Here is a 55,193-nt window from a genome sequence, read left to right on the forward strand (position 1 = left end):
AACCTTTTGGTCGATATCCTCAGATGATTTAAGTATTTTATCAATCTTATTCCTGGCATCCTTTTTGATTTCAAGGAAAGAATACAACTGGTCAATTCGATCATCGAGTTTATTTAATCGTTCAATGACAACATCTAATGTCATGGGAACTTGTCCCCCAGTTACTCGTTCTTTACTGTAATCAATTGTTAGATTAGCACCTGGAGCGTTATCGTACATTCGTTTCTTAAGTAGCTTTCGTTCTCTCTCCAGTTCCTCAATCCGTACTTCCAATGTTTTAATTTCTTCACACAGTTCACTATATGACTCAGCTAATATCATGTATTCACCTACTCTAAGTGCACTTTCAATGCTTCTTTAGTTGCACCATACTTAAATTTATACTTCAGTAATTCGTCTACACGTTGTTTATACATATCACGTTCTCTTTCTAGATTAGAAACTGTATCCAACATTTTTAATTTTTCTTGCCTTAAAGCATCGACAACTATTTTTAATTTTTCATTTTCAAATTTTAGTGAGTCATCTTGTTTAACTTGATTTACAACTAATTGTTTTTCTGTTTTTTCTGGAGGTGAGTTTGTTATTGTCTTAGTCTTAGAGTTTGGATAAAACTTCCCGATCAAATTCCACTTTTTCTTCAATGCATGTAGTTTATTGTGGTCCATTCCTAATTTATCCCTAATTTGTTTATCAGTCAGATCATCATCTTTATATTTCAGGTAGAGCTCTTTCGTAAGTTCGGTATGTTTCTCAATTGTTGGTTCGACCTTATTTTCTTCACTCATTTCATTTGGCCCCTTCCCTATTAACATATCTCCATATTTCCTTAACGCCTTTCCATAAGAGCAGCTTTGAGTGCAATACCGATCGTTTTTTCTATTAGGGTCCTTACAACTTTCACAGTGATTTACAATGATGTCGCCAATTTTATTTGTAATTGCTTTACGGATTGACTTCTCCAATCAAACCCCTCACCTTCACTTCCACTCTAGGAATTTCACCATACCATTTTCGGACCGTAAGACTTACTACTTGTTTGTCATCATGCCAAATGATACCTGATAAACCGTCTTTAATTCCCTTTACATAATTATCAACGTCTGGTTTAGTTGTAGGCCTTAACATACCCTTGACGGCTAGTTCCTGTTTGTATTTGGGCATCGATTGGGGAATTGCTTTATAGACGTCTACTATTAGCTCTAGTTCACCTTCTAGAAGTTTACTAGGTTTATTGTTAGCAGCTACTAAACGGACATATTGTTTGTAATGTCTGCTTTTAGATGGATCGTACATTCTCACTTTACCTACAAGATCTTTTCCAGCTCTTGGCCGACCTTGAGCTACTGGTTCACCGTAGATCGTGAAACTAATCATTAATAACCATTCTCCTGTCTTTCGTGATTTACTTTGTTTTTATTTAGGTAAGCTTGCTCAATTTGTTCCCAAGTAAATCCTAGCATTTCACCAAGCCCCAAAAATTCATCCAATAACATTTCATAATCTTCAAGTTCTCCATCCATCCAATAAACCGAATGAAATAAACTATTAAACTGTTGAACAATATCTTTTGATTTTCTAGGATTGAGGTCTAATGTATAACCTTTTATGTTCGAAATAATGTCATTCCCTATAGATAAAACAAAATGGAAGCAATCCACATATTCTTCTAACACTGGATTATGCCATTTAATATCGTCATAATTCATGGTCGGAAATTTAGCAACTCTTGTTCGAGGTTTTCTGTCATTACTCCAAAACTTCCACGTTCTTTGTTCGTTTGCTAACTCTCCAATTTCCACTTGCAAAGCTAGTTTTTTTATAGGAATAAGATTTACACCTTCTAGACCTTTTTCTTTTACAATCCGATCATCTAATACTCGTTGCAATTCAAAAAGTTTAGATATATTCATCTATTTTCTCCTCCAGTGCTTGTTCGTACTGTTCCACTTTTTCAATTAGCCACTTATAATCCTCATCCATTAACTCATAAAAATGACCTTTTCTTTTATGATCTTCAAAGAGGTAAGTGCAAGGTATTTTTTTACTTCTATTTTTGATTTCCAGCAATCGATTTGTAGTCAACTATTTTCCTCCTAGCCATTAAACTTACTGCCTCTTCGCCCATTTTTATAATGTTGTTTCTGCTTTTCTTGCTGTTTGAAATTATAAATTACTTTTTTAAGAGCACGGACTTCATTCTTTAACTTACTATTGGCCCGTTTTAACTGTTTTACTTCCAAGTGCATCTCCTCGGATCGTTGTTGGTAGTATTCGTGAGTTTCTTTCATAAGCTGATCTAGGTCTAACTGTTCCATTTACTCACCTACTTAAAAAAATATCTCAATGTAAGCGCTTACTTTATATATTTCTTTTTTATTTCGTTAAATTGTCAACACCTTGTTGTTCTTCACGCTCTTTATCCGCTTCAACCATTCCCTCTACACAACGATCGAATTCCTCTGGAGTTACTTTCATTCGTTTCATGTGGTTTTCTCCTTTCGTTATATCCTTTTTTATACTCGGTCTATTTCACCATTTGTAAAATAATTACATTTAACTAGAATTTTTATTTCGACGTTCGGATAATATATTTATTGTCCCCTAACTCACTTACTGCACTGGCCCGGGCTGATCGCTCTAGAGTTAGGAGACACCATGTTTTACGATATAACATATTGTAATTTACAGCGCTCTTTATATATCATTGACCTCTCCTTATGGAGAGTCTTTTTAATACACTTAAGGGTCGAACTGTGCAATACCGTTCAGTTAATAAATCTCGATACACCATCTGTATAATTATTAAAAGGAGTCCAAATAATATAAAAAAATTGGAAAGGAAATTATTATATGGCTCCTACGTTTATTAGAATAGGTCAGTTTGTTATTTCTTGGGCTACAGTTTTTTTTCTCCTAGAAAAACTTTTATAAGATATTCAGCACCTGCAATTCTCGCATCCTTACTTGTTTCGATTGTAAGTATTTTAGCTATTCCCTTTAAATTGTGGAGAGTTAGAGGCGGAATAAAAACAAAAATTTTCAATGATTTAAGTTTTATACTTGGACCATTTTTTATTGGCACCATATGGATTTTCCGCCTAACTTATGGGAAATTTGGTTTGTATTTATTTGGGAATATGCTATTGAATACATTCCTTGCGTTACCCTTGAGTTCAATTTACCAAAAATTAAAAGTATACAAATTGGTCAACTTTAAACCTAAGTACATCATCTTTTCCTACATGATTTTTTCCATAATTATTTATGGTTATCAGGTAGTTGTTGATAAAGCAGAATCTTAATTTTCTGCTTTTCTTTTTCGTTCCATTATGTCGCAATATCGCTCTACTACTCACAACCACTTGATTGATAACAACCATCCTTTAAATCCCTTAAGTCCCCACCTTGCATGAACCATAACCCTAAAGCAGTAGTAAAAATGAAAAACAATATATACAAAATCCCAATGATTGTATCCAATGTTTTTTTCATACGTTCATCCTTTCCAAAAAACGAACCAGCTCTAAATTAAATTCCTCTTTTCGCTCAATGTTAGAGGCATGTCCTGTTTGATTAAATGTCACCAGCTTAGAATGTCTGATCAGTTGATGCTGCATCACTTGATTAATGTAAGGAGTAACACGATCTTGAACACTTCCAAATATCAGTGTAGGAACTTTTACAAGAGGAAGCATTGTAAGGTAGTTCATACCTATTACAGCTCTCACACTTCGTTTATACTCTTCTGGACGTAAAATAAATGTATGTCTTGTGATATCTTGAAGCTCTTTATTATTTTGGAATATACACCGTTGAACAGCACCATTTTTATATTCCTCTTCACTTACACTGTCTACCATATGTTCACGTCTTCTCAATTCGTACATCCCGATCCAATAAGGAAAATAAGAAATACTGTTACAGATAACTAATGATTTGACTCTCTCAGGATAAAGTCTGTAAATTTCTTGTGATACAATCCCTCCTAAACTCAATCCGCAAATATGCGCTTTTTCAATGTTGAGTATGTCTAACAGATCTATAATGTCAGAAGCAAATGTTCGTAATGAAATATTAGACTTCATCTTTGTATATCCGTGTCCTCGCAAATCTGGAATTACTAATCGGAAATCGTTTGCTAATTCATGTTGTCCGTCCCAACCTTTACCAAACTGACCTAAACCGTGAATGAAAACAATCGGCTCACCTTTTCCAAAATCTGCGAAAGCAATCATTTATTTATTTCATCTCCTTTAATCGTTTCGATCGACGACTACACAACATGAAGTTTTAATTCTTTTTCAAGGTTTTTAATATCCTCCAGTAACAATGAGGCGTACTCGAATTCATAGTTCTCTTTTGCAATTTTGTATTGTTCCTTGCAATTGATAAGTTTAGTTTGGATATCTGCTTCACTTAAACTCATTACCTATTCCTCCTTAATTTTGATGTATTCAGCCCAACTAATATTGGGTGGAATATTGTATTTACAAAACTCTAACATTGGACAATTTCCACAATTCTTTGGGTAGTGTTCATTACATAATTCTTCAATTCTAGTCATTTTCGTTTCTTCCTCTTTGACCAGTTCTTTTGTTGGGATCGTTTCTTTTTGTTCGTGATTTTTTGTTCTTCTTTAATTCTAAAGTGACGTGTTTCGCGCCATTTCTTACGGAAATCTATAATACTTTGTACTACTCTATCAATTTCACGCTCAGTAAAAATCATTTCTTCACCTCTTTCGACATTTCCATTAATGCACTAAAGGTGTTCTTTTTAATTTCTTCTAGAACTTTAAATGCTTCATGCATTGTAAGTCCCTCGTCTTCAACTAGTCCCGCTAATCCAGCAATTATTAACTGCTGATTAAAATTATTCATATCGAACTTAACTTTGCTCATTTCTTCACCTCTTCTACTGGAAGATCAAGAGCTTTAATGATTTTCTGTATGGTTTTTTCTCCAATTCCAGGTACTTTATAAAGGTTTTCTAGGCGTTCAATAAAATGATCGACCATTGCATCTTTCATTTCTCTTTTACCTACTTCCGCTCCATCATTGAAGCCTTTTAAGTACAAAGGATTGAGTGGATTCATTTTCATAAGTCACCATCCTATAGAGTTACTTCATAAATAATTGTCCAAAATTAAGCATGACTTTTTCTTTACCTTTGGTATGCCTTGCTCTATCGAAGATCAAAAGAAATACCTCGTCTGGATCACAATCAAACAGCTTTGCAATTTTAGTGATATGCTTACCTTCTTTCCAAAGGTTTTCAATTTCCTCAACTTCACGTAATGACCAATCATGTCGTAAGTCTTCATTTGCAAAATACGTTTGATCTCTTTCGCGTTGCATGTAGTTCTTTTCAATAAGAGCTATGGATTGCTTCATTCTCTTAGCTTCCTTGTCTGTCATCCCTTTCAATGAATTTCACCTTCTCTCTTTCCAGTTCGTCTAATGTCAGTTGAGAAAGTAACCGACCATCAAAAGCTATATAATGGCCACTTAATTGCAGTTCCTGAATAAGTACCGCTTTTCTTAACTGCATTTCTCCACTCCCTTGCTTAATTTGGATTTCATTTCATCGAGAAGTAATTTCATGCGTTCTTCTGCTCGCTCGATCTCTTCCTTTGTTTTTCGTTTTGAAGATTTAACAACATATACTCCAGGTATGATTTGATTAACTTGGTTCAAATCGTTCACTCCTAAAATGGAATACTTGAAATTCGTTTATCCTTGGACTCTTTGAAAATGATATACTTTGGATTTTTTAAAAGACGTGATACTAGTTTCCTGTCGTACATGGTGAACAATGCTTTACTGGAGAGGTTTGTCGTGATGATGGTTGATTTATCTTGCCGTGTGGTCCCAATTGCATAAAGTACACGTTGTACAAAATCAGTGGCCATTTTATCAGTGTCGATGGATCCTGTTTCTGCACCTAAGTCATCTAATACGAGAAAATCGACTCCAGACATAAGATCTACAAAGTAGTTCTCAGTGTACTTACTTTCTTTATCCTGGAATGAACCTCTAATTTTTCTGAGCATTTCCTCTACACTGATAAACAATGATGATGTTTTATAGTTTGTAGTTTCATTGATTTCTTTTAAAATGGAGTAGGCTAAATGGCTTTTACCAGTACCTTGCAACCCTTGTAATATGACGTTGAATGTCTCTCCAGCTTTGTAGCGTTTAATACACTCTAGAACGATATTCTTATTTTTCTGTTCTTCCTCGCATGAAGGAACAAAACTTTCAATGGTCGCTTTTACTAAAGTTGAGTCACTTACTAAACTGGAGTGGTATAGAGTGTTGTACTTCTTCATCTTTTGAACGTGTTTGTATTGATCCTCAATTTGTTCCTGCAGCTGACGATCCTGTTGTTCTATAAAACAACGAGGACATATACTTTGATCATTCCAAACGATATGTTCTATCTTGTGCTGCTTACAGTAATCAGAATGGTAAGTCATAGTCTTTTGGATCGACTGTTGAATGTGTTGCACGACCATTCACGTCCTTTTCATTGAGGTATGACTCAAACTTTGTACCAAATAGTGTTTCTGGCCTGAGGTAGTTGTTCATTTTCTTGTCGTTTTTCCATTGAGAGTATTTACTATCTATAACTCTCTTGAAATCATCTAACCTAAATCCTTCATTCCATCGAGCGTTAATTAAAGTTTTGGTCTTTGGAGTAGTCGCTCTATAGTTTTTCTTTGTAATTTCATTTAAGTAATTTACGATTTCATTAACTGGAGGTATATCTTTTTCTTTATCTCTTTCTTCTTCTAGTTCTATATCTTCTTCTAATTCTTCTTCTGTTGCGTGACCTTGCGTGACTGTCACGTGACTACTTTGTGATAATGATTTCCTTTGCCGTTCCTTTTGTTTTCTTAATCGGTTTTGCTCTCTAATTTTCTCTAACCCGTGTATGTTTTGATGCTTCTCCCAGTTCGTAATAGAGATAAATTTATCTTCGTTTATTTCGATCATTCCAAACTGTACAAAAGTACTGAGGGCTAATCTAACTGTATTTAATGGTCTGTTAAAAATTGTTGATAACATTTCATCTGTATATGGGATATTTTCATTTAGGTATATGTAGCCACTAGCATTTGTTTTCCCTGCTTGAGCTAACAGCTTGATCCATATAACTAAAATTGCATCCGCTTCGGGCATCGATTCGATCAAACGTATTTTTTCGTCATCAAACATTTGGGTAGATAGTTTAATCCATTTGACTTCCGACATTTAAAGCACCTTCTTTAGCATATGAGGGGAATAACTCCCCCCGTTTGTGATATACTAGAATTAGTTGAATTTGTTTTGGCCTTGATGTTTGCGGCATCAGGCTTTTTTTATATCATTGGTCTCCATACTTTCACCCACTGCATAGCATCCTCAAAGTCTTTACTCTTCACAAAGATGTACTTAGGAGCCTGGAATGCTCTTCTTAAATGGCTATGGAGCTGTGAATATAGTTTATTTTTTGTATATTGCTCCTCGTAATCTGAGAAAATACTTTCGACTCGAACTTTAATTTGGTGATGTAAAGCGGTTTGTTGACCATGATCTAACGTAATTCGTTCATTTACCTTTGTTTCTATTTCCTCAACTTTTGATGTGAGTTGCTCGACTTGCTCAGATGTTTCTATAGTTAATTTCATTGACGCTACCAGTTGTTCGCGTTCCGATAATACTTTTGGTTGTTGCTTTTCCATTTCTTCAAACTTCGTTACATAAGCAGCTGTGAAAAGGACTCCTTTTTCTCCAGTCATTTTATTAGCTACCATGTCACAACCTTTTCGAGTTAGTAAGTAACAAGGTCTTAACTCCCCTTTTGCATCTTCATAAGTACTTTCTAAAAAGAAGTCCGACGGGCGGAATTTTCCGCTTGTTAAATGGTTAATATAACCTCGAATGTTTTCCAATAAATCTTTATGGCGTTTCCCAATCATCTCAGCTACTTCACGACTATCCACTAATAATTGCCCTTCTCTTTTGATAATGTTCACTTAATCACCCCTTGGTAATAAACTTGATCGTCTTTGAAAGAAGTTCTTTCACCTGGTCATTCTGTGTATATAGCATGGTTTCGTTGAGTGCTTTTAATAGTTCCTTTTGCTCGTTTCCAATCTTATATTCACGAACAAGAAAACCTTCTTCTGTTGCAAACATCTCCATTGGAGTACCAGACACCCAACCATTTTCTTTCCTGATTTCCATTGGGATTGTCACTCGACCTAATTCATCAATACGTCTTACAATTCCTAAAGCTTTCACATAATCACCCCTTTCAGTAAATAACAATAGTTGGTTTGTACTTGAAATGTGCTCCTTTATATACACATGTGAAAAGAATGTGTATATTAAATTCAAACTTATCCCCAATAAATACATCGCAAACTTCCTCTAAAAAGCTTCCGTCAAACTGGAATGACCTTCAATCTACCAGTCTCACGATGCACAATATACAACTCATCTTGGAGGTTCTTCGAGACTAACCAGTTATTTGGATTTAGACCGACGTCTTTTATTGCGATTTTTTGCTTCTTGGTGGGCGCTTTTCCATTCTTCAAATGCTTCACACCTTTCACAAATTGCTATCATGCCTTTAATTTTTACTAACTTTAAATCTGGATAAGACTTAGCAAGGTATCCTTTAACGTAGCTCCTAAACATTTGGCCACGTTTTGAATAACCTTGAGTCAACCAGATGTAAAATTGAGGAATTGGTATTTTATAAATCATTCTGGAAATGGTAATTCATCATCATTAAGATTGATTTCTTCACCTTCGAATGCAATTTGATTGGAATTTTCTTGTTTCGGTGAAGTTTTTGGTTGATCTTGATTTTTTACAGCTTCAAACATCGTGTTAATTGCCTTTTTAATAACTGCGTCGGTCCGATCCTGCTTCACTAACCATTCCAAATACTGCTTGTCCTCTTTATAAATTTCTTTAAGAGTTTTACCTTTAAATTTCCCGAATGTCAGCTTCTTCTTAGCTGCATCTTCTGCGGTCATTGTCTCTATCTGCTCAGTCTTTAAGTAATCCTGCATATCCTCTACATCTTGAGTAAAAATTTCAGATAAACTCGCAAGCGTTAAAGTTGCATCAATTTGAGCTCTCTTTTTGGCCATTTTCAAGCAAGTGTTAGCTAGAGTATACGGATCCTGAGTAATATACTTTTTTTCTTTAGTATTACAGTGGCCTACACCCTCAGTTATCTTTTGGCCCCCTTTCGCAATCACACAATGAACAGTGAAAGCAAAAAAACCTTTTTCATAATCCTGAATTTTTTCGACCACATCATATTCACTTGTTACACCGAACAACATATGGATTTTTTCGGCTCCAGGCTTTAATAAAGTTGGCTTCGTTGTGCCTGGGATAATCCCGAAATCATGATTTACTTTTAGAGTGTTCTGGACTACTAATTGAAATTGATTAATCTTAGTTAATGTTTCTTGTATTGAATTGATATCTACACTATCGATAAGCGATAATGAACTTTGTTGTGTAGCAACTATGTCTGACAAAATAATTACCTCCCTTTACATTTCTCCAGCTCCAATATCTCGAAGTTGGTCATCACTCCAGCAAACAGGACAACAAACATCCTCTTGACTGTCAAACGCTTGCTCAACTGCAAATACCAACGTACAATCTTCACATTCGTAAATGTGGTATGGTCGTTTTCGCATTTTTTGTCTTCTAGGCCATTTTTCAGGTTCTCTTTTTCGATATCTAGCAATCTTATTCTTTGCTGCACTGTGAGTTATTCCTATCTCACTAGCAATCTCATCAATCGTCTTGCCTTGCATCCATAATTCGTTGATTTGTTCTTCCATAATTTCACCTCTTTCTTTATGTACTAGTGCTAACTCGCACCGATCAGACCACGACGATTAAGGAAGGATGCAACAAGTCGTGTAGGGGGCACAATTTGTCAAAGGACCGTCGTGGTCTCATCGGCAAGAGTTGAAGACTCCTGCTCGACGTGCTAATATAATAAATGGGAAACATACCATTCTGGGTTATGCCGTTTGTATCGGAGTGCAAACGGCATTTTTATTTATTTTCGGACCGTTTACTTCTTGAAAAACTTTTAAACTCGAAACTATCTTTCCACTCAAACAACGATAGTAAATAAAACGTTCATACTCTCCTAAGTACATTAATTTCATAGCCCTCCAGTTTAATGCATCGATGATTGACTTCATTTGCATTCCATCCATTTTAGCTAAGCAATGATTGTTTAAAATGTTCTTAAATGAAATATCAAATACGCAACTTTCAGAAAGCTTTAAGTTATCTCTATAACAGTGCATAGCCTGAATGATTTGACCAATTTCAATGTGTTTTAAATGAGCTAATGGTTTACAATTAATCATTTAAACTCCTCCTAACAATCTCAATTTGAATATCAATTCCTAGTGTTTTCATATCTTCATAGACTTTTTTAAGTTGTCGTTCTAATTTATCGCGATGTAGTTTTTTCTCGGTTAGTTCCTGCAGCTCGCGTTCACACTTTTGGTACTCACTGATCCAATAATTAACCTCTTGATAATCACATTTCATTTCAAGCGCAATTTTGGCTCGATTTAAGCTGTAAATTGAACATCCGTGTAACCTTTTAGCAAACTCAACATCTTCTGTTAATACATGTTCAGCCACGTTCATATGTAGTAACCTCATTTTTTATTCAATTTTTCGTTCTTCAAATTTCGCAAATAGTTTAAAAAGAAGTTCCTCCTGAGAGGAATTAAATTAATTCTTTTACAGCTTTTTTATATACTTTTTTGTTCACTCTTTGTTCTTCATATGCCAGGCTTTCAGCGAGTTTCATTAACATCTCGAATGTTTCATAAAACAACTCGTATGAAGTCTTCAACATCACTGGTTCTTCGTCAAATAAATAATTAATGTACTTTCCGATTCGCATTTCCATAAAGTTTTTTAGGGAAACAATAGTGAAATAATCCTCGTATTGACCGTGCAAATGTATAAAGTCGATTTCCGTTAAAACATCTTCAATTAACCATTTGCTTCTACGAGTTGCGATTGTTTGTTCCATTCATCACGCCTCCTTACGATGATCAAACTGATCCATAATTTCATCAAATAATGGTGTAATCGGCATTCTCTTTTCTCCCCAGACCCTTAAAAGCTCAATAGCTTTATCTGGATTGTTGTAGGAGAGTTCCGCTAATTTCATAGGGATCATCGACCGCTTTTCCAATATCTCTACTGGAATGGGTAATAGTTCTTTCTCCAAGTTTCCAACCTCCCTTATCAAATCGATTTAATTGTAAAAACTAAGAATTACTTGCCGCAGGTTGGTAATGAGCCGTTTCGAAGCATTTATCTTCAAAAAAAATGGTCCAATCGAACCCTAACACTTTCCCAATATTCTTGGCGACAGTTACACTAGGATCTCTTTTTCCGTTTTCAATGTTCGAATATGCTCCTCTACTGATGCCAGACTCAGCAGCAACAAATTCTTGGCTAAGATTACCTCTCTTGTCAATGAGCCATTGTCTCATGTTGTGTTCTCCTTTCCGCTTCATATCGAAGCAATTTGTTAATTTTATTTTATGCTTCAATTTGAAGAATGTCAATGTTGTTTTGCTTCTTTTTGAAAAAAATATTTATGCTTCTTTTTGAAACGTTATAATATACATATAGGAAAGAAAGAGGAGGGATCGCTTTGTTTGGAGATAGATTAGCTAAATTAAGAACGGACAAAAAACTTACTCAGTCGGATTTCGCAAGTAAGTTAGGGATCCCTAGAAGTACTTATTCCAATTATGAAAATGGAAAAAGACAACCAGATTTTGAAACCCTCCAAAAGATAGCCGATTTCTTTGAAGTCACCACTGACTACCTCCTGGGTAGGTCCGATAAACCGAAGTTTGAAGATAAGCCAAAAGAAGGACTAGCTTTTATGGGTGGAGCTGAGGATCTCACTGAGGAAGAAAAGGAATATTTGAAAGAAACATTAGAGGTATTCCGAAGAATGAAGGCCAGAAGAGAAAATAAAGACTAACATGAGGCACGCAACTTGTACGGGGCGTGTCTTTATTTTTATGGGTGGTGGGGAAAATTTGAAATATAAGAATAAATTTACTTCTATTTATGAATTACTTATGTTTTTTGCTGCTCTAATTTCAGTTACTTTTATATGGACTGATACTATGTCCTGGCTCAATCATTTAGTTTGGTTGATATTTTTTATTGATGTTTCTGTACGCATAATAAGAAGTAAAAATAAACTTACATACATAAAGAAAAATCCATTTGATATTATAGCAATTATTCCTTTAGATGCTATTTTCCAATTAGCAAGGATCGTACGTTTATATAGGGTGGTCCGTTTCGGAATAATTGTTAAAAAATATGCAAGGCCAGCTTTCGAGATCCTTAAAACAAATGGTTTGGATAAAGTATTAATCTTCACTTCTATGTTAATCATAGTTTGTGCTATTCCTATCACAATTGTAGAGCCTTCTATGGAAACCTACACTGACGGTTTGTGGTGGTCAATCGTAACTGCTACAACAGTCGGTTATGGGGACATTTCACCAACAACGGGTATAGGGCGTGTTATTGCTGTTTTATTAATGATGTTCGGTATAGGACTTATAGGAATGGTGACGGGAGCTATTGCTACATACTTCATTAATGGTGAGGAGAAAAAAGAAGATCCTACAATTGAATATATAAAAAATGAATTAAATAGGTTAGACCAAATGGATGATAAGGAATTTGAGCGCCTATTACTTTTAATGAAAAGCCTTAAAAATGAAAAAAGTATTAGTTAAATGTGCTATTAAATTTAAATGACATCGAGGTACGCAGTTTGGTATGGGCGTGTCTTTTGTTAATAGAATGTTTCTATTTTTCATATTTCCCGTAATGAGTCGGATTTTCAAAATAATCGATTGCGATTGCTTTTAGAATTGGGATTACTTCTCCATCGATTACAAATAGCCTAGACCTAAATATATTCCCTTTTCCCATTTCCAAAAAATGGATTAAATCTGCAAGGGTATAAGCATACTCAGGTAAAACTACTTTAATATCAAGATAAATTTCATTACGTTTTCCTAATACACTTAACAATTTATAGACATCAATCATAACATCACCACATTACTAAAAGGATGTGTATCATTTGGAAGAACAACAACAAATTAAACTATTATCAAAATTACAATTATTTCAATACGCTATTAGAACTTATAGAGATATAAAGTTTTTATTCAACGAAACAAGAAGTATTAAAGATACATTTCAAAAAATGACATCGATCCCTATCGAAAATAGAGAGGATCTAATTAATGGTGTACAAAAGAAGACAATTCACTATGGGGATTTTGTGAAAATTGACGGGATATTATTAGAATATGCTCACCTATATAGACCCATAACCTATGTAACCTCGTTACCTAAATCACCAAAACCAACTATAAAAAACGGGAAATTAGTCTACGCTATGAACTTTGAGCCATTCCAACTCCCTGTTAGTAAAGTTCCAAAAATGAAATTAACTAATGGTAATGAAAAATTTCGTTTAGCATTTTTATATCCTACTGATTTCAAATCGTTCATATACACTGGAGAAAACACACTGACTTATTCTTCGGATCTAGGCGGAAAAAGTAAACCCAATTTCACTATTCCTAACAGTGCAAAAGCTATCCCTTTAATTATAAGTGATGAAGATGCAATTAACTACAGCCAACAAAGAGTAGAAGTAGTGGGAAGAGTCTCAAAACTGGATGAGAATGTAACTGCGCACCTTGCGGCAAATGATTTTTCCTCAATGGCTTTTTCGGGTATTGTACAACCTCTTAATCAAAACACACCTTCAATTTGCTTAGATATAACTAAAAATAAAAGTAGTGTTAGTTATTCTCGAGGTTCAAGAGGTTCATTAAACTCTTACTTAGGAAGTATCTTTTTTGAATGTCATATAGAAGGTTTTGAATCAGTAAAAAACTCCACTGATTTTTATAATTTATGTTTAGAATGCTATCCTGGTGAACATTTCGGTAGTACAGTTCGATTAGATGATACTTTTCCAATAGCAACATCTGGAGATATCAAATTCACAGGTAGGTATCCTAATTATATAAGTTTCTATAAAGAATGTAATTTAGCTGACCCACTGTTCTCTAATGAAGTTAGAAAAATGGGGAAAACTGTCTACGGCTTCGAAAAAAATCTAAAGAAAATTTCACCTGAGTTATCTTTACATATTGACTTTATGTACGATTACAGCGTTAAGAACATGTTAAGAACTGAAGTACTAAATAGTAATCTAGCAAATCAAATTGATGATGAAACGATAAAAGAGACCATAAATTGGCTAAAAGGTAATGAAATATAAGCCCACCAACATCTGGGCTTTTTCTTTTTATTTACAAACAGAACATACGTACGTATAATTGTTCATGAGGTGATTATACTATGAACATAGAACTATATAAAACTACTCCATTAGAAGAGTCGATTTATAGTAGATACCAAGCAAATGGCATCCACACTGTTGAAGACCTACATATGGGGAATGTAGCAACTATTCTAGGTGGAGATATAGCATATACACAAACACGCTCTCATGCCAGGTGGATCGATGATGAAACGAATTACTTTGTTGTGTTCTTAAACCCTTCACAGGACATAAGGAAGCAAAGATACGATTTTTTTCATGAGATTGCACATCCGTTAAATCATGTCGGCGATCAAAGGATGGTCTCTCCCCTTTTTAATCATTACCAAGAAATTCAAGCAGAACAATTTCAACTTTATGCAGCTCTCCCCTTCTACATGGTTGTAGACTATAAAGACGTTCCTGAGTCTGTTCTTAGTAAGATACTAGCTCAAGAATTTATTTTACCTGAAAGTTTAGTCATTAAAAGAATTGAACAAATTAAACGAAGAATTATGCAAGAATACTATCACGAAGAGCTAGTTAAAAAGATGGTCTCAAACAGAAGAAAAGCAGATACCTCGAACTGGTCTAGTGAAACCAAGAGTTTAGTTAAATTAGCTTTAACGAGAAAACAACAAAAGGAACTGATATGCAAATGAAATCCACAGTTTACTACGATTATCACGATGGTGAAAAAGTACCCTTATGGTACGTGCTAAATTTTGGTTCTGGAAATCTCGACTGGGATACCGAATACTTATATGTACCTATAGTTGCTCCTTTTGAAATACATGGAGTTGAGGATTTTGATAACGACACGTTAAGTGCCTCTATCACCTTTGGTGATTTAACTAAGAGAATAGATAAGCCTAACACCATAGGCATTTACCTTCCTCATGTTAAAAGAACAATCAGTGATTTTGGAGGCGATTATCATGATATCGATCAATTCATATTTCTCGTCTCAGATATTGAGGAAATACTTCAACTGTCCGTTATTAGAGATCATATGAATTACTGATCAATCCTCAAAACTATAGGAAAACAACACAGAATTGAGGTGAAAATTAATGAAATGTGCGATATACATTCGTGTTTCAACTAAACTCCAGGAGGAGCGCTATTCCCTTTCCGCTCAACAATCTGAACTTACTAATTATGCTAATAAACAAGATTGGCACATTGTTGGAGAATTTAAAGATGTTGAGTCTGGTGGGAAGTTAAATAAAAAAGGACTTAACCAGCTGCTTGATTACGTTGAAGAAGGACGGATTGATGTTGTTCTTTGTATTGACCAGGATAGACTCTCTCGACTGGATACTGTCGGATGGGAATATTTAAAAAGTACTTTACGTGAAAATGACGTTAAGATCGCTGAACCTGGATCCATTACTGATCTTGCTAATGAGGACCAAGAGTTTATTTCAGATATAAAGAACCTAATAGCCAGACGTGAGAAAAAATCGGTTGTTAGACGTATGATGCGCGGAAAACGCCAAATGATGAGAGAAGGTAAACCTTGGGGAAAAACACCTATTGGTTATACGTACAGTAAAGAAACTAAGGAATATTCGATTGATGACAAGTGGGCGTGGGTAATCCCATATATCGATAAACTCTATTTAGAAGATCAACTAGGAATGAAAGCTATTGCAGATCGATTAAATGAAATATCAAAGAGTCCCTCAGGCACCATGTGGAATCAGACATTAGTCCATCGACGACTAATTTCAAAAGCTTTCCATGGTGTGATGGAGAAGAAATTTGAGAATGGTGAAGTGATCACGATTGAAGATATGTACCCTCCTCTTCGAACCAGGGAAACATATGATTTAATTCAAGAAGAGCGGACTAAACGTGGGAAACTATTTAAAGTCACCAGCCGTCGTAGACCTGATGTTCACATATTACGAAGAACTTTAATAACATGTGGCCATTGTGGTAGGAAGCTCGGGATCCAGCAAAACGGATTAAAGGAAAGCCCAGTATATTATGTTAAACATGGACGTAAAATGCGATTAAGTGATCGGTCAACATGTGATATTTCTGTTAACACTATTCGTTTTGAATATAATTTAACAGCAGCCATAAAGGAAATCCTATCTGGTGAAGATCTGGCCAAAAAATATATAAAATTAGAAACAAAAAAGAGCGACGTTGATGAGATTGCCGCTCAGCTAAAAGATATTAATAAGTCCATTGAAACACTTCATGAAAAAATAGACAAGCTACTTGATTTATATTTAGATGCAGACGTTAAATTATCTAAAGAAAAATTAGTAGAACGTCAAAAAAGTTTAGAAAATGAATTGGAATTCCAGCAAAAGAGACAAAGGCAGCTCGAAGCAAAATTAGCAACACTGAAGAAAAACGAGTGGAATTACAACATGATTTATCAGTATTTAGAAGTTGCAAAGGACTTCGATACCGAACTAACTGCATTAGAACAAACTCAATTAGTTGGTCGCTTATTCCCTACTGCTAAAATGTATAGCGATAAAATAATTATGATTGCTGAAATTGGTGACGTTCCAGTAGAGGTTGAGGTACCAATTAATGAGGACCTTAACACCTGGCATCACACGAAACAAGCATCATATAAGGAAAAATACAGGGGTAAACTTTAGTGTAATAATCATATGTTATTACCCCTGTTCATCTCGATTAATGTAAAACCATATTGTAAGTTTTTCCAATATTTCATGGTAACACCTCTAACGAAAGAAATAGTATTATTAATAATGGATGTCATAAATACCAGTCCTGAGCTAAGAGAAGCAGAAAAGAAAGATATAGGGAAATAAGGGGATGCTGTTAAAATGTAAGGGGTAGTCAAAAAAAGAACAAATGAAAAATGAATAGAAAGAAGAATAGAAATGTAACATCGAAAAGAGGGGGACATACTCATAGGTTAATAATAAATGGCATCACTCCTTTAATTCATCTACATTGATAATACGATAAAATAGACTAAATGCCTTTTAAACTTTAAAAAATTTACGTAAAATTTACAGAATTACTAAAAACGATTATTCACCAAAGATAGTGGCATACGATGTATATACTTATACACTACTCTCTTAAAATCAAAAAAACCTCAGAATACCTGAGGTCAACGATTTATGTATATGGTGCGGGTGAAGGGAGTCGAACCCCCACGTCATAAGACACTAGATCCTAAGTCTAGCGCGTCTGCCAATTCCGCCACACCCGCTTGTATTTAGTGATGAGCCATGAAGGACTCGAACCTTCGACCCTCTGATTAAAAGTCAGATGCTCTACCAACTGAGCTAATGGCTCCAAAATTAAAGTAGCTTATTCATTATAATGTTTCTTACGTTTTTAACTATACACCGAATTTATAAGTTTTCAGAAAAGTAAATGTTCGTTGTTCTACCAAAGAGGTAATAATTTTCCAATTAAAGTATTTTTAAACTACTTACACAAACTGAAAAAATTCAAATAATGAAGTTGGTGACCCGTACGGGATTCGAACCCGTGTTACCGCCGTGAAAGGGCGGTGTCTTAACCGCTTGACCAACGGGCCATAATGGCTATGGCGGAGAAGGAGGGATTTGAACCCTCGCGCCGGTTACCCGACCTATACCCTTAGCAGGGGCACCTCTTCAGCCACTTGAGTACTTCTCCAAAATTATTTATGGTGGGCCTAAGTGGACTCGAACCACCGACCTCACGCTTATCAGGCGTGCGCTCTAACCAGCTGAGCTATAGGCCCATTAAAAATGGAGCGGGTGATGAGAATCGAACTCACGACATCAGCTTGGAAGGCTGAGGTTTTACCATTAAACTACACCCGCATATATGATGGTCGGGAAGACAGGATTTGAACCTGCGACCCCCTGGTCCCAAACCAGGTGCTCTACCAAGCTGAGCCACTTCCCGATAAATATGATAATTGTATTTAGACTTATTTTCCCCTAATCTACTCATGCTAGAATATGGAGCGGAACCCGCGCCCCTCACCTTGGTAAGGTGATGTTCTACCACTGAACTACTTCCGCAAAATGGCTGGGCTAGCAGGATTCGAACCTACGCATGACGGAGTCAAAGTCCGTTGCCTTACCGCTTGGCTATAGCCCACTGAAGTACATCCATACTTAGCAGAAATTATGATAAAAGAAAACAATTTATTTTCAAATGGGGCGGCTGATGGGAATCGAACCCACGAATGCCGGAACCACAATCCGGTGCGTTAACCACTTCGCCACAACCGCCATGTGAAATTAAATGGTGGAGGGGGACGGATTCGAACCGCCGAACCCTCAGGGAGCGGATTTACAGTCCGCCGCGTTTAGCCACTTCGCTACCCCTCCATTATTATGGCGGTCCCGACGGGAATCGAACCCGCGATCTCCTGCGTGACAGGCAGGCATGTTAACCGCTACACCACGGGACCACATTTAAAGAACTTACATAATCTTTTACTATAATCTTAAAGTACTACCTTTGTGCCTTTCAGGACAGCACCCCTTATCTAACTTAGCACATTTTTTTGGTTGCGGGGATAGGATTTGAACCTATGACCTTCGGGTTATGAGCCCGACGAGCTACCAGACTGCTCCACCCCGCGATAATATGAATGCTTATGGATGATGTTACTCATCGAAGCAATTGACTGTCACTTCCTCTACTTGCATCACTTCGTAGTTTTATGCGTCGAGACAAATCGATGTTTTTTCATCGATGTGTTGCTCGTTGCTCCACCTGGCGGTAATATGAATGGTGTTAATTATTAAATAAATATGGCGGAGGAAGAGGGATTCGAACCCCCGCGCGGTTTAACCCGCCTGTCGGTTTTCAAGACCGATCCCTTCAGCCGGACTTGGGTATTCCTCCGAATGAAAATTCCTGGTGGAGCCTAGCGGGATCGAACCGCTGACCTCCTGCGTGCAAGGCAGGCGCTCTCCCAGCTGAGCTAAGGCCCCAGATAATATTTATTTAATAGCCTAGCGACGTCCTACTCTCACAGGGGGAAGCCCCCAACTACCATCGGCGCTGAAGAACTTAACTTCCGTGTTCGGCATGGGAACGGGTGTGACCTCTTCGCTATCGCCACTAGACTTATAAAATTGTGATAAGCTTCGCATTTCTTCGTTGGCTGCGCTCCCTGCGTTGCTCATGTACCCTTCAAACGTACATTCCGCTACTCGTGAGCTTGCCGCCTCGAGCTACTCGCTTCTAACAATTTTCTATTAGGACTTTGATAATGCTTCTGAAAATCCTTTTTAAAATTGTGATAAGCTGCGAATTTCTTCGACGCTTATGATTGAGAGTCATTCTCTCAAAACTGGATAATGTACTAGAAGAATTTCAACACTTTATGTTTTGGATAAGCCCTCGACCGATTAGTATCTCTCAGCTCCACGTGTCACCACGCTTCCACCCGAGACCTATCAACCTCATCATCTCTAAGGGGTCTTACTTACTTAACGTAATGGGAAATCTCATCTTGAGGGGGGCTTCACGCTTAGATGCTTTCAGCGCTTATCCCGTCCACACGTAGCTACCCAGCTATGCTCCTGGCGGAACAACTGGTACACCAGCGGTGTGTCCATCCCGGTCCTCTCGTACTAAGGACAGCTCCTCTCAAATTTCCTACGCCCACGACGGATAGGGACCGAACTGTCTCACGACGTTCTGAACCCAGCTCGCGTACCGCTTTAATGGGCGAACAGCCCAACCCTTGGGACCTACTTCAGCCCCAGGATGCGATGAGCCGACATCGAGGTGCCAAACCTCCCCGTCGATGTGGACTCTTGGGGGAGATAAGCCTGTTATCCCCAGGGTAGCTTTTATCCGTTGAGCGATGGCCCTTCCATGCGGAACCACCGGATCACTAAGCCCGACTTTCGTCCCTGCTCGACTTGTAGGTCTCGCAGTCAAGCTCCCTTATGCCTTTGCACTCTACGAATGATTTCCAACCATTCTGAGGGAACCTTTGGGCGCCTCCGTTACTGTTTAGGAGGCGACCGCCCCAGTCAAACTGCCCACCTGACACTGTCCCTGAACCGGATCACGGTTCGAGGTTAGAACTTCAATACAGCCAGGGTAGTATCCCACCGACGCCTCCACGTAAGCTGGCGCTCACGCTTCCAAGGCTCCTACCTATCCTGTACAAGCTGTACCAAAATCCAATATCAAGCTACAGTAAAGCTCCATGGGGTCTTTCCGTCCTGTCGCGGGTAACCTGCATCTTCACAGGTAATATAATTTCACCGGGTCTCTCGTTGAGACAGTGTCCAAGTCGTTACACCATTCGTGCGGGTCGGAACTTACCCGACAAGGAATTTCGCTACCTTAGGACCGTTATAGTTACGGCCGCCGTTTACTGGGGCTTCGGTTCACAGCTTCGGCTTGCGCCTAACCACTCCCCTTAACCTTCCAGCACCGGGCAGGTGTCAGCCCCTATACTTCGCCTTGCGGCTTCGCAGAGACCTGTGTTTTTGCTAAACAGTCGCTTGGACCTATTCACTGCGGCTCTCTCGGGCATACACCCTAACAGAGCACCCCTTCTCCCGAAGTTACGGGGTCATTTTGCCGAGTTCCTTAACGAGAGTTCTCCCGAGCGTCTTAGAATTCTCTTCCCGCCTACCTGTGTCGGTTTGCGGTACGGGCACCTCTCACCTCGCTAGAGGCTTTTCTTGGCAGTGTAGGATCAGGAACTTCGGTACTTAATTTCCCTCGCTATCACAGCTCAGCCTTTATGGTAAGCGGATTTGCCTACTTACCAGCCTAACTGCTTAGACGCGCATCCATCAGCGCGCTTACCCTACCTTACTGCGTCCCCCCATTGCTCAAACGGTGAGGAGGTGGTACAGGAATTTCAACCTGTTGTCCATCGCCTACGCCTTTCGGCCTCGGCTTAGGTCCCGACTTACCCTGAGCGGACGAGCCTTCCTCAGGAAACCTTAGGCTTTCGACGGAGGGGATTCTCACCCCTCTTTTCGCTACTCATACCGGCATTCTCACTTCTAAGCGCTCCACCAGTCCTTCCGGTCTGACTTCGCTGCACTTAGAACGCTCCCCTACCCCTGTCCGTAAGGACAAGCCGTAGCTTCGGTGATACGTTTAGCCCCGGTACATTTTCGGCGCAGAGTCACTCGACCAGTGAGCTATTACGCACTCTTTAAATGGTGGCTGCTTCTAAGCCAACATCCTGGTTGTCTGGGCAACTCCACATCCTTTACCACTTAACGTATACTTGGGGACCTTAGCTGACGGTCTGGGCTGTTTCCCTCTTGACTACGGATCTTAGCACTCGCAGTCTGACTCCCGAGGATAAGTATTTGGCATTCGGAGTTTGACTGAGTTCGGTAATCCTGTGGGGACCCCTAGCCCAATCAGTGCTCTACCTCCAATACTCTTCCCTCGAGGCTAGCCCTAAAGCTATTTCGGGGAGAACCAGCTATTTCCGAGTTCGATTGGCATTTCACCCCTACCCACACCTCATCCCCGCATTTTTCAACATGCGTGGGTTCGGGCCTCCATTCAGTGTTACCTGAACTTCACCCTGGACATGGGTAGATCACACGGTTTCGGGTCTACGACCACGTACTTATTCGCCCTATTCAGACTCGCTTTCGCTGCGGCTCCGCCTTATCAGCTTAACCTTGCACGGGATCGTAACTCGCCGGTTCATTCTACAAAAGGCACGCCATCACCCGTAAATGGGCTCTGACTACTTGTAGGCACACGGTTTCAGGATCTCTTTCACTCCCCTTCCGGGGTGCTTTTCACCTTTCCCTCACGGTACTGGTTCACTATCGGTCACTAGGGAGTATTTAGCCTTGGGAGATGGTCCTCCCTGCTTCCGACGGGGTTTCACGTGTCCCGCCGTACTCAGGATCCGTCTCGGAGAGACGATCATTTTGGCTACAGGGTTGTTACCTTCTCTGACGGGTCTTTCCAGACCGCTTCGCCTATGATCGTCTTTTCTTACTCCATGTGAGACGTCCTACAACCCCAAGAGGCAAGCCTCTTGGTTTGGGCTAATTCCGTTTCGCTCGCCGCTACTCAGGAAATCGCATTTGCTTTCTCTTCCTCTGGGTACTTAGATGTTTCAGTTCCCCAGGTCTGCCTCCTCATACCCTATGTATTCAGGTATGGGTACCATCCCATTACGGATGGTGGGTTCCCCCATTCGGATATCCCCGGATCAAAGCTTACTTACAGCTCCCCGAGGCATTTCGCTGTTCGTCGCGTCCTTCTTCGGCTCCTAGTGCCAAGGCATTCACCGTGCGCCCTTTCTAACTTAACCATTCGACAAATGATAAGCGGCGGATTACTTCGTTGACTGCGCTCTCGGCGTTGCTCATGTACACTTTAAACGTACATTCCGCTACTTGAGAACTTGCCGCCTCGTACTCCTTGCTTCTAATTTGTCTCTTAAATCTATAAAGGTTGTTGAATTCTTGACGACTCAAGTTACTCTTGGTTACACAAAGTGCAATCCAGTGAAATCTTGATGTCATTTCTAGTCATTATCCAGTTTTCAAAGAACGCTTTAGATAAAAATTACTTTTGAGTATTCTCAAAAGTAGATTTATATTTTATTACAAATAAGACGTTTTTTCAATGGTAATTGAAGGAAAACAATCCATTTGTATGAGAGTGAGTTCTCTCAAAACTGAACAAGGTAACTGACTTCAATTACAACTTGAACAGTCATCTAAGTTATACTTCTTGCAGCCTTGCATCGAGGAAGCTTACTTCGAAGCGTTGCTCGTAGACGCAGATGCAAAAAGTAAATCAGAGAGTTTTGAGTTCTCTCAAAACTGAACAAAAAAGACCAAAGCGTACATACTCGAAGTATGCATCGACTAGAGTAAATACTCCATAGAAAGGAGGTGATCCAGCCGCACCTTCCGATACGGCTACCTTGTTACGACTTCACCCCAATCATCTGTCCCACCTTAGGCGGCTGGCTCCAAAAGGTTACCCCACCGACTTCGGGTGTTACAAACTCTCGTGGTGTGACGGGCGGTGTGTACAAGGCCCGGGAACGTATTCACCGCGGCATGCTGATCCGCGATTACTAGCGATTCCGGCTTCATGTAGGCGAGTTGCAGCCTACAATCCGAACTGAGAATGGTTTTATGGGATTGGCTCGACCTCGCGGTTTCGCTGCCCTTTGTACCATCCATTGTAGCACGTGTGTAGCCCAGGTCATAAGGGGCATGATGATTTGACGTCATCCCCACCTTCCTCCTGTTTGTCACCGGCAGTCACCTTAGAGTGCCCAACTAAATGCTGGCAACTAAGATCAAGGGTTGCGCTCGTTGCGGGACTTAACCCAACATCTCACGACACGAGCTGACGACAACCATGCACCACCTGTCACCTTGTCCCCCGAAGGGGAAAACTCTATCTCTAGAGGTGTCAAGGGATGTCAAGACCTGGTAAGGTTCTTCGCGTTGCTTCGAATTAAACCACATGCTCCACCGCTTGTGCGGGCCCCCGTCAATTCCTTTGAGTTTCAGCCTTGCGGCCGTACTCCCCAGGCGGAGTGCTTAATGTGTTAACTTCGGCACTAAGGGCATCGAAACCCCTAACACCTAGCACTCATCGTTTACGGCGTGGACTACCAGGGTATCTAATCCTGTTTGCTCCCCACGCTTTCGCGCCTCAGCGTCAGTTACAGACCAGAGAGTCGCCTTCGCCACTGGTGTTCCTCCACATCTCTACGCATTTCACCGCTACACGTGGAATTCCACTCTCCTCTTCTGTACTCAAGTCTTCCAGTTTCCAATGACCCTCCACGGTTGAGCCGTGGGCTTTCACATCAGACTTAAAAGACCGCCTGCGCGCGCTTTACGCCCAATAATTCCGGACAACGCTTGCCACCTACGTATTACCGCGGCTGCTGGCACGTAGTTAGCCGTGGCTTTCTGGTTAGGTACCGTCAAGGTACCGCCCTATTCGAACGGTACTTGTTCTTCCCTAACAACAGAGCTTTACGACCCGAAGGCCTTCATCACTCACGCGGCGTTGCTCCGTCAGACTTTCGTCCATTGCGGAAGATTCCCTACTGCTGCCTCCCGTAGGAGTCTGGGCCGTGTCTCAGTCCCAGTGTGGCCGATCACCCTCTCAGGTCGGCTACGCATCGTCGCCTTGGTGAGCCATTACCTCACCAACTAGCTAATGCGCCGCGGGCCCATCCCGTAGTGTTAGAATTCCCAACTTTTACAATCACACCATGTGGTGTGATTGATTATCCGGTATTAGCTCCGGTTTCCCGAAGTTATCCCAGTCTACAGGGCAGGTTGCCCACGTGTTACTCACCCGTCCGCCGCTAACCTTTCAAGAGCAAGCTCTTGAAAGGTCCGCTCGACTTGCATGTATTAGGCACGCCGCCAGCGTTCGTCCTGAGCCAGGATCAAACTCTCCAATAAAGTGTTTGATTAAGCTCATTGTCACAAACGTGACGTTTTAAACATTGACGAGATATCATGTATCTCTTTATTTTCGCTTGGCTTTTTGTTCAGTTTCCAAAGAACTTTAGTTGCTGTTCAACAGCAGCTTTATCATAATAACAAACAATCAAATCGTCGTCAAGGACTTTGTTGAAAGTTTTTTTCGCCAACCACTCATCAGCGGCGACAAGTAATAATATATCATTTAATAAATAATCTTTCAAGTGTTTTTTTAAAATAAATATAATTAAAATCACTTCTAAAAATTACTGTTAATGGCTTTTGAACTTCCTACACCGTTTTTTTACTATATTTCGCATTTCCATGAAGTTTTTAATTCTTTCGTGTATAAGTAAAACTTTTTACAGTCAGAGTCTTAGTACCAGTCACGGGAGAAATGAAGCAAGGTGACTAACAAGTTGCTTCTTCATCCACCTTTTCAACCTATGGTTAACTTAAAGAGTTAATCAACTGAAACATGGGCACAAGGATAGATAAGAACATGAATAATACAATGATACCAATAATAAGAAATAGACCTGGTTGTAAAATCATTACTATCCTCTTTACTTTTTCTTCTATAGAAATAAATAAATGCTCACTATAATGAAGTAATTCTACATCAAGAGCTCCTCGATTCTGTCCATGGACTATCACGAGTGATAATTCCTCTTCAAAAAATGGTCTCGAGCTTAAAGCAACAGCCAAATCTTCCCCGTCCTTTAATCTGTGAATTAACCACGTGGCTTCATCTTGAAAGAACATTATAACACTTTGACTTTTAAATATAGTTAACGCTTGGGAAATAGACAACCCCGCTTTTAATAAACTACTTAGTTGAACAGAAAAATAGTATGTGATAAACATTGAAATAAACGAGGATAGAAACGGAACTTTCAGTAGTAAAGTCACTTTATTATGAGGAGTAAAATGGCGGAATTTTGTCATGTAGTAAGTGAAGACGAATAGAAAAATTACCAGAGCGATGATTAACAAGACTGGAATACTATCTATGAAGCGAAGAAAAAATACAGTTACTATCGGTAACTCCACAGACATCGTTTCATAAAGATTTTTAAAATGAGGAAACAAATAAGTAATCATTATAATTAAGATAATAAAAAGTAACCATATTAAAAATAATGGGTACCTTAACAATTTACCTACCCTATCTTTAATAAGTTCTTGCTTTAGATACAATTTTCCTGCTTCAACCAAACCGTCCGAGAGAGTCCCAATCTGCTCTGCAACAAAGATAAAGGAACTAATATTATTCGGTAAGTTCATCCCTTCGAGTGCCTTAAATAAAGGTTGTCCATCTTTAAGGCATTGAAGAACTTCCGTTAATTTTTCTTTTACTTGTTTTTTGTGAGATATTTGAATTAATTCTAAACCAGCTGAAAGACTGTAACCTTGTTGCAGCAAAAGGCCCAGTCTCTGCAGAAATTCAGCTTTTTTTATCCCGTTAAACCTCTTGTCCCATCTCATTCGTTTCCACCCCATTTCTCTAGGGAGCGTCTTGTTATATATCCAAGTGCATAAGCCTTAATTATTTGATTATGAATAGTCGATATTCTTGGACTAGATAAAGGTCGGTTTTTAAAAATACTTTTTCGGACTTTTTCTAATTCACCGCCAAATAGGAATTCATATAAAGCCGTAATTTGATTAGGATATACTTTTTCACAGTAGATCGAGCAATTGTCTCCACAAAGCGGACAGCGTCGTTCCACTAACCTTTGTGCAATAACTCCAACAAGTGATTGTTCAATATCGTGAGCTGCTATATTTAACTCCAGCAATCGATATATCGCACTAACGGTATCTTTTGTATGCATTGTTGTTAAAACAAGATGCCCTGTCATAGCTGAACGAATAGCGAGTTGTGCTGTTAAATGATCTCTAATCTCACCAACCATAATAATATCAGGGTCATGACGAAGGATAGCTTTCAACCCTTCATTATACGTAATACCAGCTTTATCATTAATCTCCAATTGTGTGATCCCTTCTGTTCTTTTCTCAATTGGATCTTCTAAGGTTACAATATTTAAAAACTCCTCCTCCCTAGCAGCCTGCATGATGGAGTATAACGTTGTCGTCTTACCAGATCCCGTTGGTCCAGTAATAATAATCAAGCCACTTCTTTTTTGCGTTATTCGTTTTAAAAATGAAGAATCATTGTAAAATAGAGGAAGTTGCTCGAGAGATAAAGCTTTATCTTGAGGTAAAAGACGAATGACTAAACTTTCCTGAAAAGGCGTAGGTATTGTAGAAAGGCGTAAGCTGATGAGGGTTGAATGATAAGTAAACTCCATAGATCCATTTTGTGGCTTTCTTTTTTCCCCAATATCCATGGAGGCTGAGAATTTAAAGTGGCTAACTAACTTTTCACACATTCTTTTAGAAACTTCTTCAATGAACTGTAACCTTTGATGAATTCTAAAAAAAATACTTGCTTGGCTTCTATATGGAACAATATGTATATCACTCGCCTTTCTCTTTGTAGCTTCAATTAATAAACGATTACTTTTTTGTTCAATATCTTCCAAATAGGCACCTCCTTAACCATGTCTTCCTTTTTACGATACTACCAAATCTCTTCTAATAAAAGTAAATTTTTTATTAAAAAATTGTATATTTCTTCTCAGAACGCACACAATAATGACTGTTAACTCATTGGGCTATAGCCAAGCGGTAAGGCAACGGACTTTGACTCCGTCATGCGTAGGTTCAAATCCTGCTAGCCCAGCCATACATAAGGAAACACCTCCATACGTTGGGAACCTAAAGACGTTGGAGGTGTTTCTTCTGTTATTATGATATCAACCTATTCAGGAGTGCTTTGATCACTTAGTTTTTCATTGACTGAAGCTAATTTCCCCTCGAGTGTCGATGCCTTGTCACGACGATCATCGATTCTAATATTCGTTGCAACTCTTTGAACTCCAGCCTCAAAAGGAACTTCATGGATCGCTTGAATCACTTCAAAAAGAACAGGTAATTCCCCTTCAATAATTGTACTCATCGGGGTTAGTTGGTACTTTATTTTTTTGTTATACTTTTCTAAAACCCTGTGTATATCAGCAACATAATGACTTACACTTGATGCATTGGTGCCAATCGGTATAATCGTAACATCTACAATGGCCATTTTCTTTTTCTCCTTTACAATCTTTTTTTCCTCTAAAAGGTGAGGAAATTCCACATTTGCTAATTTACGATAGGAGCGTATTGCTGTCATTAAATGAAATCGATCTGGCTCAGTTGTCGTCACATGTTTTTGTAAATAATATGAGACACTTATAACAAACCGTTTCACAATTTGCATCGGTCTTTTATTCAAGGTACGATTAATAACAATTAGTATAACTACACTTGCATAAGACGCCCACATCAGTGACTCTACAAATGACAATACCGTTAACAGTATTAATGATACGATTAATACTGAGCTGAAATAAATGACAACTGAATTTGTGGAACAGTATTCATTTGTTATTGCCGCTTTTCGAATTTGATACAGTCTTGATTGTTTTTTTATTCCGCGATCACTAAACACTTTATGTTCTGCCCCATGAAATTTTTTTAACGATGTCGGGAATAGAAAATGTGTTCCAAACATGTAATAAAATAAAAAGTAAAAAGGCAAACCTGTCCAAAATTCGAAACTAAAGAGTAGTAGCAATTTAGGGACAAAAACAAGTCCCATAAAAATAATCGTAAACAGTTTAAACAACGAGGGCATCGAGAAAAAAACTTGGTTTATCATGAAAAAAATTGTTGTTATGTTTACGGGCTTAACCCAATCAGATATTCTACCATTGTTGTTAAAAGCACAAGCAACATATTCTTTTCCAATAAAAAAAATCCCATTTTGATAGGACAAACCTTTAATCATGTTGTCCAATCCTTTCTTATGGTTGTGGAATTGAAGTAAATCGTTCGATAATCCAATGATCAATATCTACGTTAGCGGTAGATAAGCGAGCTTGATCAAATGATAGGCTTTCATGTATCTCCCATGTGTGCATATAACTAATAGAAACGTCAGTACCTATAAACGCCTCGCCCACTATTACAATCTCAAACGATCCCATATTACCGAAACCAATATGATCTTGAAGCTCGTTTGGAAATGTAAACACGACTCCATCATGTACGAGCGTTCCATTCGTTTCATAAATTTCTTTCCCACCATGTTTTAAAATAAGTCGGGCAGATTGGATATATTCCTCACCTATATTATCTTGCTCTCCTTCTCCACCTATTTTTACTCCAATATAATCATCGCCTAACAAACCATCAATAGGCATTTCTTTCCAATCCCAATTACCACTAATTGTTTGAGAAGTTCCGTTGGTTGTTGTTTCAACAACGAAAGACAACACCTGATCTAAAGATTCATTTGTTATTTCATCTGAAGAATTTAAATAATGATATCCTCCATAAAAAATAAACCCCATTAATAGTAGTGGTAATACGATGACAGCGGCATTTCCTTTAAACATAAACAACCACCTTACTCTTGAAATGATGTAGTATTTTTATTGTCTCTAAGTTTCCTTTATTTGTCCACCTTTTGCTTCAATAAGAAAGGCTGATCAAGGATACCTTCCTAAGATCAGCCTGAAAACTTTTACATGTATAAACGGTAAGCAGCATGATTAGTTGGGCCAATACCATTACCAATCGATAAAGAATGAGTAATGGCTGCGCTTATAAATTGCTTAGCCGTTTTCACAGCATCTGCTATTTCATCGCCTTTTGCTAACTGGGCCGCTATAGCCGCTGCAAAGGTACAACCTGTACCGTGTGTGTTTTTTGTACTAACCCGTTCTGCTTCTAAATAGGTGATTGTTTGTCCATCGTATAAAATATCCGTAGATTTTGTATCCCCTTCTAAATGTCCACCTTTTAAGACCACATATTTCGGTCCTAGACCGTGTAATTTTTTGGCTGCACTTTCCATTTCTTCTAACGTTGTCATTTCCTTTATCCCTAAAACTTTTGCTGCTTCTGGCAAATTAGGAGTAATAACTGTAGCCAGCGGAAGAAGTTTCGTCACGAGTGCATCAACAGCCGCATCTTGTAATAACGAAGCCCCACCTTTAGCAATCATTACTGGGTCAACAACGATGTTCTCCACGTTGTATTGTTTTAATTTGTCAGCAACTAATTCAATAATTTCTGGAGAAAAGAGCATCCCTGTTTTTACTGCATCTGTGCCGATATCCGAAAGCACAGCATCTAATTGAGCTTCTATGGCCTCTGCTGTTTGCGGGAAAACACCATGAACTCCTAATGTATTTTGTGCAGTTAATGCGGTGATAACACTCATACCAAACGTTCCCAATTCTTGAAAAGTCTTTAAATCAGCTTGGATGCCTGCTCCTCCACCACTGTCAGATCCTGCAATTGTTAATGCTTTGTTCATACTTATTTCACCTTCCTTTTAACTAAAACGCTCAGGTGCAAACGAAGTTAACGGTACTATTTCTTGTTTTTTATCGAGAAGATCTGCAACAATATGTGCTGTGACAGGACTTAGTAAAATACCATTTCGATAATGACCCGCTGCGAAAATGATCTCAGGTACATTCGACAAACCACCAATTAATGGATAGCCATCTTGAGTAGCAGGTCTAAGTCCAGCCCACGTATGAAAGGGAACTTCACTTTCTAAAAAAGGTAATACTTTTTTATTCCAATTCGTTAATCTACGAATCCCTTTTTCTGTTACCGTAGTGTCAAAACCCGCAATATCCTCGGAAGCCCCATTAACAAGTGTTCCGTTTGCTTTTGGAACTAAATAACCTTGGCTCGTATAAATTATATGTTTTACCTTACCCACGGGAATGTTGTATGCACAAATTTGCCCTCGAATCGGGTAAACAGGAATATTGAGACCAAACACATTTTCTAATTCTTTCGCCCACGCACCATTACTTATAACTAGACGGTCCCCAGAGAACTTTTGTCCATTTTTGGCACAGACACTAATTTCAGACTGCCAACGCTCTAGATGCACTTCTTCTAAATGATCAAAAATTTTCACACCTAGTTTTCGACAGCCTTCCTCGAGAGCTTTTACGTAATCTGGTGCATACACATGACTTTCTTCTGGATAATACATCGCGGCAATCATTTCACGTGATAACTCTTTTTCTAACTTAAATAAATCTTCTCCATAAAGGATTTCAGCTGTTGCACCAAACTGCCCTTGCCATTGTAGTCTCGTCTCAAGAGCAAGAAGATCAGCTTCATGGTATACACAGTGTAAACTTCCAGAATTACTGTATTCAAAGTCAATACCTGATATGTCCTTAACATCTTCTTGCCATTTTGGATATAGCCTTAAACTCTCAAGACAAAGTCTAAAGAAATCATCTGGGTCTTCGCCAATTTCAGAAAATGGTGCGAGCATTCCTGCGGCGGCACCTGAAGCTTGACCACCACAAGCCACTTTTTCTAACACTGTAACGTCGTGCCCTCGTCTTTGACACTCAAAAGCTGTCGCAAGACCAATAATACCCCCACCTAGTACGACAATCCGTTCTCCCATATAAATCCACTCTTTCTATTTCAAGATCAACGACTCGTAAGCACTACTCGCTGTAGCATATCGTTTTTGCGGAATTCGACCTGCCAAATAAGACATTCTACCAGCTTCTATAGCATAGCGCATCGCTGTTGCCATCTTTACAGGATCTTTTGCTTTTGCAACAGGTGTGTTCATTAAGACTCCATCAACACCTAACTCCATTGCTTGAACTACGTCCTTTGCCGATCCTAGTCCCGCATCCACAATAATCGGAACGTTAGCTTCTTCAACAATTAACGATAAATTATAAGGATTTAGAATGCCTAATCCCGTTCCAATTGGTGCTCCTCCAGGCATAACGGCAGCCGCACCAGCCTCTTCTAACCTCTTACACAGGACTGGGTCGTCCGAAGTATAAGGGAGTACAACGAAACCTTCTTTTGCAAGAACTTCTGTTGCTTTTAAAGTCTCTATTGGATCAGGTAATAACGTTTTTTCATTGACACTTATCTCGATCTTAATCCAATCACTTAACCCACTTGCTTTCGCTAAACGAGCAATCCGGATCGCTTCATCCGCTGTTTTGGCTCCTGATGTATTTGGTAAGTACGTAAACGTTTGACCTTCTAAGTGTTGTAAGATCGCATCTTCATCTGGAGCTTCTAAATTCACACGCCGAATGGCAAATGTTAAAACGTCAGAACCAGATGCTTTTATGGCTTCATTTTGTACAAACGGATTAGGGTATCGCCCTGTACCAATAAAGAAACGTGAAGACAACTCTTTTCCTGCGATGATGAATTTATCATTATTATTCATATAATCATCCGCCTCCTACAAAGTGAACTAGTTCAATTTTCATTCCAGGTTCAACCATTGTATCTTCCCAATTACTCCGATCAACAATTTCTCCATTTACTTCAGTTACTACTAAATCTTTCTCTAATCCATAATGTTTTACAATATCTATAAGTGTTTTAACTTCTAATTCAACCGTTTCACCATTAATATATAATTCCATTACACCTTCACCTTTTGATCAATTTTTTGAATGAATTGTTGACAAACAGATTTAATGTCATCAGTTCCGACAATTTCACTAATAGCACAAATTCGAGTTGCTCCAGCCTCTAACACTTGATCGACATTATGAAGCTTAATTCCACCAATAGCTACGAAAGGGATCGTGATTTCCTTTACGACTTGACGGATATAATCAGTCGTAACAGGATCTACAACATCGACTTTACTTTTAGTCGGGAAAATCGGACCTACACCAATATAATCTGCACCAGCACGTTCAGCTTCTCTAGCTTCTTCTATCGCATGAGTGGAAAGTCCAATTATCTTGTCCTTCCCTACTATTTTTCTTGCTTCTTCAATCGGTAAATCATCTTGCCCAATATGAATACCGTCTGCATCCACGGCGAGTGCCACATCAATATGATCATTAACAATAAACGTTACTCCATATTTTTTCGTTAACTCTCGTAATTGCTTTCCTTTTTCAAAGACCACTTTCTTTGAATTAGTTTTATCTCTTAATTGAATGATATCCGACCCACCGATAATCGCTTGTTCCATTACTGTTATTAAATCACGACCCTGATGAAATTCTTCACCAGTAATTGTATAAAGTTTAAACTCTCTCATTTTCTAGCTGTCTCCCTTCTTTACCTCTAAAAATTAAATAAAGCCGTAACCCAACGACGGATTACGGCTAGATATTGATAAGTAAATCAAATCTTCGACTTTCCTACGCTGGGATCACCAGATCAGGTTCGAGGGTAAAAGGTTCCTTTTTCTCAGCCCACTTTGATAGGCACCCCTAGTCACACTATAAACTTTTTAATAATGTTCTTCCTTTCATTATGACACAATTTTTATAGATTACAACCATTACCCTACCTTCATTCCAAGAGGAAATGCTTTGTTTTATTTGTTAAATTAATTAACCATTCATATTGATTCCCATACAACATCCATTTTCCATCAGGTGAAAGCTTTAATGGGGATTGAAGATCTACATCAACTACTTTTTGTTCTGTACCCGTTTCAACATTGTACTTTGTTAATTCATAAGGAGCATCATAACTGAAAAAATCACCACTATATAACGGTTTTAAATAATAAAATAAATGCTCATTTGCATCATATTCATGAAATGGAATCCACCATTGTTCAGAGTACGTATTTAACGTCGGAATTTCTAACTCTCCAATCATATCTTCGTTTTGATAGATCTGATAAATCGAATTTTCGGCTTCTAACGAATCAACCGAAACAGCTACGAGAATAGTATCAGCAAAAGTAAAAAAAGCAATGACTTCATCTAAAAACTTTTCTGTTTCGTTTGTATTTAAATTATACTTAAAAATCGGTGCATAAAAACTTGGAGCAAAAGATGCCCATTCCAGAAATGCTATTTCATCTACATTGATCCATTGAAAATACATCTTCTCAAGATCTAGTTGAACTAATTTTTCTTCTTTTAAATTAAGACGATAAACATCGTAATCCCAATCAGGGAGGAATGAAATAATAATAAGTTCATCATGATTGTAAGGATTCCAAAAGAGAGAAAATTCTTCCCCCACTTCACTTAATGAATAAACCAACTCTCCTTCTTTATTAATAAAATAAAGAGGCGAGGTTAACTCATAAGTTGATGTTTGAACAGCAAAGTAGGAATAATCATAGTTTGCTTCAACCGAAAGAATAGGCTCGTCGATTTGAAAGAATTCAACTGTCTCACTTGTCTTTAAATTCACTAGATCTAAATAAGAAATCGCATTTTCATCTCTTAGCAACAAAATCGTTTGACTATCATACCAACCACTTATTTCAACAAAGCTATACGGATTCATTTGAATTGGGGTATGGAAAATAGTTTCTTTCATTACACCTAATTTTTTTTCAATCAAGTTGTAGTTTTTTTGAGGGTGATTTAATACGACATTATCTTTCGTAGTGCATCCAATAGTAAAAATCATAAGGAAGGTTAATACGAAAAACAGAGATTTACTTTTCATTCGAACCTCCGTTTAAACTTCTTCTTTTAAAATTTGTTCTAAATCGTAATTTTCATTATTACACGTTTTTTCAGTTTGCTCAATAAAAATACACTAAAAGTAAACTTATGTGATAAAGTGAAATTTCATTCCATTCTAGGGGCTCGCACGACATGAAGTCACACTCCAAGCACGTTGTGAATTTAGTTTGACTTTAAGTGTAATATGTCCCATTAAGTCTTTGTTGGTTTCTCAAAGCCTTGATGTAGAGCCTTAGTGCCAGTTTAAATTAACTTGACAAGGAATGCTGAGCACCCCTTGTCAAATAAAAGTTTCTTATACCTTAATTATATATAAATTTAGCCCCTGCTATTCCAGGGTTCGTCATCTCTTTTGGTTCTAAAATTTCATTTAATTCTTCTTCTGAAAGTATGCCTCTTTCAATACAAATTTCTCGAACTGGACGATTTGTTTGTATAGCCTCTTTTGCAATTCGACTTGCAGTTTCGTACCCTACATGTGGATTAATGGCTGTTATAATTCCTACACTTCTTTCCACCATTTCTCTGCACCTTTCAATATTAGCTGTAATCCCTTCAATTGTATATTGTCTAAATACTTTTATACCATTTTGTAAAATTGATAATGATTGTAACAAGTTAAATACTAATACTGGCTCCATTACATTTAACTCCAACTGTCCCGCTTCCGAAGCTAAGCTAATCGTATGATCGTTTCCAATGACTTGAAACGAAATTTGATTAATCACTTCACACATAACAGGATTTACCTTCCCTGGCATAATGGATGATCCTGGTTGCCGTGCAGGTAAATTAATTTCATTTAACCCTGTTCGAGGACCCGAGCTCATTAATCTTAAATCATTGGCTATTTTCGATAAATTAATTGCTAATATTTTTAAAGCACTTGATAACTCGGTGTAAGCATCTGTATTTTGCGTAGCATCCACAAGATCTTCTGCTGTTTTAAAAGGTAAATGAGTGATGTCAGCTAAATACTTGGCCACTTTTTTAATATACTCAGGTAACGCATTTAAACCAGTTCCGACTGCCGTTGCTCCCATATTAATTTGATATAATTCATTTAGAGATCCCATTAGGCGTCGTAAATCGCGAGTAATGACTCGACGATAAGCACCAAATTCTTGTCCCAACCGTATAGGGACAGCGTCTTGAAGGTGAGTACGACCCATTTTAATGACACTATCAAATTCTTGTTCTTTTTCTGACAGAACCTGGATTAAATCTTCAAGTTCCTTTGTCAAACCTTTAGCTAAGTTTAAACAGGCGATATGAATAGCTGTCGGAAAAGCGTCATTGGTTGACTGAGCCATATTTACATGCGTATTCGGACTGACTTTTATATACTCGCCCTTCTTACCACCTAAAAACTCAATCGCTCGATTCGCAATTACTTCATTTGCATTCATATTAAAGGACGTACCTGCCCCGCCTTGAATAGCGTCTACGATGAAGTGGTCATTGAGTTTACCTTCTATTACTTCTTCAGAAGCTTCTACAATTGCATCAGCAATTTGTGGATTCAATGCTCCAACATCACGGTTGGCTAAAGCTGCTGCTTTTTTTACATATCCGAACGCTTTAATTAATTCCTGATGCGGCGGATATCCTGTAATTGGAAAGTTTTCTTTTGCTCGCATCGTTTGAATTCCATAATACGCTTCTGATGGAACCTTTTTTTCACCAATTAAATCCCGTTCAACTCGATATTTTTCCATATGAAAATCCCCTTTTTAACTTAACTAAATTAGATTTAGTTTTCTAACTCTCGTGCGATTCAATGCACGATTTCTCTACGTTGATAATATTATTATATGTTAACGGTTATTTACCGTTAATTGCCTTCGATAAACCTTTTACCTATTTTTTGTCTTAGCTAACCAAGCCCCACCTATAACTCCAGCATCATTCCCTAATGTTGCTGGTACAATGGAAACACTTTGGGCCACTCGGGGTAACACAAATAACTGAAAGTGATTTTCTAATGGCTTCAGTAATGTTTCACCAGCTTTAGAAACCCCACCACCAATAACTATTTTTTCAGGGTTAAGGGAATTGGCTAAATTAGCAAGTGCAAACCCTAAATAATATGTAATATGATCAATGACTTTCAAGGCACACTCATCGTTTTTCTCAGCCGCTTCGAACACCATTTTGGCATTTATATTTCCATTTGCTAACAAGCTATTTGGAAAATCACTGACAAATTCTTTAGCTATTCTAGATATTCCTGTTGCAGAACTGATTGTTTCAAGGCAACCCGCTTTTCCACAATTACATGGAAATCCACCTTTTGGTATCGCTGTAATATGACCAATTTCACCGGCCATTCCATTTACTCCATGTACGATTGAACCATTCACAATAACCCCTCCGCCAACTCCAGTTCCTAAAGTAACACATAATAAATTTTTAGCTCCATTACCAGCACCACGCCACATTTCACCTAAAGCAGCAATATTAGCGTCATTGTCAATTGTTACTGGAAGACTTGTATCCATTTCTAAACGATCTTTTAAATGGAAGTCTTTCCAACCAATATTAACGGCTTGATAAATATATCCTGTTTCCATATTGATAAACCCAGGTGCTCCCATTCCAATTGAATGTAACCGATCTTTGGAAACTCCTAGGTGTTCTAACGCTTGATCAATCCATTTTGCTATATCAGTTGTAATATTTGTTCCACCATTAGTTGTATTTGTTGGAACTTCTCCCTTAAATATTATATCTCCATACGGATCGACAAACGCTAACTTGATTGTTGTACCGCCGAGGTCTACCCCGACAAACCATTTTGTAACCATCTAATCAACCTTTCTGTTGCTCACGTTGTTCTTTCTTTAGAATAAGCAAAGCAGCTTGATATGACTGTTTATCAACCATCCCTGATTCGTACAACTCTCGAATTTCATCTTCCATCATTAAGGAATCTACACTTCGATTTTTTGTATAAATAAATGTCCCGAATTTTTTTAATAATTGTTGAACATCATAGAACGTATTCATTATCATCACCCTCCTTACACATTATATCAACTTCTATTTCATCAACAAATATTTCAATATACAATTGTTTATTAATTTGTCACATAAAAAAGCCCTTATTTGTTCTAACATATAAAGAGAACATTTTATAAGGGGGACTCATTTATGGACAGCTTTACTTATTTTATTTTAGGATTACTTGTACTAGTAAGTGCAGTAATTATCGCAGTTTATTGTATAAATAAAAAGAAATCATTTGTCTTAGCTATTGTTTTAATAGCTGTTGGATTTATTTTAGCTTTTATTGGTTTATTTAACTCAGAACACGAAGAATCTCAAAACGCTGTATCATCCATTGAAGACGTTAAACACGATTGGTAAAATTAGAAAAATTTGAAAATCGCTATCAACATAAAAAATAATAATGGTAAATAGGAAATAAATTCAAATCTCCATATTTTTTGTAATATTTCATATTGAATAAGTTGTCCTAACAGGATGGAAAAATAAAAAAAGAGAACAGAAATGAAATGAAGCCAAATGCCTACCTCTCTTATTTTCCATTCGATACCAAATAACAAAAATAAAAAAAACAATACACCCCATAACACTCGTGACTGTCGATGAAAGTAACCCATCATCGGATGAAAATGGATGAAAGCAAGTGCGACCATAGCTAGAGTGACAAGACCGACTAATATTTCAATGAATTGTAGAGAAAATACTGACACAAAGCGACCGATAATATAGCCTAAATAAACGGTAAATGCAAAAAACATAGTGACAAGAAACACTTGAAGTCGAATTGGCATTATTCTTTTTGATATCATTAATCCACCAATGGCGAATCCCATAAAAATACTGTAAAATATTCCTACCATGCCATTAATCATTATTGTTCCTCCTTCTTAATAGTGAAACAAGCCTTTTTTCATCTATATGTGAAAAAAAAATGAATAAGACACTAAAGTAAGAGGAGATAAAGTGAACCTCATTGAGTGTGGATTTTCCTTCATCCCCATCAATGTTATCTAGAACCTATTGTGGTGTCACTGGAGGCCTAACACCTACTTTGTCTTCCTTATTTCCTCAAAGCCTTGAGGTGGGAGTCTTTGCGCAAGTTAAGGAGATAAAATAAAGGAGTGTAACATGGAAGATAAACTAAAAGATATTATTAACCGTGGTCTATACGGCAATCCTGAAATTAAATCAGAAGAACGTAATCTATTCTTAACTACCATTATTGAACGTATTCACCTTGCCTTAACGAAACGTCAAGTAATTCATAAGGGAATGTATGACCAGGCAGTGACCATTTTAAATACCGCTCATAACATTCGCATATACATTAACGGAAACTTATCGTATCATCTTTATTCAAATTATGTGAAAGAAGCCAATAAATATAATGTACCGTTTACAATCGTTAATGCGAATGAAGAAACACCGATTGGACTCGTCATTGCAACCGAAAACCTAGCTATTAATAAATCAGAAATATTTATTAAAGATGACTTTTATCAAATAGATTTCGATTTAAAAAAGTAAGCTAAGCATATGCTTAGCTTACTTTTTTTGAATTTAATAAGATTAACGATCAGGATCAAGTGGGTGTATTCCAGTTGGTCTTCGATTTTTTAACGGAATCGGTGATCGCAATAAAACATCACGAAACCCTCGGTAGGAAAAAGGCAGGAACGGCCATAAATATGGTGTTTGAAAACCTTTCATACTTGTTAATAAAAGAATAAATAAGACAACTCCAACTACATATCCACCTAAGCCAAATATCGCAGTACTTATTAATAAAAGCACTCTTATTAACCTATTGGCTAAACTTAATTCATAGCTTGGCGTTGCGAATGACCCCACAGCAGCAACGGCTAGATATAAAACAACTTCTGGTGAAAACAAGCCTACTTCAATAGCAACTTCACCAATTAATATCGCAGCAACCAACCCGAGTGCAGTCGCCAGCGCACTAGGCGTATGGATAGCAGCCATTCTCAACATTTCTATACCAATTTCCGCTAATAAAAATTGAACATATATAGGGACTTGCCCTTCATCATTCGGTCCAATATAAGCTAACATTTCTGGAAGTAGGTGTTGATTTGTCGCAAATAAATACCAAAGAGGTAGTAAAAAAATTGATGCCCATACAGCTGTAAAACGAACAGCTCTTAAAGCTGCACCGATGATTGGTTTTTGACGGTATTCCTCAGCATGTTGTAAATGGTGCCAAAACGTTGTCGGTGTGATCATGACACTCGGAGAACCATCGACCATAATAACAACGTGTCCTTCAAATAAATGAGAGGCAACGACATCTGGACGCTCTGAATACCGTACCATTGGATAGGGATTATAATGTTGCCCGAAAATAAATTCCTCTATCGTTTTATCTCCCATTGGTAGTCCGTCTGTATCAATTAAATCAAGCGCTTGACTAATTTTATCGACAATATTAGGATCAGCAATATCTTCTATGTACGCTATACATAAATCTGTTTTTGACCTTCTCCCCACTCGTTTATATTCGATCCTTAACGTACGGTCACGAACTCTTCTACGAGTCAAAGCTGCATTTTCAACTAGCGTTTCTACATATCCATCTTTGGCTCCACGAATTACTTGTTCGGTATCAGGCTCTTCAGGACCTCTTACTGGATATGTTCTCGTATCCATTAAAATAATTTGATCCAATCCATCCACAACCAAAGCAGCTTGTCCTGCTAAAACATCATCAACAATTGCATCTAAATCATCATTTGTATCAATTTCAACATATGGTATACGAGTATGTGTAAGGGTTTTTAATGGGTCTCCTTGTAAATCTTCCGGTTTCAGCAAAAGAAGTTCTCGTTGTATTTGTGTTAATGAAAAGTCTTTAGCAAAGCCATCAACGACAAAGAGAGCCATTGGAACCTTCCCATACTCTAAATCCAAATGGATTATATCGAAACTTTTATCCACACCAAGCGCTTCTTTTAAATACTGTATATTCTCCTCAATACTTTTAGAAACAGGATGTAAAATATTCTTTTTTGCCAAAGTAAATCGCCTCCACTTCATATACATTTTTTGCAAAAGTGGTAGTTTTAATGCAAAAAAAGAAATGGTGTCAGGATACCTTCATTAAATGAAGGTATCTGACACCAATTGTTATAATATTATTTAGAGAATAGATAGTGATACACTAGCTTCCACGTGTTTACGAGGGAATCAAAGTGTGTTCTTTCATGAGCATGTGATGCATCAATACCAGGGCCAACTAATCCATGAATAATATCATGACCCGAACGAATGGCAGCCGAAGCATCTGAACCATAATAAGGGTAAATGTCTACAGCATAGTTTAGATTCTGTTCTTTTGCAATTTGAACTAATTTCTTTCTCAAACCAATATGGTACGGTCCACTAGAATCTTTGGCACAAATAGAAACACAATATTCTGTTGTAGCTTGTCCGTCCCCTATTGCCCCCATATCAACGGCTAAATATTCAACAGTTTCAGGTGGTATATTAGAGTTACCTCCATAACCGATCTCCTCATTATTCGAAATCAGAAAATGTGTCGTATACGGTAGTTTCCGTTGTTCTTCGATAATTAATTGAATCGTGTTCATCAAGATAGCAACACTAGCTTTATCATCAAGGTGGCGCGATTTCACAAAACCATGGTCCGTAACTTGAAACCTAGGATCAAAAGAGACAAAATCTCCCACTTCAATTCCTAATTCACGTACTTCGTTTGCATTTGTAACGGGTGCATCGACACGAACTTCTATATTTTTTTCATCGCGTTTAATTTCACCAGCATTTTTATACACATGAACTGAAGACTGGTGTATCAGGATCGTCCCTGTATATTCTTTTCCTTCACTCGTTTCAATTTGACAATATTCACCTTCAACTGCGTTCCAACGAAATCCACCAATCATCGTTAAACTTAAGCGACCATCGCTTTTTATTTCCTTAACCATTGCCCCTAACGTATCCACATGTGCTGTTATCATCTTATGTTCTCGGTCATTTTCACCAGGAAGCGTCACAATTAAACCACCTTTACGATTTCTCTGCATTTTTACACCTAAAGGCTTTAATTGATTTTCTACAGCAGCAATCACTTTTTCCGTATTCCCTGAAGGGCTTGGAATGTTAACTAGCTCTTCAAGTGTATCGATCACATTTTGCACATTAAATTTTTCCATGTAAGATCCTCTTTTCAAATTTATTAATCATATTACACATTTTTATTACATAAACATAACTGAATAATAGGCTGTCTATATCCATTGGAGGTAGCATATGAACAAGAAACTACTTTTCATAAGTACTTTATTTATTATTGTTGTTATTTTATTGCTGACTTTATTTGATAGAAACTCTGCTTCTTTAGAAACGCTTACATTCGAACCAATCGATGAGCAAGTAGAATATATTAATGCGAATACATCATTACAATTTCTTACGATTGAAGATGAAGATGAATATTCGATCGATTGGAGCATTGGTTCACAATTAAACCAAAATGCTTATTTAAGAAAAGATATTTCCTTCTTATTCGAAGATGGTAGATTGACGCAAGTAATGTCAAAGTTGGAAAAGAATAAACAAGAATTAAAGACAAGAAAAGTCATAGAAGGTGAGGATAGTGGTCACTTTCAAGCTTTATCTTTCCACCACTCTGAAATTCATTATCCGAACGATGACATTAAAAGTCGATTAACAATTAGTTGTGATGAACTGTATATCATTGATTCACCATTAAGTCCTATACGGTCCTTCAAAGAACCATCTGACGAAAAAGAACTAGAAGGAAAAAGAATTCTCGATTATATCGTTGAGCAACAATTAGCATATATTTGGAAAGGCATGTTGAATTACTATAACATTAATGAAGATCAGTACACGTCTTTTCCAATAACTAATCTATGTAAGTATAAGGAACTCCCTAACCTAACTGAAAATGAAACAACTAAATTAATTCATAAGATTTGGGAAAGTATATACAAGGAATATTTTTTTGGTATGCAAGAAGCACATAATTTAGGAATTCAACCTGTTGGTAGTACTGTTCCACTTGTTTTACTCTCCAAAAACAATGATCATTTCATCATTCTTTTTCAAACGATAAAAGAGGAAAAAGTTCAGCATATCAAAACCTTACCGTTCTAATTTCTCTTTTAATTCGCCATACGGCTCTTCTGTCGGTGAGTAAAATAATGCTTCATTGACAGCTTCAAGGGCCTTTTCTATTTCACCTAACTCGACGTATACTAAAGCGAGATTATAGTGTGCTTCATGAAAATCATGACGTAATTGAACCGTACGATTAAAACTGTCTTTTGCTTCGGTAAATTTACTTAGATGTACTTCGGTATATCCTAATAAAAAGTGTAGTTCAGGAATTTCAAGTTTTCTTCCTTTCAAACTTAATAATAATGGGTATGCTCTATCATACTCTTCTTCCTCTAGTAGTTCCTGAACAAACTGTAAGTGTACAATAGGTGACCCTGTCTTTTGTTCATTCATCGTTCCAAATACAAATAATCCATATCCTACACAAACGATAAAACCAAACAAGATGAATTGTCTAATACGAACGGTCTGCTTCGGCAGCTGTACTACAAATGAGGCCAAGAAACCTCCTAATAAACCACCAATATGAGCCCCGTTATCTATCATTGGAACTAAAAACCCTAAGCTAAGGTTAATCACTAGAATAACGATAACACTCATTCCCATTGTTCGAAAAAATAATTTACGGTGATTAACTCCAAAGTACAACAATGCTCCAAAACAACCAAAGATGGCACCAGAAGCACCCGCTGCAACTTGTTCATTAAAGGCATAACTAGCTATAGACCCAAATAAACCTGCGACTAGATAAATAAACAAAAAACGCCAACTACCATAAATCCTTTCTACCGCACTACCTAAATAGAAAAGAGCAAAGGAATTCATAAAAAAGTGAAGAAAACCGATATGTAAAAACATCGCTGTTAAAAGGCGCCAATACTCACCTGCTTCAATTAAAGGGTTGTATTTAGCTCCAAATTCGATTAAAGTTAAAATTCTCATACTTCCGCCATTAATTTCAAGTAACCCGAACATTATTGAGATTACAATTAATAAAAAATAAGTAAACCTCGGTTTTCCGAATGTAAAAATCGCTTTCTCTGCATTCAATCTTTCTTCAGCCTTAGCTACAACTTCTTTTCTTAACCTTCTGATTTCTTGTTGAATTTCTTCAACATCTATACCTTCCGTATCTACTCCATCAGCGTCTAATTCCATTGAGATTTGTAACCGCTCAAGTTCACTAATTTTACTCCCGTACTCAGCTTCAATCAAGTATGAGTGCATTACCGTTTTTTGCTGAGCAGTCGTAGTAGGTTTTACAAATAAATGCTCTGAAGAATCAACAGGACGATATGTTGAGACATATATATTTTCGGCTTCTATCTTACGAGAACTAAGTTGTCTCCGTAACCCATTGAACTTAACTAAAGTCGTTTTCATATCTTCTTTCAAGCGATTACTCCAATTAATATCTTTACGTATAATTCGAATAATCTTAGAAGGTTCATGATCTTCTTCTTCTAACCATATTTCGTTACAGTTTGGATTAACTTCAATAACTCGCATCCCTTTATGAATGACTAGATGGTGGACAAGTTGCCAGTAAAATAAATCATGTTGCAAAACGTCCATTGCCTCACCCTTTCATGGATTGGTCATTCTTTAGTAGATTCAATACTTCCGTTAGTTTTTCAAAAGTAGCAAGTGGTTGGTGTTCAGTTGTTGCTGGCATTCCTCTTGTATTCAAATAGATTGCGTCCCACCCCGCTTCGATGGCACCACAAATATCGTGTTCCCAAGAATCCCCTATAAACAATTTCTCACCAGAATGACTCAGTCGTTCTAGAGCCAAATCAAATATAGCTCGATTTGGTTTAGCAACTCCTAATTCTTCTGAGACAAAAATATGTTCGTCACAAATGAAATTTTCCAAGCCTAATTTCTTTACTTTTCGGTATTGAGTATCTGCTGTACCGTTGGTTATAATCCCAACTGTAATATTTCGTTGTTTTAGTTCATTCATAATCTCGATTAACCCTTCAAAAGGTTCACTAAATGAACTAACTATTTCATAGTAATGGGCATGAAATGCATCTGCTTCATCGTCAGAATAAGGTAAATGATATTGTTTCATCGTATCATGGTAGCGCCAGCGACGATATGTTCTTGCATCAATTTGCTTTGTTTCAAATTGCTTCCAATAAATATCGCTATATGATTTAAAAGTTTTAAACCATACAGATATGTCGATTTTGTTCACTAGCTGGTTTGTTTCTAACCACCTCTGTTGCTGCTGTTCAAGACAATAACAAATTGCCTTTTCAAAGGCCTCTTCATGACTGAATAATGTATTGTCTAAATCAAAACAAATAGTTCTCCACCGCATTTCACCAACCCCCTTTCCTTATTATACCAAGATTAAGGCCTTCCTCACCACTTATACGATACGAAAAAGGCACTGTCTTTATAAATGACTGTGCCTTTTTCAATATTATTTTATTTATGCATTATTCGTCGTTTCCGTTCTAGGACTAAACATGATTTGAGACATAAACTTCTGTCTTAAACCAGGAATTTTCATCGTAAGTCTCACTGCCGACTTTCTAATCCATTGTTGTCCAAGTAATACATTAAGAATTCGATAACGAAAGCGATAGACAAAATAGGCAATTACAATCATAGATAAACGAGATAACATACAATCTCCTCCTTCGCTCATAATTTGCCTTATTTCAGTTTCATTTATTCTATTTATTAAATTTTAATACAGGTTTCATCGCTTTCTTTAATATATCAGCTGAATGATGAAGCTTTTCTTGCTCATCAGCATTTAAGTCAAGTTCAACGATTTCTCGTACACCACTTCGATTGACAATCGCAGGAACACCAATGTAAATATCATTTAATCCATAATGTCCTTCTAATAATGCGGAAACTGTTAATACGGAATTTTCATTTCGTAAAATTGCCTTTGTAAGACGCACAAGTCCCATTGCAATCCCATAATAAGTTGCGCCTTTACGTTCAATAATATGGTAGGCCGCATCTCGAACATTAACAAAGATTTCGTCTAATCCTTCTTTTGTAATACTCGATTCCTTATCTTCAACATACCGTAAGATCGGTCTTCCACCAATGTCAGCGTGACTCCAAATCGGTAATTCAGTATCTCCATGCTCACCCATAATATAAGCATGAACATTTCTTGAATCAACATTAAAGTATTCGCTTAATAAAAATCTGAAGCGTGCCGTATCTAAAATCGTTCCCGAACCAATGACTCGTTCTTTAGGTAATCCTGAGAACTTCCACGTCGCATATGTTAAGATATCTACTGGGTTTGTAGCTACAAGGAAGATACCATCAAAACCAGCATTCATCACTTCAGTAACTATTTTATGAAAAATAGCTGTATTTTTCTCCACTAAATCAAGTCTTGTTTCACCAGGCGCTTGGTTTGCTCCAGCTGTAATCACTACTAGATCCGCATTTTTACAATCGGCGTAAGTCCCTGCCCAAATTTTCATTGGTGTTGAAAAAGGCAAGCCGTGATTTAAATCCATCGCATCTCCTTCTGCTTTTTCTTTGTTAAGATCAATAAGTACCATTTCATCTGCAACTCCTTGATTTAAGAGTGCATATGCATAGCTTGATCCTACAAATCCAGTACCGATAATGACTACGCGACTACTTTTTGAGTTGTCCATTAATTTGCCACCTTTCTTAGGATTAAATATACGTAGAATGTACATTAAGACATATTTTTTCCTCAATAAGTCGAACGTTCACCATTTGTAAATACTTGTGCAAAGTAGCGTCACTAACTATTCTCTCTCAACTGCATTAAAGTAATAAAAACAATAGAGCTCCAGCGATACCTCCCGTTCCTGTACAAAATAAGGTAACTGTATCGTTATTTACAAACGGTAACCCTTTGATCCTCATTGTCTTTTATGAACAATGAAATAAGCGTTCGGTTGATCGATGACATATTTTACTTTGATATTCCACTTGATATAATGCTCCAATAAAAGTATCTCAGTCAACACTTAAACACAGAATCTTCAGTTATAATCATCTGAACAGGAATATCAAATAATTCTACTGGTACCCTTGTGACCAGCTGTTTCTCAAAAGCAATTGCACATGTTTGCCCAAGATAATTAACTAAATACCGATCATAATATCCTCCACCATACCCTAATCGATTACCCTCCCTATCAAAAGCTACTCCAGGAACGATAATCAAATCAATCTTCTCACACTCATAGGGTAAACATACATTTTCCTTAGGTTCTTTTAGTTGAAAATAAGTATTTTCAAGTTCATTAAAGTCTGTTATTTTGAAGAAAACCATGGTACTCAATTCTGGATAAGTCCTTGGAACAACAACGTTTTTTCCGTCTTGCCATGCTTTTTTAATAATTTTATATGTATCCACTTCTTTACCTCTGGAGATGGTAATCGCTATAGTATTCGCATTTTTCCAAGAGACAGTTGAACATAAATGTTCTTGTATCATTTTACTATTATGCATGTATTCTTCTTCAGTCATCTCATTTAACTTTTCTTTTACTAGGGATCGCAATTCTTTTTTCCGTTTCATTTTTCCACCTCCAAGATTCATTTATTTTTTTTTACCCCTAACAAAAAAGACCGCAAACCCTAAAAGTATAGGTTATTGCGGTCTCATTTGTTTACCTTACTTCGTTTCACGATGTAAAGTGTGTTTCTTAAGTCTTGGGCTATATTTTTTTAGCTCAATACGCTCAGGGTTTTCGCGTTTATTTTTAGTAGTGATGTAGTTACGATCACCAGTTTCAGTGCAAGCTAAAGTTACTTGTACGCGCATAATGTTCTCCCTCCAAACCTCTTGTTATCATTCATACCTTTAAATGATAGCAAAGATATGCCGCAGTAGCAAGTGTATCTTTTTTACACTTTTAGGGATAATCTTTGAAACGCTTGATTGTAGTCATTTATGACATCCACAAATGTAGCATGCGACCACGTAAGCGGTGCAACGGATAGCGGTTCCCCTGTATAAGGGTGAATTTGCTCAGCGAGTAACCCACTACTGAGCGCATGTCCACAAACCCATTGGAATATTTCATAAGCTGGCTTAAGATCAGCTAGGCTCTCCGCTTGAAGAATATGCCATTTGGCGACCCACAACGTACAAATAATCCATGGATTACCAGGAATTTCCTCTAAATTTTCGGATTGTTTAAAGTATGTATCATTCTCATATCGAGCATATCCGCCTACGTCTGTTTTTACCCTTAACCTCTCGCTAATAATATTCATGGTCTTCTTCACTCTCTCATCCTTTGCATCATACATTCCGAAGGCAAATAGACCATAAAGACTACTTTCAGGAGTCTGATCTTTTTTAATCTCCCCCGTCGTTTCATCTTTATATATCCCCCGAAAAAATGTCCCGTTATCTTTATCAAAAAGAAATTCTTCCATTCCTTCTTTTATTCGCTTCGCACCTAGTTCATAACGTTCAGCACTCTCTTCTTCACCTAAAAGATGAGCAAAGCGAGAAGCTGCAAGCAAACCACCGTAGACGGAACTAGCTGTAAATGTAAAGATGCCTCGACGTTCTTCCCATAAATCATAGGATGGTGAAGGTAAATTTAATTCTTCATCAATAAATCGCAACAAAAATTCAGCACTTGGAAAAACAAGAGGACGGTAGAGTGATTGCGCAAATTCAATATCTCCCGTAGCAGCATAATCTTCCCAAAATGCCCACAATACAAGGGCCGTTTCATCTTCTTGTATTGGCAATTGTTCTTCTCCATTTTCCCCAATAAGAGGGTGCCAACTTGAACCAATTGAACCATCAGGATTGTATTTATGATACAAATATCCTTCATCTGATAACACTTCACTACATCGCCTAAAAAAATTTCGAACCATCCCATGGTAACCCGCTTTAACCATCGCTTGTGCGATTAAAGCCCCATCTCTTGGCCACATATAACTATAGTGGTCTTGGTTATATTGCAAGATATCCGAATCATTTGCAGCCATAATATATCCATTTTCATTGGTTTGTGTCCGAATGACAAGAAGACTTCGTTTATATAAATTAATCATCTCTGGAGAAAAATTAGCCATCAACACTTCCCCTTTGTTGACCCAACTTTTCCAATACATATGAACTTTGTTTAATGTTCTTTGAATCCCCGTTTCAATTACGTACTCATTTAAAGCTTGTACTTCTTTTAAGGACTTACCAACTGTCATCCAATAAAAAGCTTCTTTCGTAACCTTTGGTGGGAGTGTTCCTTCTAACGAAAAAGTACTATCGACCGAGCCTTGTGCGATGGGGTTAAAATGAAGTTTTCCATCTTCCGCATCTCGAAAAGTCCCTTCTTGAGAGTGAAAACGTTTGACCCCTGTTGTATATTGCTTAATTCCTTCCTCTTCAAAGCAACCATTAAATAAAAAGTACTGATTTCTTTTATAATGAATCATCGTGCGGTCTTTAGGTGAAAAAAAAGCAGTATCTCCTACTTCATTCTCGTAAATAGCAAGATCTTGATGAAAAAACAATTTAATTTCACGGTGTTCATTGGATAAATTCTCTACTGAAAACTTACGAATAAACACCATTTCACGTTGGTGTACTCCCTCTTCTACTCGAATCGCAATTTGTTGTTCTGGTAATACAGCTTGACTATTAGTGACAAGTGAATCATTATGGTAATCGGTTTGGATCGTCCATTGATCTGAACTCAACCAGAAAAAGGAATGATCAATCCAGACCCCAATCCGATTTGGGTGGCCTTGGACATGGTTTTGATGACCGACATATGGAAAGTATATATCTCTTACTTGAAGATCCTTATCGATATTAACGAGTAGTTTACCGTTTCCTACTACGAGTTCCCTAGGCACAATAAAGCCCTCCTACAATTTTTGTTAATTCTCTTTAGTTAGTGTTTATTCTTCACTTAACCCCTAATTTTTCTATACTTATTTGGCAACTTAGTAATTCTAATAAGAGTTTGTTTGAATAGTATCGTTTCACCAAATAAAATAATTCCTTTATTTATCTTACTGACCTTCTATTTTTCAAACAAGCAGTCTATTTTGTCTATTCCTGTCATATGTAGAGTTTGCAGGGGGTAAACAGGATAAAAAAAGTTTTTCGTCCAATTTCGCTTATGAAAATAAGGTTTTATGAAGAATTTTGGTTTATTATGGGAAAACTTGAAAAAGAGTATTGACAGTAGCAGTATAATGATAAGAGGCACATAAATATATGTATCCCGCAACAACTGGCAGTAACAACTAATGAATACAGACTATATGGCCAAGTCCTGTGGCAATGACTGTGTGACCCACATCGTGTAGGCCTCAACTAACCATCAGTGGAGAAGAGGAACAGCCTCACTGATGGAAGTTTCATTTTTTCTTGAGAGAGAAAGGGGATTTACATGGAAATCGTTATCATTGTACTTTTCGTCTTAGCAATAGTTCTAATCGTAGCTTCTTTATTTATGAAAGACCGTACAAAAGACCTTGAAAATCAATTAGATGGGTTTACAATGACTTTCATGCAAGAAATTTATCAACTCAAAAAAAAGATAACGATTTTAGAAGAAGAACTATTGTCTGGAAGCGAAGACACATTTCTTAATCAAACAATGAAAAAAAACACAACAAGTGGACTTATAAACGAAGTAGCTTCCTATTACGAAGCTGGTTATTCTATAGAGAAGATTGCAGAATTAACAACCCTTTCAGAAAATGAAGTCTTAGGATTGATTGCTTCTTATCAACGTAAAGATGGACAGTAGAAACGAGGGATAAAATGACGAAAAAGACAGTTCAAGGAATAGCAGCAGGCATTATTCTAGCTACCAGTATTTTTGCCTTTATGTACTTTTTTCAAACAACACAAGCTGAAATTGAACAAGAAGATATGGAAATACCAGAAATAGAGTTAAGTAGTGAAGAAATGATGGATATTTTAAAGGACCAAGGCTTTATTATTTTAGAAGAGGATGAATATCAACTTTTATTAAAAGGCAAAGACGAAGCTACTTCAAAAGACGACGAAGATATGGAACTGGAGCAACAACCTCATACGATTCATTATACAATTATCGAAATTCAAAGCGGAATGAGCAGTACAGAAGTTGCGAATTACTTAGAAAAAGTAAATGTTTTAGAAAACACCGATGCATTTTTAGAATTTTTACGAGACAATGATCTCACCCATCATATTAAAGCTGGAGAATTCGAATTAAACAGTACGATGACGATCGAAGAAATTGCGTTAGAAATTACACAATAAACTTTTTTATGAGAAAGAGGCTAACAACATTCTGTCAGCCTCTTTCTCATAACTATTAATCATTATTTTCTTCGTCTTCATCCACTGCTGGAGTATTTACCGATGGGCTTTGACGTCTTTCTTCTAACTCAAAGAATTTATCCATTACACCACTAAGTATGTTTCTGGAAATTGTTGCACTCGAATTTCTATTCATATTTGGTACAACAACAGCAACAGCCACTTTCGGATCATCATAAGGAGCATAAGCTACAAACGTTTGGTTATTCCCCCTATTATTTAAAACCTGGGCGGTACCTGTTTTCCCTGCTAGTTGATAAGGTTTATTGGCAAGAGCTCGACCTGTACCTCTTGATCCTACGATAACTTGCCTAAATCCTCTCTGAACATGTCGAATATGTTCATCGCTCATTTCGACACGATTCATAACAGATGGTTGAAATTGATTGACAACTCGACCTAGTTCTTCTTTTGATGAACCTGGTTCCCTTATTTCTTTTACAAGTTGTGGTTTCATACGATATCCATCATTTGCAATCGTTGCAACATATTGAGCTAATTGAAGTGGCGTATACGTATCGAACTGTCCGATTGCAAAGTCAAGTAAGTTACCTGGTTGTTGAACGCCACCATTAACCCCTAACCCTTCAGAAGGTAAATCAATTCCTGTTTCAACTCCAAGGCCGAATTGATTTAAATAACTTCTAAAATCTCCATAAGATCCAGCTAAGTCGTTCCAACAACATTGCGAACTATAATTAAACCCTGCCATTCTCATCACTATATGAAACATATAAACGTTCGATGACCTTTCTAATGCTGTAGTACTATTGATATTCCCCATAGTAGCGACAGAACGCTTCGTCTCTCCGCCCACTCGAATCGGTGCATCATGTATAATTGAATTAGGATTAATTACCCCCGAATGTAAACCTGCTAATACAGTAGCTCCTTTGATAGTAGAGCCCATCTCAAAAGACTTATTGACAACACCAAAATGATCAAAATCATTTCCTTCATAACCAGCCATTGCATAAATGTCTCCCGTTTTCGGATCCATCATCACAACATAAGCAGCCGGATCACGTAAATAGGCCCCACGATTTCCTTCCACTTCTCTACGAAGGATGTCCTCAACTCCTATTTGCAACTCCATGTCCACCGTCAGGACAAGGTCATTTCCTCTTTGTCCTAATTTTTCAATTGCTGTACCAACTACTGAACCACGACTTGTAATATTTTCGACCACAGCTTTTTGGCCTCTAAGCGCCTGTTCATACTGAAGCTCAAGAAAACTCGTTCCAACGATATCAGACCTGTCGTAGCCTCTTGATAAATAAAAGTCCAAGCTTTCTTTTGGAATCGACCCTGTTCGTCCAAAGAAGCTTTTGAACGTATTTTCATAGACATATTTTCTTGTGGCATCTGGTAAAATATCAACACCTGGTAATTCTGCAAGATGCTCAATGATCGAATGAGCTTCTTCTGTCGTTATTCCTTGTTTAATTCTTTGTGGCGCAAGTGCATACCCACGGTCCATTTCACGTTTAATTGCTAATACTTTCTTTTCTTCTTCAGTTATTTCAGAGAAGTCTTCATCCGTAATCCGCTTTAAAGTTAATTCATATTCCTCTGAATTGTCTAAACTCTTTCGCTCGTCTACACTAACTTTGTCTAGTGCTTGTTCACGCCTCGTCAGTATCCAAAAATCTTTCATATCCCGTTCTGTAATATTAGATGTTTCTAATTCAATTAAATGAGACAATTTTTGAGCGACTTCTAATTTTTCTCGTTCTGATGGACGCGGTGGCTGAGTATACGTAAGAGATAATTCTAATTCATTATCAACTACGATATTCCCATAACGGTCATACATTAAGCCTCTTGGAGCATCAATCCTTGTAGTGACATTACTCGTCCGTTCTAATTCTCTCGTAAAATCTTCCCCTTGAACGATTTGAACGACACCTAACCTTAGGATAAGAGCAGAGAATAGAATAAATACCGCAAAGAATAGTAAATTTAACCGCGCTGGGACATGGTTCTTTTTCTTTTTTTGATTTGTCATTTTTATTTCCTCTCTATAGAATAAACTTCATTATTGTACATGAAAATAGAAGCCAACTCAGAATAAAATGTCAGGCACCTTGAAGATGAGCTTAGACACTTATGAGTCAGCCTCTTGTTATTTTTTGAAATAGAAAACCCGCGAATGCCGTTGCCCTATTGTTTCAAGAACCTACACTCGTAGGTGGGTGTTCGCAAAACATTTTCCAACGTCCTAATATTTAGGCATGTTGTGCAATGTTAAATATAGAACTCCCTTTTTAAATCCACGGTTCGAAACAAGTAGAAGCTAACTAACACGGCAGGTTTGATGTTTATGTTTGTATAACTATTATATCATATTAAAATGTTATTTTAAAAGTTTAGATTTATTTTCCCATACTTTTTAACAAATTTAAACACTCGTACCCCCACTATCTCCTTCGCCCTTTTGTTGGCGAGAGAAACTATAAGTTTCTCCACCTTTATTAAGAGGGATTTTCACTTTTCTAATAAAGAAATAAATTAATAAGTGACCTGCACCTAAAATTAGAAATAGCCCTGGTATTCCATGTTCTTCATTAAAGATCGTAATAGTTAATATAAAGGCAAGTACTGAAGCAATCCTCCCTGAATTTAAAAATAATTCACGAACGACAATATATTCTACACGCATTTCAGCTGCCTTCCATCCTTTACCAATCACATCGTAAGTTAAAGATACATACGGAACGAGTAACATTGGATAGGCAATTGAAATAACCACAGCGTACATTATGAGCCTTGTAAAATTTAAATCCGTAATAATAATAAAAATCGCTAAGTACAAAATGGTACCACCAAGCAAAATTGCCTTCTTTCGAAAGGATGGCTTCATGAGACGTGTAGCTAAATAATAACACACAAAAGAAACCGCTGAAGCGACCAACCCATACGTACCTATAGCAAGTTCACTACCAGTAGCAATATACACCCATACAACTATTACAAAAACAAATGTCCCTTCTCTTAACCCTTGAAAAAAATGGGCGTGAAGAACATGCCTCCAATTATCGTTTCGCTTTCTCTCTTTTAATACCGTAAGAAAAGAGAAACTTCCTGAAGCTGGTCTTCGCTTGAGAAATAAACTAGTGATAACTGCAATAACAAATAAACTTAACGATATGCCAAAAATTATTTTATAACCAATAAGCTTTTCCATTCTTGTTATAATAAACCCTGCTAAAATAGGACCAATCATCCCAGCAAAAGACGTTAACAAGCCTAAAAAACCATTGAAAAAATCTCTAGTCTCAGGTTCTGTAATTTCAAATGTTAAGACATTAAAAGCTAACCAGTAAAAGCCAAAACCGATTCCTAATAATGACCCTAATAAAATCAAATACTGTGCTGCATTTTCACCTAAAAAAAGAACAGTAAAGAAGAAAACGGATAGGAAGCTAACTCCTAACCGCAGCACGATAACACGATCAATTTTTTTTGCCCACCTTCCAGCAAGAATAAATGTAATCGGCTGCATGACAACGGATGATAAATTATAAAGTGCAATATCAAGAAATTCTCCAGACTGCTTCCATAGATAAACATTTACAAACGTGTTGGATAACGCAATACTTAGTGCATATAATCCACCTATTGTTAATAACAATACTAAATCTCGATTTACTTCCACATCCCCGACTAATTTTTGCAACATTTTCATGCCGTCACTACACCACCTTATGTGTAGTTTGGCGATTTTGCATAGGCGTTATGCAACAAATTCTAGTGAACTGAGTAACCGATTGCTTTAGAAGGTTCTTTCAAATATAAAAAACACCGTTACCCCATCGGCCAACGGTGTTTCACTTATATTATTTAGCTTGGCTATAAAGCTTCGCTACTTCATCCCAGTTTACTACATTCCAAAATGCATTTATGTAGTCTGGACGACGATTTTGGTAATTTAAGTAATACGCATGCTCCCACACGTCTAAGCCTAGAATTGGAGTTTTACCTTCCATGATTGGTGAATCTTGGTTAGCAGTGCTCATCACTTCAAGCTCTCCATTGTTAACAACTAGCCAAGCCCAACCTGAACCGAAACGAGTAGCTCCAGCTTTAGCAAACTCTTCTTTGAAGCTGTCAAGGCTTCCGAATTTACTGTTGATAGCTGCTGCTAAGTCACCAGTAGGCTCCCCGCCACCGTTCGGGCTTAATAAAGTCCAGAATAATGAGTGGTTAGCATGTCCTCCACCATTGTTTCTAACTGCTGTACGAATATTTTCTGGGATA

General features: G+C 37.5%; 68 protein-coding genes, 15 tRNA genes, 3 rRNA genes, 1 other RNA gene, 1 pseudogene and 1 riboswitch (2 of these 89 cut by a window edge). Of the genes and pseudogenes, 12 read left to right on the forward strand and 76 right to left on the reverse strand.

What is annotated here, in order from left to right; genetic code table 11:
- From BK574_RS12035 to BK574_RS12145, 28 genes are all read right to left on the reverse strand, one after another.
- A protein-coding gene (locus BK574_RS12035) for a hypothetical protein (protein WP_078428780.1) crosses the window boundary here: on the reverse strand, positions 1–321 show its 5' portion. It extends 114 nt beyond the left edge of the window; 321 of the gene's 435 nt are visible here — the first part of the coding sequence; its start codon is at positions 319–321; its stop codon lies off the left edge, out of view.
- 8 nt (positions 322–329) lie between these two features.
- Entirely contained in the window at positions 330–965 is a 636-nt protein-coding gene (locus BK574_RS12040) for a zinc-finger domain-containing protein (protein ID WP_078428781.1), read from the reverse strand.
- Positions 946–1,377 (reverse strand): RusA family crossover junction endodeoxyribonuclease, encoded by a 432-nt coding sequence (locus tag BK574_RS12045; RefSeq protein ID WP_078428782.1) that lies wholly within the window; start codon positions 1,375–1,377, stop codon positions 946–948. Before BK574_RS12045 ends, BK574_RS12040 begins: the two co-directional genes overlap by 20 nt.
- Complete coding sequence (locus BK574_RS12050; protein WP_078428783.1) at positions 1,377–1,913, reverse strand: dUTP diphosphatase; 537 nt, start codon at positions 1,911–1,913, stop codon at positions 1,377–1,379. Before BK574_RS12050 ends, BK574_RS12045 begins: the two co-directional genes overlap by 1 nt.
- Entirely contained in the window at positions 1,900–2,085 is a 186-nt protein-coding gene (locus BK574_RS12055; RefSeq protein ID WP_078428784.1) for a hypothetical protein, read from the reverse strand. Before BK574_RS12055 ends, BK574_RS12050 begins: the two co-directional genes overlap by 14 nt.
- Positions 2,086–2,096: 11 nt before the next feature.
- Positions 2,097–2,318 carry a hypothetical protein gene (locus BK574_RS12060; RefSeq protein ID WP_078428785.1) on the reverse strand — a complete coding sequence of 74 codons (222 nt, stop codon included), beginning with the start codon at positions 2,316–2,318 and terminating at the stop codon, positions 2,097–2,099.
- 581 nt (positions 2,319–2,899) lie between these two features.
- Positions 2,900–3,088: a hypothetical protein gene (locus BK574_RS27505; RefSeq protein ID WP_158211635.1), complete on the reverse strand. Its 189-nt coding sequence runs from the start codon at positions 3,086–3,088 to the stop codon at positions 2,900–2,902.
- A 263-nt stretch (positions 3,089–3,351) separates the two neighbouring features.
- Positions 3,352–3,495, reverse strand: coding sequence for a hypothetical protein (locus BK574_RS27510; RefSeq protein ID WP_158211636.1), 144 nt, complete (start codon positions 3,493–3,495; stop codon positions 3,352–3,354).
- The gene (locus BK574_RS12070) at positions 3,492–4,238 is read right to left on the reverse strand and encodes an alpha/beta fold hydrolase (protein WP_078428786.1); all 747 of its coding nucleotides are present in this window, start codon (positions 4,236–4,238) and stop codon (positions 3,492–3,494) included. Before BK574_RS12070 ends, BK574_RS27510 begins: the two co-directional genes overlap by 4 nt.
- 38 nt (positions 4,239–4,276) lie before the next feature.
- Positions 4,277–4,429 carry a hypothetical protein gene (locus tag BK574_RS27515; protein WP_158211637.1) on the reverse strand — a complete coding sequence of 51 codons (153 nt, stop codon included), beginning with the start codon at positions 4,427–4,429 and terminating at the stop codon, positions 4,277–4,279.
- Between the two features lie 134 nt (positions 4,430–4,563).
- Positions 4,564–4,731 carry a hypothetical protein gene (locus BK574_RS27520; RefSeq protein WP_158211638.1) on the reverse strand — a complete coding sequence of 56 codons (168 nt, stop codon included), beginning with the start codon at positions 4,729–4,731 and terminating at the stop codon, positions 4,564–4,566.
- Positions 4,728–4,904 carry a hypothetical protein gene (locus tag BK574_RS27880; RefSeq protein WP_169917347.1) on the reverse strand — a complete coding sequence of 59 codons (177 nt, stop codon included), beginning with the start codon at positions 4,902–4,904 and terminating at the stop codon, positions 4,728–4,730. Before BK574_RS27880 ends, BK574_RS27520 begins: the two co-directional genes overlap by 4 nt.
- Entirely contained in the window at positions 4,901–5,104 is a 204-nt protein-coding gene (locus BK574_RS12075) for a helix-hairpin-helix domain-containing protein (protein WP_078428787.1), read from the reverse strand. Before BK574_RS12075 ends, BK574_RS27880 begins: the two co-directional genes overlap by 4 nt.
- A gap of 19 nt (positions 5,105–5,123) precedes the next feature.
- The gene (locus tag BK574_RS12080) at positions 5,124–5,396 is read right to left on the reverse strand and encodes a hypothetical protein (protein WP_078428788.1); all 273 of its coding nucleotides are present in this window, start codon (positions 5,394–5,396) and stop codon (positions 5,124–5,126) included.
- 4 nt (positions 5,397–5,400) lie between these two features.
- Entirely contained in the window at positions 5,401–5,553 is a 153-nt protein-coding gene (fbpA, locus tag BK574_RS12085; RefSeq protein ID WP_078428789.1) for a Fur-regulated basic protein FbpA, read from the reverse strand.
- Positions 5,544–5,699: a hypothetical protein gene (locus BK574_RS27525; RefSeq protein WP_158211639.1), complete on the reverse strand. Its 156-nt coding sequence runs from the start codon at positions 5,697–5,699 to the stop codon at positions 5,544–5,546. Before BK574_RS27525 ends, fbpA begins: the two co-directional genes overlap by 10 nt.
- A gap of 11 nt (positions 5,700–5,710) precedes the next feature.
- On the reverse strand, positions 5,711–6,514 hold the full coding sequence (locus BK574_RS12090; protein WP_218970574.1) for an ATP-binding protein: 804 nt from the start codon (positions 6,512–6,514) through the stop codon (positions 5,711–5,713).
- Positions 6,465–7,259 (reverse strand): phage replisome organizer N-terminal domain-containing protein, encoded by a 795-nt coding sequence (locus tag BK574_RS12095; protein ID WP_078428791.1) that lies wholly within the window; start codon positions 7,257–7,259, stop codon positions 6,465–6,467. The genes BK574_RS12090 and BK574_RS12095 overlap by 50 nt, the downstream gene beginning before the upstream one ends.
- 107 nt (positions 7,260–7,366) lie before the next feature.
- Positions 7,367–8,023 (reverse strand): Rha family transcriptional regulator, encoded by a 657-nt coding sequence (locus BK574_RS12100; RefSeq protein ID WP_078428792.1) that lies wholly within the window; start codon positions 8,021–8,023, stop codon positions 7,367–7,369.
- 4 nt (positions 8,024–8,027) lie between these two features.
- Entirely contained in the window at positions 8,028–8,291 is a 264-nt protein-coding gene (locus tag BK574_RS28005; protein ID WP_180320588.1) for an AbrB/MazE/SpoVT family DNA-binding domain-containing protein, read from the reverse strand.
- Between the two features lie 143 nt (positions 8,292–8,434).
- Complete coding sequence (locus BK574_RS29225) at positions 8,435–8,587, reverse strand: DUF6906 family protein (RefSeq protein ID WP_420796993.1); 153 nt, start codon at positions 8,585–8,587, stop codon at positions 8,435–8,437.
- Between the two features lie 168 nt (positions 8,588–8,755).
- Positions 8,756–9,550, reverse strand: coding sequence for an exodeoxyribonuclease X C-terminal domain-containing protein (locus tag BK574_RS12115; protein ID WP_142247959.1), 795 nt, complete (start codon positions 9,548–9,550; stop codon positions 8,756–8,758).
- Positions 9,551–9,565: 15 nt separating this feature from the next.
- Positions 9,566–9,862 carry a helix-turn-helix transcriptional regulator gene (locus BK574_RS12120; RefSeq protein ID WP_078428795.1) on the reverse strand — a complete coding sequence of 99 codons (297 nt, stop codon included), beginning with the start codon at positions 9,860–9,862 and terminating at the stop codon, positions 9,566–9,568.
- Between the two features lie 186 nt (positions 9,863–10,048).
- On the reverse strand, positions 10,049–10,405 hold the full coding sequence (locus BK574_RS12125) for a hypothetical protein (RefSeq protein WP_078428796.1): 357 nt from the start codon (positions 10,403–10,405) through the stop codon (positions 10,049–10,051).
- Positions 10,398–10,694 carry a hypothetical protein gene (locus tag BK574_RS12130; protein ID WP_078428797.1) on the reverse strand — a complete coding sequence of 99 codons (297 nt, stop codon included), beginning with the start codon at positions 10,692–10,694 and terminating at the stop codon, positions 10,398–10,400. Before BK574_RS12130 ends, BK574_RS12125 begins: the two co-directional genes overlap by 8 nt.
- A gap of 82 nt (positions 10,695–10,776) precedes the next feature.
- Entirely contained in the window at positions 10,777–11,088 is a 312-nt protein-coding gene (locus BK574_RS12135; protein WP_078428798.1) for a hypothetical protein, read from the reverse strand.
- Positions 11,089–11,091: 3 nt separating this feature from the next.
- Positions 11,092–11,289: a hypothetical protein gene (locus BK574_RS12140; protein WP_078428799.1), complete on the reverse strand. Its 198-nt coding sequence runs from the start codon at positions 11,287–11,289 to the stop codon at positions 11,092–11,094.
- 40 nt (positions 11,290–11,329) lie between these two features.
- Positions 11,330–11,557: a helix-turn-helix transcriptional regulator gene (locus BK574_RS12145; RefSeq protein WP_078428800.1), complete on the reverse strand. Its 228-nt coding sequence runs from the start codon at positions 11,555–11,557 to the stop codon at positions 11,330–11,332.
- A gap of 164 nt (positions 11,558–11,721) precedes the next feature.
- Here BK574_RS12145 and BK574_RS12150 point away from each other — a divergent pair, with 164 nt between their 5' ends.
- A complete protein-coding gene (locus BK574_RS12150) occupies positions 11,722–12,060 on the forward strand; it encodes a helix-turn-helix domain-containing protein (RefSeq protein WP_142247960.1) in 339 nt (112 codons plus the stop codon).
- Between the two features lies 1 nt (position 12,061).
- A complete protein-coding gene (locus BK574_RS12155) occupies positions 12,062–12,835 on the forward strand; it encodes a potassium channel family protein (protein ID WP_238458012.1) in 774 nt (257 codons plus the stop codon).
- A 73-nt stretch (positions 12,836–12,908) separates the two neighbouring features.
- On the opposite strand, the gene BK574_RS12160 is transcribed toward BK574_RS12155, so the two are convergent.
- Positions 12,909–13,154, reverse strand: a complete 246-nt coding sequence (locus BK574_RS12160; RefSeq protein WP_078428802.1) for a hypothetical protein — start codon at positions 13,152–13,154, stop codon at positions 12,909–12,911.
- Positions 13,155–13,188: 34 nt separating this feature from the next.
- On the opposite strand from BK574_RS12160, the gene BK574_RS12165 reads away from it, so the two are divergent.
- The 4 genes from BK574_RS12165 (at position 13,189) to BK574_RS12180 (ending at position 17,078) form a co-directional block, all read left to right on the forward strand.
- Positions 13,189–14,406 (forward strand): hypothetical protein, encoded by a 1,218-nt coding sequence (locus BK574_RS12165; protein WP_078428803.1) that lies wholly within the window; start codon positions 13,189–13,191, stop codon positions 14,404–14,406.
- Positions 14,407–14,486: 80 nt separating this feature from the next.
- Positions 14,487–15,110, forward strand: a complete 624-nt coding sequence (locus BK574_RS12170; protein WP_078428804.1) for an ImmA/IrrE family metallo-endopeptidase — start codon at positions 14,487–14,489, stop codon at positions 15,108–15,110.
- Positions 15,107–15,472, forward strand: a complete 366-nt coding sequence (locus BK574_RS12175) for a hypothetical protein (protein WP_158211640.1) — start codon at positions 15,107–15,109, stop codon at positions 15,470–15,472. The genes BK574_RS12170 and BK574_RS12175 overlap by 4 nt, the downstream gene beginning before the upstream one ends.
- A gap of 49 nt (positions 15,473–15,521) precedes the next feature.
- Positions 15,522–17,078, forward strand: coding sequence for a recombinase family protein (locus tag BK574_RS12180; protein WP_078428806.1), 1,557 nt, complete (start codon positions 15,522–15,524; stop codon positions 17,076–17,078).
- A 502-nt stretch (positions 17,079–17,580) separates the two neighbouring features.
- Here BK574_RS12180 and BK574_RS12185 read toward each other — a convergent pair.
- The 21 genes from BK574_RS12185 to comGA form a co-directional block, all read right to left on the reverse strand.
- Positions 17,581–17,665: transfer RNA gene (locus tag BK574_RS12185), tRNA-Leu, on the reverse strand.
- A gap of 13 nt (positions 17,666–17,678) precedes the next feature.
- A tRNA-Lys gene (locus BK574_RS12190) sits at positions 17,679–17,751 on the reverse strand.
- Positions 17,752–17,923: 172 nt separating this feature from the next.
- Positions 17,924–17,998: transfer RNA gene (locus tag BK574_RS12195), tRNA-Glu, on the reverse strand.
- A 10-nt stretch (positions 17,999–18,008) separates the two neighbouring features.
- Positions 18,009–18,099: transfer RNA gene (locus tag BK574_RS12200), tRNA-Ser, on the reverse strand.
- Positions 18,100–18,110: 11 nt separating this feature from the next.
- Positions 18,111–18,187, reverse strand: a tRNA-Ile gene (locus tag BK574_RS12205).
- 8 nt (positions 18,188–18,195) lie between these two features.
- A tRNA-Gly gene (locus tag BK574_RS12210) sits at positions 18,196–18,269 on the reverse strand.
- An 8-nt stretch (positions 18,270–18,277) separates the two neighbouring features.
- Positions 18,278–18,354 (reverse strand) — tRNA-Pro (locus tag BK574_RS12215).
- Between the two features lie 123 nt (positions 18,355–18,477).
- Positions 18,478–18,552, reverse strand: a tRNA-Gln gene (locus BK574_RS12220).
- 58 nt (positions 18,553–18,610) lie between these two features.
- Positions 18,611–18,686: transfer RNA gene (locus BK574_RS12225), tRNA-His, on the reverse strand.
- Between the two features lie 14 nt (positions 18,687–18,700).
- A tRNA-Tyr gene (locus BK574_RS12230) sits at positions 18,701–18,785 on the reverse strand.
- Positions 18,786–18,792: 7 nt separating this feature from the next.
- Positions 18,793–18,868 (reverse strand) — tRNA-Asp (locus tag BK574_RS12235).
- A 97-nt stretch (positions 18,869–18,965) separates the two neighbouring features.
- Positions 18,966–19,042: transfer RNA gene (locus BK574_RS12240), tRNA-Met, on the reverse strand.
- A 173-nt stretch (positions 19,043–19,215) separates the two neighbouring features.
- Positions 19,216–19,308 (reverse strand) — tRNA-Ser (locus tag BK574_RS12245).
- A 13-nt stretch (positions 19,309–19,321) separates the two neighbouring features.
- Positions 19,322–19,397, reverse strand: a tRNA-Ala gene (locus BK574_RS12250).
- A gap of 19 nt (positions 19,398–19,416) precedes the next feature.
- Positions 19,417–19,532, reverse strand: a 5S ribosomal RNA gene (gene rrf / locus BK574_RS12255).
- A 265-nt stretch (positions 19,533–19,797) separates the two neighbouring features.
- A 23S ribosomal RNA gene (locus BK574_RS12260) occupies positions 19,798–22,729 on the reverse strand.
- On the reverse strand, positions 22,719–22,943 hold the full coding sequence (locus BK574_RS28100; RefSeq protein ID WP_218970575.1) for a hypothetical protein: 225 nt from the start codon (positions 22,941–22,943) through the stop codon (positions 22,719–22,721). The genes BK574_RS12260 and BK574_RS28100 overlap by 11 nt, the downstream gene beginning before the upstream one ends.
- 368 nt (positions 22,944–23,311) lie before the next feature.
- Positions 23,312–24,863 (reverse strand): 16S ribosomal RNA (locus BK574_RS12265).
- Together the 16S, 23S and 5S rRNA genes with 14 tRNA genes alongside form the textbook arrangement of a ribosomal RNA operon.
- Positions 24,864–24,952: 89 nt before the next feature.
- Positions 24,953–25,141, reverse strand: coding sequence for a hypothetical protein (locus tag BK574_RS27530; RefSeq protein WP_078428807.1), 189 nt, complete (start codon positions 25,139–25,141; stop codon positions 24,953–24,955).
- 193 nt (positions 25,142–25,334) lie between these two features.
- Positions 25,335–26,372 carry a competence type IV pilus assembly protein ComGB gene (gene comGB / locus BK574_RS12275; RefSeq protein ID WP_158211642.1) on the reverse strand — a complete coding sequence of 346 codons (1,038 nt, stop codon included), beginning with the start codon at positions 26,370–26,372 and terminating at the stop codon, positions 25,335–25,337.
- Complete coding sequence (comGA, locus tag BK574_RS12280; RefSeq protein ID WP_078428809.1) at positions 26,369–27,436, reverse strand: competence type IV pilus ATPase ComGA; 1,068 nt, start codon at positions 27,434–27,436, stop codon at positions 26,369–26,371. The genes comGB and comGA overlap by 4 nt, the downstream gene beginning before the upstream one ends.
- A 128-nt stretch (positions 27,437–27,564) precedes the next feature.
- On the opposite strand from comGA, the gene BK574_RS12285 reads away from it, so the two are divergent.
- Positions 27,565–27,639 (forward strand) — tRNA-Gln (locus BK574_RS12285).
- A gap of 75 nt (positions 27,640–27,714) precedes the next feature.
- Here the strand turns inward: BK574_RS12285 and BK574_RS28410 are convergent.
- From BK574_RS28410 to BK574_RS12340, 12 genes and pseudogenes are all read right to left on the reverse strand, one after another.
- The gene (locus BK574_RS28410; RefSeq protein ID WP_238457632.1) at positions 27,715–28,038 is read right to left on the reverse strand and encodes an MTH1187 family thiamine-binding protein; all 324 of its coding nucleotides are present in this window, start codon (positions 28,036–28,038) and stop codon (positions 27,715–27,717) included.
- A gap of 72 nt (positions 28,039–28,110) precedes the next feature.
- Positions 28,111–28,785: pseudogene (locus BK574_RS28415) on the reverse strand (DUF1385 domain-containing protein); the annotation flags it as partial.
- A gap of 16 nt (positions 28,786–28,801) precedes the next feature.
- Positions 28,802–29,395: a hypothetical protein gene (locus tag BK574_RS12295; protein ID WP_075388691.1), complete on the reverse strand. Its 594-nt coding sequence runs from the start codon at positions 29,393–29,395 to the stop codon at positions 28,802–28,804.
- A 128-nt stretch (positions 29,396–29,523) separates the two neighbouring features.
- The gene (gene thiD / locus BK574_RS12300; RefSeq protein ID WP_169917348.1) at positions 29,524–30,321 is read right to left on the reverse strand and encodes a bifunctional hydroxymethylpyrimidine kinase/phosphomethylpyrimidine kinase; all 798 of its coding nucleotides are present in this window, start codon (positions 30,319–30,321) and stop codon (positions 29,524–29,526) included.
- 18 nt (positions 30,322–30,339) lie between these two features.
- Positions 30,340–31,449: a glycine oxidase ThiO gene (gene thiO / locus BK574_RS12305; RefSeq protein ID WP_078428812.1), complete on the reverse strand. Its 1,110-nt coding sequence runs from the start codon at positions 31,447–31,449 to the stop codon at positions 30,340–30,342.
- A gap of 15 nt (positions 31,450–31,464) precedes the next feature.
- Entirely contained in the window at positions 31,465–32,247 is a 783-nt protein-coding gene (locus tag BK574_RS12310) for a thiazole synthase (protein WP_075388694.1), read from the reverse strand.
- A 4-nt stretch (positions 32,248–32,251) separates the two neighbouring features.
- Complete coding sequence (thiS, locus tag BK574_RS12315; RefSeq protein WP_078428813.1) at positions 32,252–32,449, reverse strand: sulfur carrier protein ThiS; 198 nt, start codon at positions 32,447–32,449, stop codon at positions 32,252–32,254.
- The gene (gene thiE, locus BK574_RS12320; protein ID WP_078428814.1) at positions 32,449–33,081 is read right to left on the reverse strand and encodes a thiamine phosphate synthase; all 633 of its coding nucleotides are present in this window, start codon (positions 33,079–33,081) and stop codon (positions 32,449–32,451) included. The genes thiS and thiE overlap by 1 nt, the downstream gene beginning before the upstream one ends.
- An 83-nt stretch (positions 33,082–33,164) precedes the next feature.
- Positions 33,165–33,268: riboswitch (TPP riboswitch) on the reverse strand.
- A gap of 70 nt (positions 33,269–33,338) precedes the next feature.
- Positions 33,339–34,460 carry a YqgU-like beta propeller domain-containing protein gene (locus BK574_RS12325; protein ID WP_078428815.1) on the reverse strand — a complete coding sequence of 374 codons (1,122 nt, stop codon included), beginning with the start codon at positions 34,458–34,460 and terminating at the stop codon, positions 33,339–33,341.
- Positions 34,461–34,782: 322 nt separating this feature from the next.
- On the reverse strand, positions 34,783–36,198 hold the full coding sequence (gene aspA, locus BK574_RS12330; RefSeq protein WP_075388698.1) for an aspartate ammonia-lyase: 1,416 nt from the start codon (positions 36,196–36,198) through the stop codon (positions 34,783–34,785).
- Between the two features lie 138 nt (positions 36,199–36,336).
- Positions 36,337–37,287: an ROK family glucokinase gene (locus tag BK574_RS12335; protein WP_075388699.1), complete on the reverse strand. Its 951-nt coding sequence runs from the start codon at positions 37,285–37,287 to the stop codon at positions 36,337–36,339.
- Positions 37,288–37,291: 4 nt separating this feature from the next.
- Positions 37,292–37,489: a YqgQ family protein gene (locus BK574_RS12340; RefSeq protein ID WP_075388700.1), complete on the reverse strand. Its 198-nt coding sequence runs from the start codon at positions 37,487–37,489 to the stop codon at positions 37,292–37,294.
- 144 nt (positions 37,490–37,633) lie between these two features.
- Between BK574_RS12340 and BK574_RS12345 the strand changes: the two genes are divergently transcribed.
- Positions 37,634–37,849, forward strand: a complete 216-nt coding sequence (locus tag BK574_RS12345) for a hypothetical protein (RefSeq protein WP_078428816.1) — start codon at positions 37,634–37,636, stop codon at positions 37,847–37,849.
- A gap of 2 nt (positions 37,850–37,851) precedes the next feature.
- Here the strand turns inward: BK574_RS12345 and BK574_RS12350 are convergent, their stop codons facing one another.
- Positions 37,852–38,361 carry a hypothetical protein gene (locus BK574_RS12350; protein ID WP_078428817.1) on the reverse strand — a complete coding sequence of 170 codons (510 nt, stop codon included), beginning with the start codon at positions 38,359–38,361 and terminating at the stop codon, positions 37,852–37,854.
- Between the two features lie 256 nt (positions 38,362–38,617).
- Between BK574_RS12350 and BK574_RS12355 the strand changes: the two genes are divergently transcribed.
- A complete protein-coding gene (locus BK574_RS12355; protein ID WP_075388703.1) occupies positions 38,618–39,016 on the forward strand; it encodes a YueI family protein in 399 nt (132 codons plus the stop codon).
- Between the two features lie 42 nt (positions 39,017–39,058).
- On the opposite strand, the gene BK574_RS12360 is transcribed toward BK574_RS12355, so the two are convergent.
- Together BK574_RS12360 and BK574_RS12365 are read right to left on the reverse strand one after the other, a co-directional pair.
- Positions 39,059–40,522, reverse strand: coding sequence for a spore germination protein (locus BK574_RS12360; protein WP_238458013.1), 1,464 nt, complete (start codon positions 40,520–40,522; stop codon positions 39,059–39,061).
- 119 nt (positions 40,523–40,641) lie between these two features.
- The gene (locus BK574_RS12365; protein WP_078428819.1) at positions 40,642–41,682 is read right to left on the reverse strand and encodes a M42 family metallopeptidase; all 1,041 of its coding nucleotides are present in this window, start codon (positions 41,680–41,682) and stop codon (positions 40,642–40,644) included.
- A 97-nt stretch (positions 41,683–41,779) separates the two neighbouring features.
- Here BK574_RS12365 and BK574_RS12370 point away from each other — a divergent pair, with 97 nt between their 5' ends.
- On the forward strand, positions 41,780–42,649 hold the full coding sequence (locus BK574_RS12370; protein WP_078428820.1) for a hypothetical protein: 870 nt from the start codon (positions 41,780–41,782) through the stop codon (positions 42,647–42,649).
- On the opposite strand, the gene BK574_RS12375 is transcribed toward BK574_RS12370, so the two are convergent.
- The 7 genes from BK574_RS12375 to BK574_RS12405 all read right to left on the reverse strand — a co-directional run bounded on the left by BK574_RS12375 (position 42,638) and on the right by BK574_RS12405 (position 49,468).
- Positions 42,638–44,188, reverse strand: coding sequence for a rhomboid family intramembrane serine protease (locus tag BK574_RS12375; protein ID WP_078428821.1), 1,551 nt, complete (start codon positions 44,186–44,188; stop codon positions 42,638–42,640). The two genes, BK574_RS12370 and BK574_RS12375, sit on opposite strands and share 12 nt — an antisense overlap.
- Before the next feature lie 4 nt (positions 44,189–44,192).
- A complete protein-coding gene (locus BK574_RS12380) occupies positions 44,193–44,942 on the reverse strand; it encodes an HAD family hydrolase (protein WP_075388708.1) in 750 nt (249 codons plus the stop codon).
- A 114-nt stretch (positions 44,943–45,056) separates the two neighbouring features.
- A complete protein-coding gene (locus tag BK574_RS12385) occupies positions 45,057–45,254 on the reverse strand; it encodes a hypothetical protein (protein ID WP_139313929.1) in 198 nt (65 codons plus the stop codon).
- A gap of 49 nt (positions 45,255–45,303) precedes the next feature.
- A complete protein-coding gene (locus BK574_RS12390) occupies positions 45,304–46,263 on the reverse strand; it encodes an L-lactate dehydrogenase (RefSeq protein WP_078428822.1) in 960 nt (319 codons plus the stop codon).
- A gap of 335 nt (positions 46,264–46,598) precedes the next feature.
- Positions 46,599–47,162, reverse strand: a complete 564-nt coding sequence (locus BK574_RS12395; protein ID WP_142247961.1) for a 5-formyltetrahydrofolate cyclo-ligase — start codon at positions 47,160–47,162, stop codon at positions 46,599–46,601.
- Positions 47,163–47,258: 96 nt separating this feature from the next.
- On the reverse strand, positions 47,259–47,408 hold the full coding sequence (gene rpmG, locus BK574_RS12400) for a 50S ribosomal protein L33 (RefSeq protein WP_075388711.1): 150 nt from the start codon (positions 47,406–47,408) through the stop codon (positions 47,259–47,261).
- A gap of 83 nt (positions 47,409–47,491) precedes the next feature.
- Positions 47,492–49,468, reverse strand: a complete 1,977-nt coding sequence (locus BK574_RS12405; RefSeq protein WP_078428824.1) for a glycoside hydrolase family 15 protein — start codon at positions 49,466–49,468, stop codon at positions 47,492–47,494.
- Between the two features lie 542 nt (positions 49,469–50,010).
- Between BK574_RS12405 and BK574_RS12410 the strand changes: the two genes are divergently transcribed.
- Both BK574_RS12410 and BK574_RS12415 read left to right on the forward strand, forming a co-directional pair.
- Complete coding sequence (locus BK574_RS12410) at positions 50,011–50,373, forward strand: hypothetical protein (RefSeq protein ID WP_075388713.1); 363 nt, start codon at positions 50,011–50,013, stop codon at positions 50,371–50,373.
- A 14-nt stretch (positions 50,374–50,387) separates the two neighbouring features.
- Positions 50,388–50,873 carry a hypothetical protein gene (locus BK574_RS12415; RefSeq protein WP_078428825.1) on the forward strand — a complete coding sequence of 162 codons (486 nt, stop codon included), beginning with the start codon at positions 50,388–50,390 and terminating at the stop codon, positions 50,871–50,873.
- Between the two features lie 55 nt (positions 50,874–50,928).
- Here BK574_RS12415 and BK574_RS12420 read toward each other — a convergent pair whose 3' ends face one another.
- The 4 genes from BK574_RS12420 to BK574_RS12435 all read right to left on the reverse strand — a co-directional run.
- Positions 50,929–52,941 carry a peptidoglycan D,D-transpeptidase FtsI family protein gene (locus BK574_RS12420; protein WP_078428826.1) on the reverse strand — a complete coding sequence of 671 codons (2,013 nt, stop codon included), beginning with the start codon at positions 52,939–52,941 and terminating at the stop codon, positions 50,929–50,931.
- A gap of 131 nt (positions 52,942–53,072) precedes the next feature.
- Positions 53,073–53,251, reverse strand: a non-coding RNA gene (gene ssrS / locus BK574_RS12425) — 6S RNA.
- Positions 53,252–53,334: 83 nt separating this feature from the next.
- Positions 53,335–54,621 carry an MFS transporter gene (locus tag BK574_RS12430; RefSeq protein ID WP_075388716.1) on the reverse strand — a complete coding sequence of 429 codons (1,287 nt, stop codon included), beginning with the start codon at positions 54,619–54,621 and terminating at the stop codon, positions 53,335–53,337.
- Between the two features lie 151 nt (positions 54,622–54,772).
- On the reverse strand, positions 54,773–55,193 hold the 3' portion of the coding sequence (locus BK574_RS12435) for a superoxide dismutase (protein ID WP_075388717.1). The gene runs 191 nt beyond the window's last position; only the last 421 of its 612 coding nucleotides appear in the window; its start codon lies off the right edge, out of view — the gene reads right to left on this strand; the stop codon is at positions 54,773–54,775.

Source organism: Alkalihalobacterium alkalinitrilicum (assembly GCF_002019605.1).
In the GTDB taxonomy this organism is placed as follows: Bacteria; Bacillota; Bacilli; order Bacillales; family Bacillaceae_F; genus Alkalihalobacterium; species Alkalihalobacterium alkalinitrilicum.

Excerpts from the sequence above, each read along its gene's own strand:
- BK574_RS12045 (WP_078428782.1), bottom strand. The coding sequence starts at position 1,377 with ATGATTAGTTTCACGATCTACGGTGAACCAGTAGCTCAAGGTCGGCCA.
- BK574_RS12050 (WP_078428783.1), bottom strand. The coding sequence starts at position 1,913 with ATGAATATATCTAAACTTTTTGAATTGCAACGAGTATTAGATGATCGG.
- BK574_RS12060 (WP_078428785.1), bottom strand. The coding sequence starts at position 2,318 with ATGGAACAGTTAGACCTAGATCAGCTTATGAAAGAAACTCACGAATAC.
- BK574_RS27505 (WP_158211635.1), bottom strand. The coding sequence starts at position 3,088 with ATGGTGCCAATAAAAAATGGTCCAAGTATAAAACTTAAATCATTGAAA.
- BK574_RS27510 (WP_158211636.1), bottom strand. The coding sequence starts at position 3,495 with ATGAAAAAAACATTGGATACAATCATTGGGATTTTGTATATATTGTTT.
- BK574_RS12070 (WP_078428786.1), bottom strand. The coding sequence starts at position 4,238 with ATGATTGCTTTCGCAGATTTTGGAAAAGGTGAGCCGATTGTTTTCATT.
- BK574_RS27515 (WP_158211637.1), bottom strand. The coding sequence starts at position 4,429 with ATGAGTTTAAGTGAAGCAGATATCCAAACTAAACTTATCAATTGCAAG.
- BK574_RS27520 (WP_158211638.1), bottom strand. The coding sequence starts at position 4,731 with ATGATTTTTACTGAGCGTGAAATTGATAGAGTAGTACAAAGTATTATA.
- BK574_RS27880 (WP_169917347.1), bottom strand. The coding sequence starts at position 4,904 with ATGAGCAAAGTTAAGTTCGATATGAATAATTTTAATCAGCAGTTAATA.
- BK574_RS12075 (WP_078428787.1), bottom strand. The coding sequence starts at position 5,104 with ATGAAAATGAATCCACTCAATCCTTTGTACTTAAAAGGCTTCAATGAT.
- BK574_RS12080 (WP_078428788.1), bottom strand. The coding sequence starts at position 5,396 with ATGAAGCAATCCATAGCTCTTATTGAAAAGAACTACATGCAACGCGAA.
- fbpA (WP_078428789.1), bottom strand. The coding sequence starts at position 5,553 with ATGCAGTTAAGAAAAGCGGTACTTATTCAGGAACTGCAATTAAGTGGC.
- BK574_RS12095 (WP_078428791.1), bottom strand. The coding sequence starts at position 7,259 with ATGTCGGAAGTCAAATGGATTAAACTATCTACCCAAATGTTTGATGAC.
- BK574_RS12120 (WP_078428795.1), bottom strand. The coding sequence starts at position 9,862 with ATGGAAGAACAAATCAACGAATTATGGATGCAAGGCAAGACGATTGAT.
- BK574_RS12125 (WP_078428796.1), bottom strand. The coding sequence starts at position 10,405 with ATGATTAATTGTAAACCATTAGCTCATTTAAAACACATTGAAATTGGT.
- BK574_RS12130 (WP_078428797.1), bottom strand. The coding sequence starts at position 10,694 with ATGAACGTGGCTGAACATGTATTAACAGAAGATGTTGAGTTTGCTAAA.
- BK574_RS12135 (WP_078428798.1), bottom strand. The coding sequence starts at position 11,088 with ATGGAACAAACAATCGCAACTCGTAGAAGCAAATGGTTAATTGAAGAT.
- BK574_RS12145 (WP_078428800.1), bottom strand. The coding sequence starts at position 11,557 with ATGAGACAATGGCTCATTGACAAGAGAGGTAATCTTAGCCAAGAATTT.
- BK574_RS12155 (WP_238458012.1), top strand. The coding sequence starts at position 12,062 with ATGAGGCACGCAACTTGTACGGGGCGTGTCTTTATTTTTATGGGTGGT.
- BK574_RS12160 (WP_078428802.1), bottom strand. The coding sequence starts at position 13,154 with ATGATTGATGTCTATAAATTGTTAAGTGTATTAGGAAAACGTAATGAA.
- BK574_RS12170 (WP_078428804.1), top strand. The coding sequence starts at position 14,487 with ATGAACATAGAACTATATAAAACTACTCCATTAGAAGAGTCGATTTAT.
- BK574_RS12175 (WP_158211640.1), top strand. The coding sequence starts at position 15,107 with ATGAAATCCACAGTTTACTACGATTATCACGATGGTGAAAAAGTACCC.
- BK574_RS12180 (WP_078428806.1), top strand. The coding sequence starts at position 15,522 with ATGAAATGTGCGATATACATTCGTGTTTCAACTAAACTCCAGGAGGAG.
- BK574_RS28100 (WP_218970575.1), bottom strand. The coding sequence starts at position 22,943 with ATGACATCAAGATTTCACTGGATTGCACTTTGTGTAACCAAGAGTAAC.
- comGB (WP_158211642.1), bottom strand. The coding sequence starts at position 26,372 with ATGAGATGGGACAAGAGGTTTAACGGGATAAAAAAAGCTGAATTTCTG.
- BK574_RS28410 (WP_238457632.1), bottom strand. The coding sequence starts at position 28,038 with ATGGCCATTGTAGATGTTACGATTATACCGATTGGCACCAATGCATCA.
- BK574_RS12295 (WP_075388691.1), bottom strand. The coding sequence starts at position 29,395 with ATGTTTAAAGGAAATGCCGCTGTCATCGTATTACCACTACTATTAATG.
- thiD (WP_169917348.1), bottom strand. The coding sequence starts at position 30,321 with ATGAACAAAGCATTAACAATTGCAGGATCTGACAGTGGTGGAGGAGCA.
- thiO (WP_078428812.1), bottom strand. The coding sequence starts at position 31,449 with ATGGGAGAACGGATTGTCGTACTAGGTGGGGGTATTATTGGTCTTGCG.
- BK574_RS12310 (WP_075388694.1), bottom strand. The coding sequence starts at position 32,247 with ATGAATAATAATGATAAATTCATCATCGCAGGAAAAGAGTTGTCTTCA.
- thiS (WP_078428813.1), bottom strand. The coding sequence starts at position 32,449 with ATGGAATTATATATTAATGGTGAAACGGTTGAATTAGAAGTTAAAACA.
- thiE (WP_078428814.1), bottom strand. The coding sequence starts at position 33,081 with ATGAGAGAGTTTAAACTTTATACAATTACTGGTGAAGAATTTCATCAG.
- BK574_RS12325 (WP_078428815.1), bottom strand. The coding sequence starts at position 34,460 with ATGAAAAGTAAATCTCTGTTTTTCGTATTAACCTTCCTTATGATTTTT.
- aspA (WP_075388698.1), bottom strand. The coding sequence starts at position 36,198 with ATGGAAAAATATCGAGTTGAACGGGATTTAATTGGTGAAAAAAAGGTT.
- BK574_RS12335 (WP_075388699.1), bottom strand. The coding sequence starts at position 37,287 with ATGGTTACAAAATGGTTTGTCGGGGTAGACCTCGGCGGTACAACAATC.
- BK574_RS12340 (WP_075388700.1), bottom strand. The coding sequence starts at position 37,489 with ATGAATACGTTCTATGATGTTCAACAATTATTAAAAAAATTCGGGACA.
- BK574_RS12345 (WP_078428816.1), top strand. The coding sequence starts at position 37,634 with ATGGACAGCTTTACTTATTTTATTTTAGGATTACTTGTACTAGTAAGT.
- BK574_RS12350 (WP_078428817.1), bottom strand. The coding sequence starts at position 38,361 with ATGATTAATGGCATGGTAGGAATATTTTACAGTATTTTTATGGGATTC.
- BK574_RS12355 (WP_075388703.1), top strand. The coding sequence starts at position 38,618 with ATGGAAGATAAACTAAAAGATATTATTAACCGTGGTCTATACGGCAAT.
- BK574_RS12365 (WP_078428819.1), bottom strand. The coding sequence starts at position 41,682 with ATGGAAAAATTTAATGTGCAAAATGTGATCGATACACTTGAAGAGCTA.
- BK574_RS12370 (WP_078428820.1), top strand. The coding sequence starts at position 41,780 with ATGAACAAGAAACTACTTTTCATAAGTACTTTATTTATTATTGTTGTT.
- BK574_RS12375 (WP_078428821.1), bottom strand. The coding sequence starts at position 44,188 with ATGGACGTTTTGCAACATGATTTATTTTACTGGCAACTTGTCCACCAT.
- BK574_RS12380 (WP_075388708.1), bottom strand. The coding sequence starts at position 44,942 with ATGCGGTGGAGAACTATTTGTTTTGATTTAGACAATACATTATTCAGT.
- BK574_RS12385 (WP_139313929.1), bottom strand. The coding sequence starts at position 45,254 with ATGTTATCTCGTTTATCTATGATTGTAATTGCCTATTTTGTCTATCGC.
- BK574_RS12390 (WP_078428822.1), bottom strand. The coding sequence starts at position 46,263 with ATGGACAACTCAAAAAGTAGTCGCGTAGTCATTATCGGTACTGGATTT.
- BK574_RS12395 (WP_142247961.1), bottom strand. The coding sequence starts at position 47,162 with ATGAAACGGAAAAAAGAATTGCGATCCCTAGTAAAAGAAAAGTTAAAT.
- rpmG (WP_075388711.1), bottom strand. The coding sequence starts at position 47,408 with ATGCGCGTACAAGTAACTTTAGCTTGCACTGAAACTGGTGATCGTAAC.
- BK574_RS12410 (WP_075388713.1), top strand. The coding sequence starts at position 50,011 with ATGGAAATCGTTATCATTGTACTTTTCGTCTTAGCAATAGTTCTAATC.
- BK574_RS12415 (WP_078428825.1), top strand. The coding sequence starts at position 50,388 with ATGACGAAAAAGACAGTTCAAGGAATAGCAGCAGGCATTATTCTAGCT.
- BK574_RS12420 (WP_078428826.1), bottom strand. The coding sequence starts at position 52,941 with ATGACAAATCAAAAAAAGAAAAAGAACCATGTCCCAGCGCGGTTAAAT.
- BK574_RS12430 (WP_075388716.1), bottom strand. The coding sequence starts at position 54,621 with ATGAAAATGTTGCAAAAATTAGTCGGGGATGTGGAAGTAAATCGAGAT.